This window comes from Bacteroidales bacterium, assembly GCA_014860575.1.
GTDB lineage: Bacteria > Bacteroidota > Bacteroidia > Bacteroidales > JAAYJT01 > JAAYJT01.
The window spans coordinates 1-57,671 of record JACZJK010000013.1 but is presented as its reverse complement, the minus strand read 5'-3'; the positions used below and the strand labels follow the sequence as shown (position 1 = coordinate 57,671).

Below are 57,671 nucleotides of genomic sequence, written 5' to 3'. Positions count from 1 at the left end.
TTGCCACCACTTGCCTGGTCTAATAATTGCCGATAAGGGTGACTTTTATCCCTTAGCCTATCAACTGTTTGCGTGTAGATTGTTTCCTTAGGAACAATCCAGACGACTAAGCCAGTTTTTCGCTCTGCAAAAAGGGTCTGATACTCTCTTATTGCTTCTACCGCCAAAATGGTTTTACCGCCACCTGTTGGAACTTTAAGTGAAGTACGTGGATAATATTGACCCAATCCATTGCGGCAATTATCTATGTAGGGTTTGCCAATTGTATCAAATGTGGACTGCACATAGTTCAGATTGTTACGTATGTTCTCAGGCAAAACCTTTGCTGCGGTTTCAAAGGCTGTTTTCTGAGTCTTAGCCGTTTGGAAAAAGTGTTTCAGCTCATTTACAACCCGTATTTGATATTTTTTTAAATACATGCTTATCTATTATTTTTGCGTTCAAACAGATTGTAGGGAACTGAGACAAAATCAATTTGCATGGCATTCATGTACTCTTCATCCAAAAAGCATGAAGGGGCAAATACAACCCTGCGCTTACCGGGGCTATGCTTTACAATTGATTCTGCGATTTGAAGAGTGAGTGCCAAACGAGTAAGCTTATCCATGTCCTGCTCGTAGATTAAGTAAACGGCTTGTCCGCTTTCCATGCCTACAAAGTGCTGTGAAGCATCTACTTTACTTTTATCAGCCAAATGTCCGCCTGTTGCTAGGTAGTACACATACTCAGCAAACTGTTGATAAGTGGGCAGGTCTCCGTCTAACATGGTTTCAGGGTCGATAGGAGAACCTACACGGAGATACTTGAAGCCGGCATCATACCCAAACATCTCTATTGCCCTTTTCACCCTTTCTCTCGTAATATCCCTGCAAATATTTTTGTCAGGTTCTTTTTCTGAAGATTCGGTCATTTGAACAAGTACACACTTGCGATTTCCACCATCAAGCTGATTTAAAGCATGAATTGCATGCATTGTTGTTCCTGAGCCTGCAAAAGAATCAAGAATAATATCATTAGATTTAGTAACAAAAGGAAGTATGTGTTCTATTAATTGAACTGGTTTTGGGTTTTTTAATGGGACATTGCCAAATAATTCACGCAAATCATATGCACCTAAACGACCGTCTATATCAATCCAGCTTGGAAGCTTATCTACATACTCATGAGCATAAACTTTAAGTTCAACTATTTTATCTTCATCATCTCCAAATATTATTTTCTCATTTTCAATTAGTTCCTTCATTGTGGATTCAGGAAATCTATACCCCATTAAAGGTTCTTTACAGGGCTTTTTAGTATCTGGATGTATTATATCATATCTGTAACCTTCTTTTCCAGGGTTGTGTACACTTTGACTCCCAGTGTAAACACCACCTTTATCTATATATTTGTAACGGTCAAGCTTACCTAGGAATTTCTTGTTTTCTCTAAACCACTCCTTATAAGCATCGATAAGATCTTCTTCGTCTGAATGTTTTTTTGTTAAATCAGCGCCTATTTTGATTAATTCATCTTTTGCATCTGAAAGGGGAGATTTCCATTCACTATCTATAAATTCCTTGTTCTTGGCATAACATAATATGTATTCATGTTCAGTTGCAATGTTGGTTGGATTATTGTCAGTTGCATTTTTCCAAATAATATTACCTAAATGATTTGAATCTTGAAAAATTTCATCCATAATCATTGTAAGATGATGAACTTCATTATTATCGCAAGAAATAAAAATTAAACCACCTTCATCAAGCAAGTCATGTAACATCTTTATTCTTGGTGACATCATACATAACCATTTGTCATGCTTAGTTAAGTCATCCTTTGATACAACCTTATTTAACCATTCTCTAATTAAAGGGCTATTAACCTTGTCAGAATATACCCAGTCTTCTTTACCCGTATTATATGGAGGATCAATATATATGAATTTAATTCTGCCTGCATATTTTGGCAACAAGGCTTTAAGAGCTAACAGGTTATCACCTTCAACAATGAAGTTGCCTTCACTTTTTTCAGGTTGAAAATGAAGTTCTTCAACTTCTTCAAGAGAATGATAAGGAACACTTAAATGATGATTCCATATGCTATTTTTGCCTTTGAACTGTAATGTGGGCATCTTAACTATTTTTCGATTTGTTTTTAACTTCTTGTTCAGCCACTTTCAATGCTTTTGTTACCATTTCTTCATCTTTAAGAAGGTCATACACCTGATCAGCTAACCACAGAGTTAGTTGGTCTTACATTAGCGTCTAACATTTCTGTAAGTTGAAGCACTAGTTCTTCACGTTCAATTTTGCTAAACATGGGGGTCTATTTCTTTACTGGCGGCTAACTGGCGTTGCAAAAGCTCTTTACTTTCATGCAGCTCTCTAATACGTTCACCAAAATGCATGACCTGTTATATTATGACTTGTCATTATTTGACCAATATATGAAATTCTTCTCATATTTCTACAGCGGAAGGGATAAAAAATAGGCTCTTTTTGTTTTTTGGTATATTATTATTCATTATCAATTCATTTAATCCCTCAATCAATAACCTCAACCCGTACCAATAATTTCTTAATCTTCCGATCCTTCAATTTATAAACCGCCTTTTCAAATGTTCTGTAGGGGTTAAAGTCAAAGGTTTTGCTGTTTGGCAAATATATTAAAATAGTGACTGAGTGACGCTATTTCTTTTTAATCAGGGTGTATGATAATAAGGCCAGTAAAAACAACTAGCTTGAGACACCCTCGAATATATGAAATTGTATCACTCTGTCACTCATGATCGCATAAGCCTTATATCTATTGCCTGCTGGGAGTAAACTTAATGAATATTTTTCCGGAACTTTTTCTACCAGATTTAACTAGTCCATTGGTTTCAGCAAATATTTTCAACCATTTGGAAAAAGTTTGGGAGAAAAGCTCATCTTCTCCACTATAAAACTGAGATTTGAATTCATCAAACAATTCAGCCTGATCATACTCCAGGTTTGGTTCTATCTCACTTTGTAGTATCCAATCGTAAAATTCCCGGCTTGTGAATTGAATCAAGCGGTTCTGGTTAACCGATCTCAATCCATAGGGATGCAATCCATTGGTTAGATAAAAATTGCAGCATTCAAACATAAATGTGAAAAAGCGGTTCCATTCTGTTTGATTCCAAACCTGTTTATCGAAAAATATTCCGCCATGTACAGTATCAATAGGATTTTTCATTGGATCAGACCTCTGTTTATCCGAATAGAAAGAAGAGAACTCCAAGATATACATTCTGCGTTGAGCAGTGTTTCCCTCAGCATTCAGTATGACGTTAGAAGTGATATAGATTTTGGGGCTTATATCTATTTCAATCTTATACGATGCTTTGTATTTTTGCTCAACTTCAATCCCTTCAGTTAAAACGCTGTTGAATCTCAAGAAATCAAAATCGGGTTTCACATCATCCAGGTAGATAACCTGAGTTTCTTTATCAACACCCTGGAAGCAAAACCTTTGTGCTGGGTTAAATTTTTTACCATCTATTGTTGCTGAGTTTCTTAATTGCCGAATAGCCTGTGCAATTATTCCTTTTCCTGTACCACCCTGGGGCCTATCCCGTTCTGTCAGTTCAGCATCATAAGCTACGACCGCACGTCCAAGACTGTTATGCTGATAGTAATGTAATAAATACCCAATCGCAGATTTAAATCCCTTGAATCTGGGTTGACCTGGATCATCAGAAGCATCATTCGCAACATTTCCTACAAATGACTTGAATATAGGATCATTGGAATCAAGACTATAGTCATGATCTATTATTTGGTTTTTCCAGATGCAAAGATTATCCAGTTCACTATAATTCATTGGCACGATACCCTCTCTTCCTTGAATCACCTTTACTACGCAATTACGGAATGGGAAAAACATTTCAGTTTTGGTATCTGCTAAAATTGGAGTGTCGTGATTTTCAAGGAATCCCAGTGTACTGTAGTTTAGAATCAAATGAATTTGCCTTAAGAAAAGCTCTTCCATGTTTTCATAACTAACCCTTACTGTTTTCCCTGCGTATTCAAAGACAATTCCTCTGGACAAGCTTTTGAGGTAGATATTGATTTCATCACGAATATTTGCAATTTCAACCTCATAAATTTTATTTTCCTCTTGCCGGATCAACAGATAAGTACAGTCATCAATATATCTCTTGCAAAATCCTCTGGATCTAAGGAAGCTCAGAATACCGGCATTATATAGCTTATCAAGCTGAACACTTTGATCGTTGACCGTGTAGATGAAAATTCCACGTGCAATGGATTTCTTCTCAAGTGGAACAATCTTGTTTTCGATCTGACTCCACATTCCAATGGATTGCGCTGCTTGCGTTTGTGCAGTGCTAACTTCAGGTATAATAAAGTCGGCTTTACTTATACCTATTGCTTCAACAAATTGCATCTTTTCCATGACTATGCCCTCCTTGATTTAGTTAAACCATCAATGGCACTGTCCATGATTTCAGCATTGGTTTGTTGGCGACCTTCACGTACATAGTTCATCAGGTCATCTTTTGAAAAGTACAAGCGTTTTGATCTTTTCATGTAAGGAAATTCTCCTCTGCTGACCATCGAGTAAACTGTCGGCACAGCCAGGTTCAGGAATTTGGCAGCCTGTGGAACTGTCATCAGTTCTGGTTGCGCTACACTTGGACTTTGAGTCGTTTGCTCTGACAGGATTCTTTCGAGCCTGTCAATTTTTTCGATAAGTAACCCCACCGCTTCGGGAAGGTTGTTAAAGCTTATTGTCTTCATGTTTTTATAAGTTTAAATGAAACATGAAGCAAGAGTATAGCAGGGTTTTCGGGCTTCTTTGGAGGGTTATTGGGGTTAATGGGGTTGATTGATAATGTGCATATTAGACGATGCTAAAATCCACTACTCCGGGTAATGGATTTATAAATTTCAGCATCCTCTGATTCATTAAAGACCTTTAAATATCTGATAATTTTAAAAAATTCTGTATCGCTTTTGAGCTCTTCACCTAACTCTTTGTATATGCGATGAATAGCTTGAGCTATCTGGGTTTTTGTTTTTGGTCGTGTCAGTAACGTTTCTTCTGGCAATTCATAAGACTCCAGCATGAAATATTTCTCTAACAGGCTGACAAATTTTTTAAAATCATTTTCTGTTCTGAAAGCATATTGCCAACCTTTTTGACCTTTACTGCCCATTTCATCGAATGAATCCTCGATTATTTTTCTCGTTGCACTTATAGTTCTGCGATCAGAAGGTTGTTCTTGCCTTATCTTTTCATTCTTGATCAGACCCGCAAACTCATCTGGGTTTTCAAGGATTGTTTGCCAGATGGAATATAACCTACCTTGCTTTAATCCCATGTCCCTCCAATAAACATAGATTGCAGAATCTTTAAAGTCTGAAATTGGAGGTGGAGATGTTACTTCGTTGATATATCTTAGATTCCTCTTAGAATTCTCTTCTTGTTTGTTAGCCCTTAATAATTTGTAACCGGTGAAAAAGCCCTTACGATAATAATATAAAAAGGGCATAACTCCTTTGTGAAGTACTTCAGGTATATAATCATAATTAAAGTATTCAAAAGAGATTGTTTGAAATGTTCTCTTGCTGAAATCAATGTGTTCAAATCCTTTATCTGTGAGCAAATTATTAAAAAGAGTTAGCTGAGTCTGCGAAATAGACAGCTTTGCAGGCATTGGCATCATCATCAATCCTATCATATTATCATCTTCGACCAATCCATAGATATCATAAAATAGGCGAGGCGGCTCAGGAGCTGTACGTTTAATCTCCTCAGAATGTTTTCTTTCAAAGTTGGATGTTAAATCTACCACAATGTAATCCTCTGGATTATACTGTTTATAATACATTTCCACTATTTTCTTAGGAATTTCCTGAGTAATCCTTGGAGTCAAGTTAATGATGGAGTAATCATCTGCTTTAGACTCGAAATTATCAAGTCTCTCTGGCTTTTCAATCATGGGCAGTTGCTGAGTGACGCCAACTATTTTACTGAAAAAGCTTTCGGTTCGGAATTCTTGCGTAAAGGGTTCATGTTTCTTAAAAATATACCTGATTATTGCTTTTAAAGCATTTCCACAGATTTCTTTTTCATCCTCATCTAAATCCCTATGTAAATTGTTGTTTATGAATTTGATGCGAAACAATAACTTCTTTAGAAATAGCGTGATTTCGGCTTCATTTGCGCTACGATCAACACGTTCATCAATATATTTCAAAGTCTTGTAAAACTCTTCATTAATCCTTGCTTGAAGAATTTTCTCGAAAGGTTCATCAAATAAATCGGGGGAAGTATCGTGACTTGAATCCGAAATTTCCTGACTTTGGTCATTCTCATTTGTAATTTGTTGATCGGGTTCATAGGGTTCGATCACTATTAATTCGTAAAGGTCAGAAATGCCTGCCAATACAAAGTAAAACTCGAAAAAGGCCAGCGGATCATTTTTACTTGATCGTGGCGGGCTTCCAGATAATGGGTCTGGTGAAGAGAAATCACCATCTGATGAATTTTGTATAGAGGCTTGTATAGTGGTCAGGTAGTTAATAAATTCCGATCCTGACTTGTGCATTAGTTGATAATATTCCTGAATATCATTCTCAGTGAGAGTTTTCGCTTCAGCTTCCTGTTCCATAAGATTCATGAAGCGGAATCCTTCATGTTTATATTTGCCGTCTGATTGTGTTAATCTATTGAGAGCTTGTTTTGCTTCATTGAGCTTTGAGCTTATAAAGACAAGTTTTTCAAACTTGGAAGGTTTATGGTTTATGATTGTGATAATATCTTTCTTGCCACGTTCAAAAAACAGTTTATTGTCTGCACTGAAAGACTTAAAGCTTTGATAACCGTTAAATTCAATTTCCTCGGACTTGCTTTCTGGTGTCAAGGTTGCCCGTATGATTAAATCAGAGGAGTTTATCAAAGAGATAAACATATCATGATATCCGGTATCTTCAAATTCTTCTGGTACTTTCATAACAGATGTAATAAAGGATTAAAACTCCATCAGTTTCCGGGCAATTTCTTTTTTCTTCTCATCCTCAAATCCAGCGAAGTAGCCCCTTGTTGTGTCCATACTGCTGTGACTAAGGGCTTCACTTACATATTCCATGCTGGCCCCGCTACGAATCGCAGTTGTTGCGAATGAATGTCTTGCCCAGTAGGTGCTTATCTTTTCATCTATTCCCGCACTTTTGGCAAATTTAAGAAAATGCTGGTTTACAAACCTGACGAAAAGCTTTAGTTTGCGGTATTGCTCATCAGGTGAATCCATGAGGTCAACGATTGAGAAGATTAATTTGTTAGGTGATTTGTCTGGCTGGCCATACTTTTCAATTACACCCTTGGAAAAATCTGTTAAATAAACAACCACTGGAGCTTGGTCAGCATCAGTTGTTGCAGTTTTCGCCCTGGAGAACTTCAATGTGTCATCTGAAAGATTTTTATACCTTAAATAGGCGATATCCTTAAAATTCATCCCGTTGCAGCTGTAAGAGAAAAACCAGAAATCCTTGGCCTTCTGCTGGAGATCATTTTCTGGGATTGCTTCATACAGTTTCTTTAGCTGATCCGCTGTCAAAGCCTTTTTAATCCCTTTGGGCTTTGGAACACTATATTTGCGTTTACCAAATGGGTACTCATCTTTCACAATCACTCCATCTTCAATCGCATTATTGAAAACTGCCTGAAGAGTTCTCACATACATGCTCAGCGTTGTTTTACTCTTGCCATTTTCCTCAACCATGTGCCTTTCATAGCCTTTCAGCCAGTTGGTTGTGATGGTCTGGAATGTTAGCTTGTCTTTACCATGATATTCCAGTAATGAATCAAGGCTGTATTCATAGAGTTTGGAAGTTGATATCTGGTTGTTTTGTTTGAAGTTGTCTATCGCCCTTTTGTAGTAAGTATTAACATCACCTTCCTTGGGTTGCGAAGAAAACAATTCCCGCTCGAAAGCCTCAAATGAGAATCTGGACAGATTATCTGCAACATCACTTGCTTCATTCTCAATAGCAGTGAGCTTTAAGCGCTCAGTATTGTAAGCTTTAGGTTTTCTCTTATCAACCCATATCTTTTCAAAATCCTCTTCCGAATAAGCATATTTTGTTTTGTAGAGCTTTTGCATCCGGGGCTTATTCCTAAAAACACGTATCTTTACCGGATACTTTCCATCCTTCCTGGCCCTTCTTTTGTCCAGGTAAATGGAGATGGTAACGTTCTTATCCATAATTGAAAAGTTTTGGCTAAATTATAAATTTGCATACAATTTGCATACTTTTCTGCAAAATATCGATTGACATCGATTAATATCGATAAGTATTAAATATTTTAACTATTTGATAGTCAAATATCTATAATGAAAGAGGTAGTATACTTATAGTGTCGTCTGACGCTTGACAGGCAAGAGGTCACTGGTTCGAATCCAGTATATCTCACATCTTGTAACGCATTCCACTATATTTCACTCGATTTAGTCCGCAGCATTGGTTAGTACTGCAACGGTTTTATTCTGCTTGGCAGGGCAATTCAAACCACCACTCCGCCTGAAAACCCCATAACTATCATTGCAATTATTCCGGCTAGCAAGCAAAGTAGTATGGCAGGCAGTAAATTCTTTTTCAGCAATTCGCCTTCCATACCGCTCAAACCAACTGTTGCACAGGCGGCAATGATATTGTAAACACCAATCATATTGCCCATTGCAGCTCCTACATTCTGCAGGCTGAGAACCACAAGAATAGAAATCTCTGTTTCCTGGGCAACCTTAAATTGAAATAACGAAAACAACATATTTGAGACGGTAGCCGAACCCGACATAAATGATCCTAACGCCCCGATCAAGGGGCTTATCAGAGGCCAGATACCGCTGAAAACGTCAGCAGCATACAATGCCATTGCTATCGGCATGCCGGGTATATCGCCGGGGTTATTTCCCGATTGCATCATCAAACGCACCATCGGAACTGCAAATATCAAAGCGATAAATGGGCCTTTCACTTTCTGGTAAGTGTTTGTAAGGGTTCCTGAAACCTGAGTTTTATTCATCCCAAAAATAAAAATGCAAAGTATTGTAACGAGCAGAAACGGAATGATCCCGGGATTATACAAGGGGGCAAAACCAGCGGAGATTTCTGTTCCAAACAGATTAGCGATCTTGATTTCTGCTTCTCTGAGCCAATCGTTGAATGGTAAAAATCTCATTCTCGTCAGAACCAATATTGCACCGATCAAAATATACGGCAGCCAGGCTTTGGGCAGCGACATGTGTTTTGCAGTGATGTTAGATTGCAATGTCAATGAGCCTTTCCATTCAGGTTTCCAGCTTGATTCATCAGGGAAATCCCAGTGCTTTTTTGGGGTCAGAAAGCCCACCCTTGTAGCCGGGATCAGAATAAGCATTCCTGCTAAACCGCCTAGAATTGAAGGAAACTCGGGTCCCAGAAAAAGAGCAACCAAAAGGTAGGGAACAACAAAGCATAAACCTGCAAACACAGCATAAGACCAGATGGCGAAACCTTCGAGAAAGCTTTTTCTTTCGCCAAAGAAACGGGTCAGTAAAACAACAATGAGCAATGGAACCAGGATTCCGGGCAATACATGCAGACATGCAGTCCAGATTCCTGTTTGCCTTATAAATTCTTCGAAGCCCATTCCGGCCAGATCCAGCGTTTGATGGATTTCAGGCAAATCAAGAGATGTTTTGATGCCGATAAGCGTTGGAGTGCCGATAGCGCCAAATGAAACAGCGGTAGTGTTCGCAATAAGCGCAACCATCACGGCGGCAAGGGCAGGAAATCCAAGCGCAAGAAGTAATGGCGCTGTGAGGGCTGCCGGAGTTCCAAAACCAGCCGCACCTTCAATAAAACTACCAAAAAGCCAGGTAATTATGATGGCCTGAACCCGCTTGTCGGGCGAAATGCTGCTAAATCCCCGGTTGATGGTGGCGATGGCTCCACTTTCCTGAAGAGCAAATAACAAGGTGAGCGCACCAAAAACAATCAGGACAATTTCCACTGAAATCACCAGACCATTTACCCACGATGCTGCAATGATACTTATTGGTGTTTGCCAGACTGCAAGCACTAGTAAAAGAGTGATAACAAATGCAAGTGGCATTGCCCTGGTGGCTGGCCAGCGAAAAACCGCCATGAGTACAAAGATGAGCGCTATAGGCAAAAAGGCAAACAATGAATAGAGACCTTCAGGCATAATATTAAATCCTATTACATGTAACTGATATACTAAACCTTTCAAATTATCTGGCTTACATAGCGTTTCCAACGTCTATCAGCTTAAACAATGCCCTATCTTCATTGTTTAAACACTACTAAGTAAACTTAATTAAATATGGCAAAAATTGCATTTTTTTCAACACAAGCATACGATCGGCAGTTTTTTGAAAACAAAACCGATCGCCATCAAATTGATTTTTTCGAGAGCCGTTTGAAACGAAGAACGGTTGACCTCTCCAAAGGATACAACGGCGTATGTGTTTTTGTAACCGACCGCCTTGATGCCGATGTTCTTCAGGCCTTGGCAGATAATGGCGTAAAACTGGTAGCCTTACGAAGCGCGGGGTTTAACCATGTGGATTTAGAAGCCGCCGAAAAAGCCGGAATCCGCGTGATGCGCGTTCCGGCATATTCGCCCGAGGCTGTTGCAGAACACGCTGTTGCATTGATATTAACACTGGCCAGGAAAACGCACAAAGCCTATAACAGGGTAAGGGATGGCAATTTCTCGCTCGATAAACTTATGGGGTTCACACTAAAAAACAGAACCATAGGAATTATCGGAACCGGGCAAATAGGAAGGTCTTTCTGCAACATCATGCTCGGTTTTGGTTGCCGTATTGTGGCATACGATAAATATCCTTCGGATGAGATGAAAGAAAAAGGCGTTGAATACCTCGACTTCGACGAGGTACTTGAAGTAAGCGATATTCTCAGCCTGCACTGTCCGCTCACTCTTGAAACAAAGCATCTGATCAATGAAAGCACCTTAGGTAAAATGAAGAAAGGCGCAATGCTTGTAAATACAGGCCGTGGAAAACTTGTAAACACAGCAGCAGTAATTGATTCGCTAAAGAAGGAACATCTGGGTTCACTGGCGATTGATGTGTATGAAGAAGAGGAAAAACTGTTTTTCAGGGATTTGTCTGATTATATCATACCCGATGAGCAGATTGCCCAGTTGATGATCTTCCCTAATGTTCTGATCACAGCTCACCAGGGCTTCTTTACCAGGGAAAGCATGGATGAAATCGCCAGGATCACACTGAAAAACTTAGATGATTTTGAAGATGGTAATGAGTCAGTTAACGAAGTAAACAGTGAACTGATCAAAGACAATTAATCTCAGTGCCAGAGCTTCAGTCCACTCATTAGTTTAAATTCAAAATTCCATATTTCATATTCCATATTCAGAAATCAATATTCAAAATTCAAGAATGCTATCGTTTGTAGGTTCTCGAATCTTGAATTTTGAATCTGGAATGTTGAATTAGCAACTGTATAACTGCATCACAATAAACCTACTCAAACGAATACGGATTCGGGAAATCCTTTGAAGTGCCGTCAGCATAGGTTACCGTGAGATTAGGCTTTGTAAGCATTGCCTTTATGTTTTCGGAGTTGGTAAGATCCGTAACATAGTGAATGCTTAGCACAGGCGAATCATTTGCCCATTGCACACTCATGCGAACCACGCCCTCATCGGCTGTCAAATGACTGAACAGGAAGATAAACCAGCGCTGTTTATCCTGTCGGATGGCTTCAGCAAACGGCATTTCATATACGCTTAGCTGGCTTTCTTCATAGTTTTCAATATCGCCGGTGCTGCGATCGAATGGCCTGAAGGTTTTTTGCAAATATTCACGGGTATCTATAACAGCAATTTCCGGAGTGATGTATGACACTTCAAACGAAGTTCGCTCAGTAATCATCTGCTCGCCTTCAGCATACGTAATGCTTCCGGCTTCAATCAATGACTTCAATCCGGTTGGATCAGCAAGTGCGGGGTCATAATAGATTTTCGCGTGAACCGGTTCGCCAAAATAAGTCTCCATGCCGAACACACCTGTATTTAGCTTGAGCATCTCGCTAACCAGAAATGCATCTTTGGTATCGAAAAAGCGATCAATGCCCATATCAACCACATGGAGTTGCTGCAAACCGGCAGGTGGCTCAAGCAATACCCAGCTAACCGGATTAAAAATTCCTTCGCGGATGCGGAGTTCATCTACAACATTGGGATCGTAAAAGATTTTCACCCGAAAACCCTTCACAAAAGTCTGAACTCCCAACACACCTTCAACCTGCTCCATTTGCGTGGCAAAAGCCTTAGAACTGCCAAAGCATTTTACACTTTTCAACCCTGATTGCTGGTAGACTTCTGCGTTCTTAAACTGTTCGTCACTTCCCCAGCGCATATCAATGGTAGGCAATTCCCATTGAGCAGAAATGAATATTCCGGCTGTTACCAATATGACCACCGACGCGGCGGGTAGCCAACGCAACAGTTTACGGTTGATGGTAAGGGCACCTTTTTCAGGGCATTTCACAACGCAATCCACGCACATGTGACAATCAATGTGTTTTACGGTCTTGACTTCGGAAACCTTGATGGCATAAGGGCAAACCTTGTCGCATATCTTGCAGTTGGTGCAAATGTCATCGTGGCGGGTGATCCTCATCAGAGGAAAATACAATCCCTGACGGCGGGATATTTCAAGTAAAAGCCCTGCAACACAAACAGCGCCCAGGTACCATGCCCAATGTAAGGGCCAGCCAATCACGCTTATAATCAGCCAATAGGCCAGGGTCAAAATTAAAAATACCGGTGCGAACGCAAAGATGTTGGCGGCAGCGCCCAGCGGACATAAATATTTGCACCAGAATTGTCTGATAAAGAATGATCCCAGAATAGTGATCAGAATAGCGATCACGGCATAAAGCAGCGTAACGTCGCCATCAAAACCTGAGAAAATGGCATAATACGGGTCGTATTGTTTACAGAAAAGTTCGCTGGAACTTACAGTGAAATAGAAAGTGATAAACAATAAAACGTATTTCAAAGACCTGAGCAGCTTATCAGCCAAACCTGTGATTGTGAAACGCAGTTTAAAGCGATCCCCTACTCTTCCCAGCCATTCGGTGAAAGTACCGATAGGACAGATATAGCTGCAAAACAACTTACTGAGTAAAAGCACACCAATCACGAGGGCAATACCCATAAAAATCTGCGTGGTGGACATGGCACATGCCAACGAGTTAGTGTTCAGGTAACTTCCCAAGGCCTGCATCCCACCAAATGGGCAATAGGCTTCAAAATCAGGGGTGTAGGATTTATCAACAAACAGCCTGATGACCATATAACCCAGCAGACCAAGGATGATCCATTGCAGCGAGAGGCGGTAGTAGTTGGTTCTTTTGTTTCGTTTTCTTGTCATGATGGTTCGTTTTTAGTTGGGCGTTCCGGGTTCAAGGTTCAAAGTTCAAGGTTCCGGGTTCGGGATACTTGTTTCTTGTTCCTTGTTCCTTGTTGCTGGTTTCTTGTTACTGGTTGCTGGTTCCTTGTCTCTTGATTCTTGTGTCTTGATTCTTGTCTCTTTAAGCTTGGGGCTTTGGGACTTTGAACCCCGAACTTTGAACTTTAATCCTAAAACTGCGCAAAAATATCAATAAAACACTATTTTTACGGCAAATAATCTGGGTCACAATGCAATACAGAATCATTCTAAATTATATGCTTACCAGTTTCGTGGTGCTGACACTTTGGTTCATCGCAACGGGAAGCAGGCCTCAGGGCAATGATGAACGCAGGGGCAGTGATGCCATGCGCGTCGTTTTCTACAATACAGAAAACTTTTTTGATTCATTCAGGGATAGCCTGATCAACGACGAGGAATTCACACCGGCTGGAATCAGAGCCTGGAGTTACAGCAAGTTCGTAAAGAAATGCCAGGCCCTAGGCAAAGTGCTGGTTGCCACCGGAGGTTGGGAAGCGCCTGAAATTATTGGTTTATGCGAAGTTGAGAATCATTTTGTGCTGCGAAAACTGCTTGAACACAGCGCCATGGGCCGTTTGAATTACCGCATTGTGCATTACGATTCGCCAGATTCCCGTGGCATTGATGTTGCCCTGATGTACCGCCCTGAAAAATTTACTCTTCTTCATTCCGAACCCATTGCAGTGGTTTTCCCGGGCCCAGATGCACGAAGTACGCGCGATATTCTTTATGTGAAAGGCATTGCACTGGATGCTGACACTTTGCACTTGTTTGTGAACCACTGGCCTTCACGCTACGGAGGTTATATGGCCACCAAACATTTGCGGGAATTCACGGGTGCGCTGCTCAGAACCCGCGTTGATTCAATTTTCCTTTACGATCAGCAAGCCAACATTCTGATCATGGGCGACCTGAACGATCCGCCCGATGAATACAGCGTTCAACACTCGCTTGGCGCAAAACTCGATTCTATTGATTTAAAGCCTGGCGAATTATATAACCTGATGAGCAATCAGTTTGGTGACCCAACCCGCGGCACCCAGAAATACCAGCAAACCTGGAGCACGATTGATCACCATATTGTTTCAGAGAGTCTGCTGAAAGGCAAGGGTGGGCTTGGTATCCATCCACGCGGCGCAGTTATTTTCGAGGCGGATTTTTTACTCGAAGACGATCACACACATACCGGCAAACGCCTGAACCGTACCTTTATCGGCATGCAATACCATGGCGGCTTTAGCGATCATTTACCGGTGTTTACAGATATTGTGAGAATTGAAATGAAACGCTGACAGGTTGGAAAAACACTGTCAGGTTTATCCTATCAGTACAAGTCTGTTTGCAGTCTTTTCCGGGTTCTGAGTTTTTGAATGTAGGCATTTGTTTGTTCAGCGGTCATTTTCCCTTCTGAAGAAATGATTTTCTCAAGCGTAGCCTTTACATCTTTTCCCATAGTTCGTTTGTTGCCGCAAATATAAATAACAGCATCACGGTTATGAATCCAGTCAAAAAGGTCCTTACTATTTTCAAGCATGTGGTGTTGCACATAAATTTTATGCTTCTGATCCCTCGAAAAGGCAGTGTTGAGCTTTGATAAAACCCCTTTTTTTCTGAACTCTTCAAGCTCGTTTTCGTAAAGGAAATCACTTTCAGCATGACGATCACCGAAAAAGAGCCAGTTCTCACCTGTTGCCTTGCTATGCTCCCGCTGTTGCAGAAATCCCCTGAAAGGTGCAATGCCGGTTCCGGTAGCAATCATAATCATTGGCCTGGTATCATCATCCGGTATCCTGAATTTCTCATTGGGTTCAAGGTAAACCGGAACTGAATCCCCCACCTCTACCCTGTCGGCAAAATAGGTGGAACAAACCCCTGTATGGCGACGGTTCTTAACGGAATATTCCATCAAACCTATTGTGAAATGAACCTCATCAGGAAAAACCAGCGGACTGTTAGCCACTGAGTACAATCGGGGCGCCAGCTTCCTGAGGATGCCTGTAAACTCTTCGGGTGAAATTTGTGAAGGGAAATCAGTGACCAGGTCCAGCACATCGCAAACAAGGCAATACCGCTCAAGATGCGATGTATCTTTTATGAATTCGCGTAATTGAGTGTTTTGCGCTATCTCAGCATATTTCTCCACCACCAACGGTGTAATCAAAGTGATCTCAAAATCGTGGATCAATGCTTCTTTTAACAGTTTGGATTTGTTACCTACTTCCACTGCATGGGTTCCATCAAATGCAAGGGTTTTCAGCAATTTATCAACGAGCAGGCGGGAGTTATGGGCATACACACCAAATGAATCTCCCGGCTGGAATGATGTGCCAAATTTATCCATAGACAAAACCTTGTGCATGGTTCGCTTCTCAAATCCGGGCTGGGTGAGCATTTTTAACTCAACGACTTTGGCATAAAACAATTTGTCATCATCCGTTTCGGGTTTGTTGATTTCAAAGGCAAACTCCTTCTCAGTGGGTTTCAAAGTTTTAGGCAACCTGGCTTCAAATGCTGCAACAGATTGGCGAACCCATGCTTTCGCGTTTTCTTCATAATCAATATCGCATTCCATGAGGGGCGAGATTTCCTCGCTTCCCAACGCAAGCAAACGTAAGCGGAAATCATGACCGGTTTTGCAATAATCTGTATAGCTGCTATCGCCCAGCGCCAGTATGCTGAAACTACTTCCCTTCATCGCCGGCACTTCTGAGGAATGCAGGTATGCATAAAAATCTTCCACCACGGCAGGCGGATCGCCTTCGCCATGTGTGCTTACGGCAAGCAAAATATTTTTCATTGACGCGATTGTTGCCGGATCAATCGTGCTCATATCATGTAAATAAGACTGGATGCCAAGATGGATCGCAAATTCATGGGCAAGTATTGCTGCGGCCATTGAATTGCCGGAACGGCTCCCATAAATAATATGCAAAGCTGCTTCGCTGTTTTCAACGCTAGTCTCAGCGGCTGTTTCTTTTATCAACATTGCTTGTTCTGTCATATCAGGAAAAATATATTTGGTTTCAGATTAATAAATCAGCCTGCAATCGAAAAAGCAGGCACCTCGTTCAACTGGTCAACCCAGGTGGCTTCCGGGTCAAACTCCATGAAAAATGGCTTGAAAGTTTTACGATAATCGCGATGCCGCACGTATTGCATCATGAAGTATTGATTGCCATTCACAGGATTGTCAACAACACCCATGATCTGAACCTTGCCTTTTGCAGCCGACATTACCGGCCCGGTAACGGTTTTGGAAAAACTTCCTGTTTCGCGGATGGCATGCTGATACATCCGGTAAACTTCGGCGAGCGGGACGCTGAAATATTCGTAAGGCCCGGTTTCGCGTTCGATAAACATGTAATAAGGAATCATGCCCAATTGCACCTGTTTTTTCCACATGCGAGCCCATGCATCGCTGTCGTTGTTGATGTGGTTTAGCACCGGAGCTTGTGTGCGAATTTCGGCGCCGGTTTGCCGTCCGTTATGAATGGCTTCCTGTATGACTGCGGTTTCCAGCTCGTTCGGATGATTGAAGTGGGCCATAATGGAAAGATGCAGGCCGCTGTCGCTGATGCGTTTCAAAATATCAAGCATTTGCTGCCCTTCTTCATTGTATCGTGGAATAAACGTAAATGGCCAATAGCTCAGCGATTTGGTTCCGAACCTGATATTCTGCAAGTTTGGAATCTTCGCATCTATCAGCGCCTCTATGTATTTCGAAAGGGTAGCAGGATCCATTACCATAGGATCGCCACCGGTAAACAGTATCTCGTTGATGCTTTCTTCCTGCCGTATGTATGCAATCACCTTTTCAATTTCACGCATTGAAAACTTGAGGTCGAGCTCTTTTACAAATTGTGGCCAGCGAAAGCAAAATGTGCAGTGCGCATGGCAGGTCTGTCCCTGGCTCGGGAAAAACAGAACGATATCTTTGTACTTGTGCTGCAGACCTTTGAGTTCCTCGCCATTCAGGGTGGGTACGTTAGTCATTTGCTGGGCTGGGTGCGGATTCATTTCCATGCGGATATCATAAATCACTTTATTCACCGCGCCGTTTGATCCGGAATCGTTCAACACCTTCACCAGCCTTTGGTACTGGCTCTTGGTGAGCATTTCCTTATTGGGGAAGTTAAGGATGTAAATGGGATCATCCTTGTAATTCTCCCAATCTATCACATAATCAACCACATAATTATTGGTTTTAAAAGGTATGACCCGCGAAACTATATCAATTTCCTTCTTCACTTCTTCCGGCAGGTAGCGCATGTATTCGATCTCCCGGAAATTCTTTGCATTATAGGTGATAAATCTCATAGCATAATAGTTTTAGTGTACACAATGGCTACCGCCAGAATTCCTTTTAGCGTGCAGGTTTCTGTGGAGATAGGGAATAATGAGTTAAACCTCTGGAAATGATGAAGAAAGGTAGTATTTGGCCTGGCCAACGCTTACAATGATACTAAAACTTTTTGAATTAACGGGTGGTGCCCGTATGGGTCGCGATTAAACCAGGCGTAAACGCGTACTTATAGCTTTGGTTTGCTTACTTTTAGGTGCTGGAATTAAGGAATGTTAAAAATTTGTTAATGTCATTCCTTAACATTTGAATGCTAGGCTTACGCTAAAGTAAGGCTGCGAATTAAGCCAGCTTTATAATTCTTTGAATATTTTGTAGTCTACAAAAACAATCCGTTTTTCTTTGTGAGAGGTATTACAGACGAACCATAATGCTTATTTACAAGTGAAAAATTAAATCAACCAATGTGCTTACTGCCTGATAATTTTTCCATTCGTTATTGTGCTTCCCTGTAATATGCGTAGAAGGTAAATACCTCCTGGCATAGATGAAAGATCGAAATCAGAGGAACTGGCTCCTGAGAGTTCGCGATGCAGAACGCATTCACCTGTCATGTCAAAAACCTCAACATAAATGATTTCATCTTCATCTGCATTGATAAACTCAATGGTGAAGCAGCCTGACGAGGGATTGGGATACACCTTGAAAGTAAAATCATCTTTGTTGATGAAAGCCATTTTCTCACTGTTTACAAAGTCTTCAACCTGTGATGCAAGCACAACAATGGTGAAATCACAGTAAGTGGCGTTGTCGTCAATCCAGGCATGTAAGTAACCACCTGCTTCAACGCTGGTCCCTTCGCCTAAAATAACATTTCCCTGGGAGACAAGGTACGCAGAACCACCATTTTGAACAACAAAGTTGCTTGCAATAATGGATTCGGTGGCGGCAAAACATTCGGTATCGGAAAAAGCCATTGTGATGTCATTCAAGCTTAAGGTGGCCGGTATAGAAGGCGACTGCCAAAACAAGTATGGATAGCCATTATTCATGTTTGAGTTAGCATCAGACATCCATATCTGATTAAAATCCCAGTTTTGATAGGTGTTCGATGCATAAGGGTAGGTCATTTCTAATGTAGATCTTCCGTTACCTCCATCGCTGAAATTCTGGCCTGATGTTTGAGTATTCCAATAGCAGTTATATGTATCTCCCCAGTTTAAGCCAATTAATCCACCAACATCTGAAGTTCCGCCTACATTTCCGGTGCTGTAGCAATTTGTTATTTCCACATAGGAATGTACCCTTCCAATCAAGCCGCCAACCCTGCTGGTTCCAGTTACGTTACCGGTGCTGTAGGAGTTCATGACATAGTCGGAAGAAAACATACCACCGCCTACCTTTCCAATTAAACCGCCAACCCTGTCATAACCTGCAACATTCACTGAACTGTAACAATTCATTATGGTAAAGGCAGGTCCATGATATCCAACCAAACCGCCGGTTCGTGAAGCAGTTAAAATTGTAGCAGTTACAGTTCCGGTACTGAAGCAATTTTCAATATGGCCTACATTGTATCCCACCAAACCCCCAACGGACCAAACTCCACCGGTAATATCAACATTGGTAACACCCAGATTAGAAATCACGGATCCATTGGTTCGGCCAAACAACCCCAAATCGCCATAGTCGGGTCTGAAAATTATAAGTCCGTTTATTACATGGCCGTTTCCATTAAATTTACCTTTAAAATTGGCAGCATTGTCTCCAATCGGAAGCCATCGCTGTCCATCGTTATAAAAAGCACCCCCAACATTACATTCATCTGATAGGTCAATATCATTCATTAGAACGAAATGCACATTGGAATTATTCAAATAATTTCTCACATTGTTTAAATGAATGTGTGTTACAATTTGATAAGGATCTGCAGCTTCCCCAGTACCACCTGCAAATTGGGCGAAAAGAATATTTGTAAAAAAACAAATGCTGATTTGGAGCAACACTAGTGCCCCGATGCGTTTTCTCATGGTGTTGTGGTTGAAGTGATTAATGTTTGTATTCGGTTTAGACTCTGCTATTTCTCGCAAACAAATTGTTAGTTGTACAATTTGCCAAATGATTGGGGTGACAATAAACAAAAATACATTTTTATGTATCAGGAATCCTGAAATCAATGAAAAAAAACCGGATATTTAACAGTTATGATTCCCTGCTCAGTGGCATTGCAAATAAAGCGTAGCTTGCACCTATATATATTCAGCAAAGCCGGGAATAGCAGCTACAATATAATCTACCTGGAAGTAGACATGAATTCAACTTGAATGACTATTTCGTGATCTAATTTGGCCATGGCCACAATGTGATTGGCTCGAGCAGGGATTTGAATAAAGAAAAATGCCATACTTGTATTCGATACAGGTATGGCATCCTTGTGAAACCAATACTTACAATGGCTTTACAGGAACACAGATATCCACGGTAAATTTGCCGTTTTTCGGTTCTTCCGGATACATTTCAAAGCAGGGCTTGTCGTCGGGCTGGTAGCCGCTTTTCGGGAACCATTCGCCATAAACCCATTCCCAAGCCTGCTGGAACTGCTCCCCATTGAGTTCGAACCGTGCAATCACATACTGCCCGCCTTCCACTTCCATTTTACCCACTTCGCCATCTGTTTTTGTATTTGGCGGCACAGAAATACAAACACTCATACGAAGCTTGTCTTCAGCCGTAATGTTTGGATCATCATGATAAATGATCAGGCTCTTCAAATCGGCTTGAGCGGTTAATCCACGTGGCCCTGCCCATGAAAAGAGTTTCATCCACAGTTCTTCAAATAGTTTTTCGTTGCCTTTGTAAGGCCCGGTGTAGCGTACGTATGCTACTGTCATGTTGGGAAGTTCTTTCACTTCCACACTTTTGTTAAGTTTCATATTGGTCCTCCATTTAATTGTTTTTGAACGCTGACAAAAGTATTGGAGAACCCCATCTTCGCTTTGTTGCTTTTTGCTATCCGTTTGACTGATATTGCTAAGGGTATGTTTCTGGTTGCGCCATTCCGTTGCTGTTTTGCCAAAATGGGTTTTAAAGTTTCTTGAAAACACCGCCAGATCATTAAAGCCGTATGAAAATGCAATTTCTGTGATGCTGAGATGCGGCTTGGAAACAATGAGTGAAGCAGCTCGTTCGAGCCTCAGGCGCTGTATGAACTGGAAAGGAGTTTCGCCCACGCAGCTATAAAATATCCGGTTAAAATGGTATTTTGAGAACCCGGCCACATCGGCGATTTCCTCAAGCGTAAACTGCGATTCCAGATTTTTCTCAATATAATCGAAGGTCTTGTTGATTCGGGATTTGTATTCCCGCTCTATGAGTTGTTGATTCAAAGGTTTCATACGGTTAAAAGAATGATGGGTGAGGCGGCAAATATCGCTTTTAAAAAATAAAAATCCGGGGACTTGCCCCGGAAATTCATTTGGTAATTGACATTTACATTTTTCAATCAAGTTTTACCCGTAGGCCTCCCCTTGCCCCTATCCACCATTTTGACACATAATCATCCCAACGTTTTTCATCCAGGGTATATGATGCGAGATCAGATCCGTAGATTCCATTTTCTGGTTGGTATTTGTAGATATGGTTGAAAAGTACCGGCCCGGCAAAAAGTTCTATTCTACCTGCAAGCCTGGTTCCCATAGTAATCCTGAGTTCATTCAGCATGTCGAGGTGTTCGTCGTCCCACTTCCAATCCTGCCGGAGTTGAGATGAGTGACCTTCAATCTGCATCCCGGTATTCTGAGAGAAACTGATAGAAGTTCCAATTCCATAGCCAAAACCATGGACTTTTTCGCTGGCAAATGGCCTGATACCATAGGAGAAAATATTATAGAATGCCGGAACACCAATACGGAATGAAGCGCCCAGGTGTATCACATCCGATCCGGAAACTTCAATTTGCCTGTAGGCGCCTTTTTTAACAATACTCAAAAAGCCTATGGGTACACCATCCACTGTATCAGCAATATTCAGGAAACCAATTTGTACGCCTTCTACCTTGCGGGCTGCATTTAAAAAGCCTGCAATCTGCGCTCCTTTAAAATCACGGTTAATATTCATAAACCCAGCCGCCTGAAGCCCTTTGGCTTCATTACCGGTTACATTGGCGAAGCCTGCACCCTGGAATCCTTCAAACCGGCCACCGGTAACATTAGCAAAACCCGCTCCCTGAAAACCTTTTACATTGCCCCCTGTAACGTTGGCAAATCCCGATCCTAAAAATCCTTCAAAATGTCCACCTGTTACATTGGCGAACCCGGCGCCGGTAAAACTCCGGCTATTTCCACCAAAAACATTGATAAATCCAGCTCCATGAAAGCCCTCAGTTGATCCTGAAATAAAGTTAATGAAGCCTGCGCCCTGAAAAGCCCTGGTGTTCCCATGAACAAGGTTCATAAAACCTGAGCCCTGGAAGCCCTCCATGTCACCATGTACCAGATTACCGAATCCGGCAAACTGCGCTCCTTTGGCCGAACCGGTATTGATGTTCATAAATCCACCGGCTTCAAAACCTTCAAGACCGCCAGTAACCCCGGCAAACAAATTTAAACTAAAATTGTAGCGGTAATTGGCAGCATCCCTGCCTTCAGTGCCAAAATATGGTATGATGCTTAGCTGAAAATCGCGGAGTGGTTTTTCGTTGGGTACTTGTGCGAAGCTTATTGCTGGAAACAAAAAAGCAAGGATGAGGAAAAGCACGAAGAAGTTTCTGGTTTTCATAACGTGAAATTTTAATTGAAATAATTTTCGTGCAAATATAGAGCAAGCCTTTAGCCAACTAAGAAAATTATTCCGTGATTGCCGGATAAAGGGGATTGAAGCATGGAAATTGCCGGGTGAAGATTGTGGCGAGGTGCATCAACTCTCGGATGTCTCAACTCACGTGTGTCAAATTCAAAAATTAAAGCCATATCAAATTAATTCAATGTGGCTAAAGCCTCATTGATTAACTCTTACAGATCCGGCGGCTGAAGCCGCCGGCAATTCTTAAATGTTCTCAGAAATATTAAAGCAGCCGTATTCCGTTTTCACGGCAGAAACCTGCCATATCATCGGGCCATACGCTTGCCTGCACTTCGCCGATATGGAACTTTTGCAACAGGAACATGCAAAGCCTCGATTGCCCGATTCCTCCACCAATGGTCTGCGGCAGCCTTTCGTTGATAATATCCTGGTGGTATTCAAGCGCGCTTTTTTCAGTTTGACCCAAAAGCTGTAGTTGGTCTACCAAAGATTCGTTATTCACTCGTATTCCCATTGACGAAAGTTCAAGCGCGCTATTCTTAACACTGTCCCAAACAATGATGTCTCCGTTTAGGCCACGGGTGTTTTCGCCGGTGCTGGTTGACCAGTCATCATAGTCAGCGGCCCTGGCATCATGCGGAATGCCTGATGACAAGGCGTGTCCTATGCCGATAATGAATACAGCTCCATGCTCTTTGGCAATCATGTTTTCCCGTTCCTTTGATGTAAGGTCAGGAAACCTGACTTCAAGTTCTTCGGCGTGAACAAAATGAATATTTTTAGGAAGCCGGCTTTTAAGTGCAGGAAATTCTTTTTCAACTACTTTCTCCGTCTTTCGGATTGCCTTATAAATATTCGTCAAAACCTTTTTAAGGAATTCAATATTTCTGTCTTCTTTTGAAATGATCAGTTCCCAATCCCACTGGTCAACATAAATGCTGTGAATATCACTTACTGCTTCATCTTTGCGGATCGCATCCATATCGGTATAAAGCCCCAGCCCATTGTTGAAGCCGTATTCCTTCATGGCCTTGCGTTTCCATTTAGCCAGGCTATGAACGATTTCAATTGTATTGTCAGAAAACCTTGTTTTGAAACCTACAGGAACCTGTGAGCCGTCGAGTTCATCCTGCAGGCCGTTGCCTGTTGCAAGAAACCTGGGAGCAGAAACTCTTTGTAGCTTGAGTCTTTTAGCTAGTTTACGTTCAAAGTTATCTTTGATCAGCTTGATTCCTTTTTCAGTTTCCAAGAGATTGAGCTTTGATTTATAGCCGTATGTATTTAAAGAATAATTTCTTGACATGTTGTTGGTTTTGTGTTCGTAAAATAATACCTGATAACAACTGCAACACCGGATTGTTTCTCAGAACTCAAATGGTTCAAAACAAAATGAATGAAGAAAATGAAAGCAAAAAAAGGGATCACTAATTATGCACTTACTTTGCGAACCTTATTTGTTCTGATTAACGCCCATCCCAGCAAAATCAGCAACAACCCTATGCTTCCAAAAAGCACCTGAATTCCCACTACACTGCGCACCATCAACATTTGTATAACAATCCAGCCGGTTAGGATCAGGCCTTGTGCGATCACAAACCAGGGATACAATTTGTGCCGTAGCAGTATGGTTCCGAACACAAATAATCCGAACAAACCATTAACGATAAACAGGATAATTCCCGGGATCAGGTAATCTGGGAATGGTGAATACTGCAACCAATCCAGCGACATTTGCATGGTGCTGCCATCGGGCTGAATCATCAGGTTCCAACCGCCATAAAAAGCGCCGGCACTGTTGAACAGCAATAATACTGAAATCAGGATTTTAAGTGTTGTTTTCATTTCTAATGGGGGTTGATCGTATTAAATTATTATCTGTCAAGCCATTTCCGGAATTCCGGCGTTCGGGCGCTGCTCACCATCAGGCCGTCTTTGATGGGTGGTTGCACTTCAATTTTTATACGGCTTTTTGAGAGCAGAAGAATTTTGCTAATGGATGAAAAGTTAATGATGTACTGCCGGTTCACACGATAAAAGAATTCGGGATCGAGCAGGCTTTCTAGATGATCGAGAGAAAATTCAAGCGGGAAATGAAAGTTATCGAGAGTGCATAAAAAGCTAAACTTTTCCATTGTGTAAAAATAGGCTACTTCGCGGGTTTCAACCATTTTGATCTTGTCGGCAATGTTCACAACAAAACGCTTTTTGAACTGCGATTTGCGGCTTTCAATCATTCCCACAATTTTCTCAATGTCAATGCTGGTTGATGTGGACCGTAACTTGTTGAACTTCTCAAGGCTTAGTTTGAGTTTTGCCTCTTCAACCGGTTTCAGCAAATAATCTATGCTGTTCAATCCAAAAGCCTTGATAGCATATTCGTCATAAGCAGTGGTAAAGATCACAAAACTATCCACTTTTACCTTGCGGAAGATTTCAAAACTCAGTCCATCGCCCAACTGAATATCAAGCATAAGTAAATCAGGGGCAGGATTGCTCTGCAGCCATTTCACCGAAGCTTCAACGCTGTCCAGCCGCCCCACGATATTGATTTCGGGTTCAATCCGTTGGAGCAGATTCTCAAGCCTGGTAGCGGCGGTTTCTTCGTCTTCAATGATCAGGGTTCGTATCATAATTCTACCTGTAATAATGGAAGCCCGACCTTAAAACATCCGTTTGCTTCATCAATTTTTACTGTGCGTGAGGTAAACAAGCGATAGCGTCCATTGATGTTTTTAAGCCCTTGCTTGGTTGACCCCATCACTTCCTTCTTTTGCAGGGTGTTCTCAACAAATAAGATGTCTTTTTCGACCCACATTGATATTTTCAATGGTTTCTCTTTTGTGATCACATTGTGTTTGATGGCGTTCTCAACCAGCATCTGAAATGCTAGCGGCGGCAATGCATGATGGAAATTACTTTCAGTAACCTTATTGACAATTAACAGGTTCTCACCGAAACGCATTTTTTGCAGGGTCAGATAATTATTTAAAACAGCAATTTCATCGCGCAGCAAAACGAGTTCTTTTTCATTGCTCTTGAGCATATAACGCAGGAGTTCAGATAAATTCCGGATATATCCTACGGCTTCTTTGTTGTCTTCAACCAGGCTAACCAGGCTATTCAGACTGTTGAACAAAAAATGCGGGTTTATCTGCGAACGCAAAGCCTCGTATCGTGCTTCAATATTATCGCGTTCGAGGCGAACCGATTTTGAGAAATTAAATTTCCATTGATTATAAAAGAAAACTCCCTCATGTATGGCTGTGATAAGGAAAGTGATCAGCAATGTAATGAGAATTGACGGGCCAAGGTCATTCACGATTTCCATATTCCAGAAACGTGTTGCAAGCAGGTATAACAAACCGCTAACAGATAGCGTATAAACCAGTATTGCGACAATCTCAATGATCAGATGCTTTACGGGATTCTGCTCCCAGGGATAGCGCCACCACAGGAACTGAACAATCACCATGCATCCAAGCCAGATAGTTGCAGTGTTCAGGATGCTTAGTATTACCTGCTTTACGGCCAGGTCAACTTCACTGAACCCGTAGCTGAGCATAAACATGCTGAAAATAAGTAAGCCCACCAGGGGAATCAGCACGAAAAGTCTATTATTTAGGTAATTAAAGGTTGCCATAACGATGGGGCTAATTTAGGGGAATTTTGGTTCGGGATGTCAAATGTGGAAGGTTGGTGGATTTATTTTTTTGCAGGGCATGGGGCAGAGGGCGTGGAGTAATTGAATTATTGATTCAAAATTCCAGATTCAAGATTCGTAAAACTACATTTGTCACCTATCCGTTTTTTTGATTTTAGATTTTGGGCTTTGGATTTTAAGCTTGGGGCGTGGGGCGTGGAGCTACTTCACTACTAAAACTGTATCCGGTATAAAAACATCGGCACAAAACCTTGCTGGTAAATCTGGTAGACTTCGTTTTTACGGGCATCGTAACTTTCCATAAATATACTCTGGTAACCACTGATGTTTTGCAGATCAATGCCCCATTCGTGACTGAATTTGCTGCGGTTGATGCGAATACCAAAACGCAGATCGGTACGGAAGTAATCGTCGAAGCGGTTTTCATAACTCCGGCTCCAATCATGAATTTGTTTACCTTTTGCCAGCGATTCTTCAAAATCAACCGGGATAAAACGTTTGCCACCGGCCAGCACGGTTTTCAGATCAACAGTAAGTGTGGCATTTTTACCAACTTTAAATTCATAGCCACCCAGCAGGTTAAACACATAATTTCCATTGAAAGCCGTGTTGCGCCATACGCCATCATAACCAGTGTATTTTGAATCGAACAGCGAAGCAGTGAGAAGGAAATACCATCCTTTGTTAAGGAATCTCTCAACCGTGAGTTCAAGCCCATAGTTTCGGCCTTTGCCCTTGTTTAAAAGGCTGTCTTGTTTCGGAACTCCAAACATATCGCCGGTATTGATCTGTGAAAATTCCGGAAAACTTTCCTTCACAGGAACATTGTAAAGCTGCTGATAATAGGTTTCGGCCTTGATACGAAAATGACTGTTAAGCAAATACTGATAACCAAGCACAAACTGATTGCTGCGTGTCATTTTCAGGTCTTCGTTGGTGCGTGAATAGCTGTCAGTATTGGGATCGTAACCCTGGTAAAAATAAATTTCGCGGGGCTGCATCATGCTGTGAACACCAAACCCGGCATTCAGCGAACTTCGCGGGGCAAATTGCCAGCGCATTCCAAGTCGTGGTTCGAACGCAAACTCATCATTGAAGCCAACATACTGAAGGTGTGATCCGGCGTATGCTGTTATTTGTGTACCGAACTTTTGCTGCCACTGTCCATAAGCACGATAAAGCAATAAATCGCCGGTGGCATCGGTGTTTGTGACAAAATGCCCGTAATCAATATGAAGTACACTGTCAATATAATCCACCGAATAGCGATCTATAATAACTCCTATCACATAGTTGGCATTTGCACTCACTTTGCGTCGTAACTGGCTGCTCAGCGACCATTTCTGCTCAGTTTGGTTCCCACGGTATACAGGAATAAATACCTCGCTACCAATTGAATCCACCACAGCGCTTGAAGATGTTTGCTGCCACGACAAAGTACTTTTTATCCTGGTGTTCTCATTAAAGAAGTAAGTATGTGAGGTTCCTATCACCGCCAGGTCAGAACCGAAATCAGTGGCTGTGCCACGCAAATTATATTGGTTTTCAGTTGTATCAACAAGGTTGCGGCCCAGATCAATGAAACTTTTACCCCATAAGCCAAACACCTTGAACCTTCCTGATTTTGTACCCGGAACATCGGCCAGGAAAGTAAAATCCTTGTATTGGGGAATAGCTGCTCCAGTACCCATATTGAATCCGAGTTTATCCATCACTTCCAGCGTAGAGTAGCGGAAATTGGCAAGGTATGATGCGTTTTGTCCATTCTCAAACCTGAATGCCGGGCCTTCAGCTCCAAGCTCAAAACCGTTAAAACCAACCTGCCCGGTGAATTCCCTCACATTGGCGTTTCCGCTACGGAGGTTGAGATCAAACACGCCTGCTGTGGCATTGCCGAACTCTGCCGGGAAAGCGCCCGTAAGGAAATCGGAATTACCTAGCAGGTTGTTGTTCACCATACTCACCGGACCGCCTGTGGTTCCCATCGCACCAAAATGATTAGGGTTTGGAATTTCAATACCTTCGAGCCGCCACAGCACACCAGTAGGTGAATTGCCACGGATGATGATGTCGTTGCGTGAATCGTTCTGGGTCATTACACCGGCAAAATTGGCTACCATGCGTGCCGGATCGCCCAGGCTGCCGGCATAACGCTCGGTTTCTTCCACTGAAAAAGTGCGGGCGCTAACCAATGCCATTTCGTTAATGGCTTCTTCCTTACGAACCGTTGAAACAACCGTAATTTCACTTAAGTTAACAACAGCTTCTTCAAGAAATACTTCGAGAAAAACCTCTTTGCCGCTATTGAGCAGAACATTGTTGTAAACCCTTTTCAAATACCCCACATAGCTTATTTCGAGATTTTGCCGCCCTACCGGAACAGAAGCAAGCGTGAACTGACCATTCAGATCGGTTGAGACAGCAATCAGCGGATCGCTGCCTTGCAGGATCACATGAGCGCCGGGAAGAGGAAAGCCGGTTACAGCGTCCATAACCTTTCCACGAATGGTTTGGGAATGATTAATGGGAGTTTCTGCAATGAGGGCCAGACCTGAAATAAATAAAACAGTTGTAAGTACCAGATTTTTCATTTTGCCTTGTGTTTTGATTTGCGGCAAAAGTATCATGGACCAAACAACAGCTCAAATGAAAGGTGATGAACGGGGAAAAAGAAGGGATGAGTGCGGAAAACGGCTAAGTGATAGATAAATGCATTTATAATTACGACACAGGGTTTCCGTTCTTTTTCCTTTGCGAACGCAAACCATGCCTGATAATCCATTGAGTTGCTTTGCCGGGATTGTCGGCCTGCCATGCTGTGATAATTTGCATGGCCAATTCCGGAGCATCCTTCATGAGGTCGTTGAGGTTGTTGCCTACGCTTTTCTGAACAAATTTTTCAGGGTCATTATTCAGGTTTGTAAGAATCCGTGAGTAAGTTTCGAATTCTCTGATAGCAACCAACGATTTTTTTGCCCAGGGCAAACGAATTCTTACCCCTTCGCTGGCAAGACGCCTTACGTGAACATTTTCATCAAGGCTCCATTTTATGATGATCTCAAGGGATTGTTTTGGATATTTCTCAATCAGCGGCCTGATTGCAAATTCTCCTGTGAACCGCTTGGTGAGTTGATAAATAAAGTCCATGGAGATCGGGAAATCCTTAGTTCCGTTTCTTTCAACGTAACGGCCAACGGGCCACAACCACCAACCGTAGACGAACATGCCTTCGGTAGTTTGAAGTTCAGGGCCGAGTATTTGATGGAAAATGGCGATATCCTGCACATAGTCGCCGGTCAGAAACTCTTCCAATGCTGTAGCAAAAGCATCCTGCCTTTGCAAAAATTCCTTGTCATGAATTTCTGCATCTAATTTCCTCACAAAGCCATCAGCATTAAACTCCGGCCACACAGCTGCAATTTTACCTGCAATTAATTGAGCACATTCGAGGTCGTAATAATCTTTGAATTTCTTTGCCATGGATTGTCGCTTTTAGTGTTGCAAAGTAATTGAAAGTATTTTGATTGCGAGATAAAAAGCCAGCCTAACACCCCTGCATCTATTAATACAAAAACCCGAACAACCACAGTGGGATTTTATTTCAATGTGCATACTCAATGTTGTCGGCAGCGATAAAGGAATCGGGAATACCAGAAATCTGTTTTTGGTTTTTGTTTTTCCGTCGACTCTGATTTTGCAAAATAGATCAAAAATTGCAAAACAGACTTTGCAATTTCAATCACTTTTTGTAAGACCCATGTTGCAATTTTGACAAAAATACAACATGGCAACCTCAAACAAAGTCATTTTTCCCTGCATACCGCAGCACCCTCAGCACCCGCAAAGTATTCCAACGACTGGGCTTTCCAGCCTGTTCCATTGTAAAGTGAACCTGGCCGGAATAAGCGGCTGAAAGTTTCCATTTGCCTTCAACCGTTCGTTTGCTCAAGATGATCTCCACTACCTCATCCATACGCGGATCATATTTAAGACCTGAAAACTGAAAGTAATCCATGACCCTAAGAATATCATAATACCAGCGACAGGGATAAGGGAATTTCAGAAACCTCTCCTGGATAACACTGCCTGTTTTATCTGACTTAAAAAGCCTGTGCATCAATAAAAATTCCTGAGCTTCAGCCTTTGCCTGCCGGACTTCATCCAACCGGTAAATGTAGCCATTGCGTTCGTACTCAAACAAACCTTCCAGCACCGAAAGTGTGGTGTGCATGGAACTGTGTTTGGCCCCGCTGCGGTTCGAACGGCAATTGAAACCGCCATCGGCCATTCGTTGCGAAAGCAGGAAATCAATCACCGATTTCAGATTTTCTTCATCAATTTTGAAATAAGCGGCAAAATTAAGCGCCATTCCATTCACACAAACATCGCTTTGCGCAATGCTGTTGGCCGGATTGATGCCGCCATCTTCGCTTTTTTCTTCTTTAAAGGCCCTTTGAAGTGTTTGCTGAATGAGCAAATTGTCAGGGGCAATGTTCAGGTTCTTTAAATCCAGCAGGGTATAATGGGCTGAGATCCATTTTGGTTGATAATATCTTTCGCTCCAATAGCCATCTGGTTTGCGGGCTTTCAATAACTGAGCGCCCCAGCCTTCCTGTGCAATGCGCTTTTGTAGATCGGGCCTTTCTGTGCCCAGTAAATCGCGGTAAACCTGGTATTGAATGGCTACATCACCTTCGAGTAGCCAGTTGATGATAGGGTTGTTTTTCATTTTTGATTAAACCGATAAATGTACAACCTTATCCAAAAACCAAATGCTCCCTTTCCTTCACAAATTCAATGATTTGTTGTTTTACGATTTTTTCAGGAACTGCAGATATTTCATCCTTGGTTCGAACCGCAAAAGTTCCTGAAGCTTCATTACCGGAAACACCTGCAATTATCTTTAATTCAGTGATCAATGTATCAACTTCTTTCTCAGTATTCTGGATTCCGAAGCTTAGCCTGGTAATTCCCTGTAAGTTGAGAATGGGTACCACCTTTAATACGAAGCGTTGCATTTTCTCCTGAAATGGTGTGAACCCGGCCAGTTGTTTGATGATGAGGTGGGCGCAAAGACAACCGTAACGTACACCGATTCCTCCGCGCCGGGCAAGTTTACCGGCTACTTTTGACGACATTTTGTCTTTCAGATCAAAACCGATAACCCCGATTTTATGTGCAGGAAAATTTGACCTGTAAGGCAAAGAACCATGCAATTTCAATCCGGGAATGCCGGCCATTTCCAACATAGCCCTGGATGTCATTTTTTTCTCGTGCTCTTCGATGTGATCGTATCCGATGCGGTTCAGCAAAAGCAGTGCTTTGCCTAAAGCTGCAATTCCACCAGGGTTTTCTTCAGCCGAGGCATTGATAAGTTTCAATTCTTCATCGCCAAAGTGCAGCAATCCTTTACGGGCAATCAGCACACCGGTTCCAAACGGAGCATACACCTTGTGGGCTGAGAAAGCAAGATAATCAATACCGGATGCCTGCATGTCAATTTTTCGGTGGGCTACCAACTGGGCGGCATCTACAATAAGATGTGCACCGTAACGCTGCGCCAGTTCACCGATTGCCGGAAGCTTGTTGCAGGTTCCCAGCACATTTGAAGCACCGCTCACAGCAAGCAATTTTATTCTTTCTGAACCATGCTGGAATTCTGAATTATAAGAACGCAGCATGTTTTCCAGTTCACTCAGGTCAAACAAACCATCATTGCTTACAGGCAACCTTATAAGTTTATGTCCGGCAACCGTTCGCCAAGGCAGATCGTTTGACGAATGTTCAAGTATGGTAGTTAAAATTACCGGCTGAATGCCAGCATTGGTTTCATTGGAAAGGCTTTGAGCTGCCAGGTTTATGGATTCCGTGGCGTTTGAGGTAAACAGAATATCATAATCTGATAATGGCGCGCCCAGCTTCTCCGCACTAATTTGCCTGACTTTATCAATGATGGCCTTCCTGGTGTTTTCCGGTTGACGAACCGTTTGTCTGAAAGCATCCCAAACCGGTGTAAAGGTCGGTGTGCTGGCGCTGTTGTCGAAATTGATAAAAGCCTGCAAACCCTTTGTGGTCGGAACCAACACATTGCACCCAATAAGCTTTTTGCGAAGTTCATGGAGCAATCCGATCCCGTTGTAGGGCTTTAATTCGTCATCATACAAGATTTTTTCTGCATCCATTTCTTCAAAGTATATTTGCCTGAAAATATCCTTGCCCCACTTCTTCATCATCAGCAAGGCTTTGGCAAATGCAATAATGTTGATAATGGCGGGGGTTCCGGCTTCGAACCTGTCGGGAGCGTTGGCCCACATGGCCCAATCTTCACCGTAAAGTTTTGTGGTTCCTCCACCGGTCTCAATCGGGCTTCCAGCAGGCATTGCATTTTTTCTGATCGCCACAGCGGTCACACCCAGTTGTAATCCGAAATCATTGCTTCGCAGCGTTTTATAACTTCCCTGTTTCAACGATTTCATTAAAGTCGGTGCGCGCCGTGCCGTACAAAAAACCAGCATATAGCTGCGCCTATTCAAACCCATGAAATCAAGTACAATCTCTCTGGATTTATCATACAAATGTGTGCTGACTTTTGAGAAATGCCCGCTTCCCCGGTGCACATTCGAGTAGGTTTCAAGTGCGGTATACATAGAATCTTCGAGTTCCATGTATGCATTAACAATTTTTATATTTTCGGTTTGGTGTTGAGCCTTTGTTGTGTTGTTGCCCGTTTCGGCGGCAAATTCTTTTGTGATTGTAGTGGTTTTCATTTTTGAGATTATTTCTTTGGTGATTTCTTTTCAGGCTCGGGAATAAATTCAAAAGTAAAGACTTCATCAAGCGGAACATTGAATGTGTGTGCGATTCGAAAGGCAAGTTCCAGGGTTGGGAAGTATTTGCCGTTTTCAATGGCTACGATGGTTTGCCTCGAAACTCCTGTTTTGTCGGCAAGATCCTGTTGTGTCATTTCATCGGCAAAAAAGCGTAATTTCCGAATATTGTTGTTTATCAGGGCTTTTGTCATGTTACACTCCTTTCCTGTAAAAATAAAGCCTGGCGATCTCATTCACAACGCTTGCAATAAACCCTGAGGAAATGAGTACAACAAACATCATCCAGGGTTGCCAGCCCAACGACAGGCTGCCCATCGCAAGCATGAATCCGACGATAAAGATGTAATGAGAAATTTTGATGGCTTTCAGTTCAATGAGTTTGTCGCGTTCATCTTCAATCGGATCAATTTCATCTTTGCTGGTGGTGTGGATATAAATAGCAAACACAATCTGAATGATGATTTGGGTTCCAATGGCCACCGGAATGAGGATAAGGAATGATTTGCCCCAGAAGCTGAAATCGTTTAAAATATCAGGATTTCCGGCAATATACCTGCTGTAAACGTACCAGGCATAAAATACCATGATCAGTACTGAGCTGACCAGCGAAATGAGTATTCTTTTTTCTTTAACGTCCATAATTACCTCCTTTGTCTGTTATGTATTACACTGTGTCAATAATTAACGACGCAAAAGTAATTATGTTTTACATAATGACAAATATATTTGTCATTTATCTTGAACAACTTATTAACAGCAGGAAAAGACAGAATAAACAATTCTGCTAGCCGGACATACTAAAGCAGAATTTAATACAGTGGTTATGGAATGAGGCGGTAAACATTTACACAGACCGCTCAAGTATTTTCTTCATATTGCCTCCCTCTATCTGCACATGCACATCCATATCATTTAACATTCTGATATTCCTGTTTTTAAATAGCGTACGCGAAAGTAGTTTGAACCTCAGGTATGTAATATGCTTAAATGTAGAATGGGAACCGTGGTCTTCTATGATCATCTCGATTTCTTCAGTAATCAGGGATAGCGAAAAAGAAAATTTCATGGTTATTTTCTTTCCGGCATTACACTCTGTAATTTTCCCTTTGTATTTTATTTTTTCGCCCATCATCATTTGTTCAGCATAGAAAGTTGATCCCATTTCAAAGGGTGCTCCTTTGGTCCATTGAAACAAAATATGGTCATCAGGGTGCCATGCCTTATAGTTTGTTTCGATATTGAGGAGAAACTCCCAGATTTTTTCCGGAGAGGCATTTACGTCTATTTCATGCATAAGCGTCATGTGCTTTTCAATTTTATTAATTACTTCCATACTGCAAATAATTTATTTTGTTGATCCAAAAAGACTAACATTACACAAATCCGGTAAAAGGGGCTGCACATATTGAGTTTATTTTTGAAAGCATAACTTCAATTTTCAATCAATGTTGATTTGTTACGTCTGCGCTTCACACCCCATACCACCGTAATCACTCCTACCGGCAAAAGCAGCAGCCCGCTGGGAAAGGTCATGGAATTCAAGGTTGCATTGTCCAAAATCAACCCCACGAATGCAACAATGGACAAAAATGCAGAAACCACATACAGCAGGCTGATGTAGCGGATCACGCCTTTTTGCGGGACAAAACGAGAAAACAAAACCAGCGTTCCAATCGCCCAGAAAAAATAACCCATTTGGTTCAGGAAATAAGCAATTGAAACCTCTGATCCAAAATACCAAAGCCCTAACTGATCGTACATTCCGGCTTCGAGCAATTTTGGAACCAGCACCAACTGCGAACCATAAGAAATACAGTTTAGCGCAACATATACGGCCAGGAAAACCATGCCCAGCCGAAGCAATACATTATCAGCAATATTCGCAATGGTAAGCTGTGCAGCCATCAGATAAATGAGAGCGGGACTGATAAGAAAGGCAAGAAAGAATTGCCATTTCATGTGGTTTGTATTTTCCGCAACCCATCTCAGTTGCTCTATTAATGTTCCAGAAGGTTGCGAAATGGCCATCAGCAGTGGCCACAAAATCAGAATCAGGGTAAAAATGATTCCGCTGATGATGAGGAAGTTGTTTGTTTTCATGGTTCAAAAGTAGAGATATGGAAGGATTGTTTTCAATTTATTCTTTACAATATACTGCAAATTTTCTTTGTTTCCCAGTTCCTAAGAAAAGCTCTTCAGGGAAAAGCCTGCCACGCCGAAGGTGGGTTGGCAGTTCGTACCAGGCAGCTGGCAATCAAATACATCGCTCCATTACTCCAACACTGCATTACTGCATCACAAATATTTGATCCTCTACCTACTGTTGTTAGCTTTGTATGTTAAGCGCCTAAACCCCTGTAATGTTGTACAGAACCTCTACCTCCACATTCCCCATAAGCATAGCCCAAACAGGGCAATAGGTTTGTTCAGATAGCTTTATGACCTTGTCGAGGTCTGCTTCCTTAATATCAGGCGATTGCAGGTTGATCTCAAGAAAAATCTTACTGAAACATGTTGGATGCTCCTCTCTGCGGATTCCTTTTGCGTTGATACCAAATCCTGTTATGGTTCTCTCCTTCCTGCGAAGAAAGACCAGCACAGTGCTTCCCACACATGAAGAGAGGCTCAGTAAGAGTAATTCTAGTGAGGTGAAACCAAGCCCATCACCCAGGGGCGCTGTGTAGTCAATGGATAAAGTTTCGCTTCCATCAGTCTTGCCGGTAAAATTCAATTTCTGGTTCACCAATACAATGGAAGTGTTAAGTTCTTTCGATTTGTCAGTTGTATTCATACGTAAATGCTTTGAGACAGATGATAGGATTTTATGAAGATTTCAGTACCCTGCCGGGAACGCTGTTGTTTTTCCAGTAAAACACAGGAACGGGAAAAAGTTCGTATACCGATTTTTCATATTGCTCATATGCTTCTCCGAAAGTTTTGTACAGTACGATCCGTTCGCCGTGAATGGAAAGTTTGAACCCAATGTAAAGAGCAAGTGCAACGGAGAATAGAATTCCCGAATGAAAAATCAAGGCGAAAGCAGGGATTATGAAAATAATCACCGATGCATAAATCGGGTTCCTGCAAAAAGCATAGGGCCCCCAGGTAATGAGCCGCCCTTTCATGAAGCCCCGAAGGAAGGTGATAGCGCTATAGGCCCAGAAACTGCTTCCAAGGAACAGCCAGAAGTAAGCAAATAGCTTTACTGAAGCCAAATCCAGAAACACGAGGTTCAAAAACTCAGGATAATGGTACATAACGCTTAAAGAAAGCACGATATAAGGCAGGCATATCAATGCGAGCCTCGGGCCTATTCCGCCTAAAGTCATTGTTGTTTTCATTGTTTTCCCGTTTTAAGTTAATTGTGGAGCAAAAGTGCAGAGGTGTATGGTCACAGGAAAATGCATTTCGGTAAAATGGCGAAAATTGTCAATGAAAAACGCTTTTTTGAGGTTGGATATAAATCTGTGCGAAAGCAGACGAAAACCAAAATTATTTTTACTCAATTTTAAACCGCCAGCTTCAGTTCCCTGGCTGCTTGCCGGGACGCAAACCCCGACCGCAGGGAGGGGATGGCGTCCCCGATTCAACCAGCGGGAGGAAATCCATCCCCCTGCGGCGGATTGCTTCCCTCCCGGATTCCTGGCTCAGGCCAATTTCTCCTGCTTCAAAATATTCTTAAACCGCGTAAGCGAAACATAACGGTCAGCCAACACTTTTCCATCACGCAAAAAATTAAAGACACCATAAAACGATGGGGCTTGTTGCGCTTCGGCAGCCGATTTGATCTCAGTAATAGTGATCCCCAATTGTTCTGCAATGCCTGCTTCCCTGATTTCCTCAATCAAACGCGCTACCCAGGGGCATTGCCGTGAATAAAGAATATTCAGGCCTGTGTAATTTTTAGCATTGCCGTTTACTCTATTGAAAGATGGCAATGCTGCTTCGCTAAATTGCTTAACCAATAGCATATTTCCCTGATTGTCGCCATCGGCCTGGCTGAATCCGTTTTTCAGGAATATCTCCGCTTCGGCCATAAAAGCATGCTGGCTGACCATCGCTGCTGCACCCGCCAGGTTTTGCTCTTTAGCGTCTTTCAGGCATTCGTCAATTAATTGGGAACCATGACCCTGGTTTTTGTTGTTGTTAGGATAAACATACAGGCAATGAATAAACATATAGTTTTTTGCTGAAACCGCACGCCAGGCAAATTCTCCGGGAACATACTCAATAAAACCGGCTGCCTTTTTCTGACCCTCGATATAGAGCAGCTTTATTTTCAAACCCTCTGAAAAGCGTTCTTTCAGCCAATCTATCTTGAGAGAGTAAGAAGGATGTTTGGGATTGATGAAGCAGATGATCCCGGGATGCTCTGACAGATTCTGCAGATTAACCGAAACGATTTCAGTGTTCATAAGCAGGCAGTATTTAATTTGTATTCTATCCGAATGAAGAAAACGATGGTTGTAAACTCCTGAATGCAAACATAAGACGAAATTGTATGAAGCACAATGCAAGCAGCAAAAATTTGCAGCCCCCGTCCGATCGCTCCCAGCAGTCTGACGGATAAAGAACTGAATCTTCTTAGCAAAATTGAGTCCACTCCGAAAGGTCAATATGCCCCTAAATTACTCACTTCGTTCGTTAGATCGCTTCGCTAAGTTCCCTAAAGGGGATTTTCACAAATTGCTGGTTTTTATCGTTTTCCCTTTAGGGGTCAGGGGCTAAAAACGATAAAAACCAGCAATTTGTGACTTTTCAGAATGGACTCAAAATTTAAGGTTAAGTTATGCTTCTGAGCCCCCGTCCGATCGCTCCCGGTGCTCTTATGGATAAAGCCCCGATTGGTTCTTAGCAGACGATAATAATCGCTTTGATCTGAAGCTGTAAAGGCCTGCTCAGCAGAGTGGGCGTTCAAACATGAATTAATCCGGAATGATTTTCTTGTGTTGCCGTAACAAAGCGTTCAGGAATCTGTTTAGTTTTACAAAAAATACAAAAATGAAGCGAGCAATTTTTCCCATTATTATTCTGCTGATAGCTTTCACAGCAGCCAGCGCCCAAACTGGGCTTACGGCAACAGGAACAGTATTTCATGATTTAAACGCAAACGGCATCCGCGACAATGGCGAACCCGGCATTGCAGATGTAGCGGTTTCCAATGGAAATGATGTGGTTCTGACCGGAAAAAACGGTAAGTACACACTTGATGTTAATGATGATGCCATCATCTTTGTGATCAAACCAGGCAACTATAATTACCTTGTGAATGGGAACAATCTCCCGCAGTTTTACTACATACACAAACCCAAAGGTTCGCCTGAACTGGATTACCGGGGAGTTGACCCTAGCGGCCCTTTGCCTGCATCGGTGGATTTCGGTTTAGTGACTGGCAGCGAATCCGATGAATTCAGCATGCTTGTTTTTTCTGATCCACAAACCTATACCGAAGAACAGATCCGCTATTATAACAATGGCATTGTTGAAGAACTTGCTGTTGTTCAGGGTCATGCGTTCGGAATAACGCTGGGTGATATTGTGGGTGATAACCTGGATTTTTATGAACCCATTAACCGGGCAACTTCACGGATAGGTTTGCCGTGGTTTCATGTTTTTGGGAACCATGACATGAATTTTGATGCCGGAATCCAGCAACATGCTGACGAAACTTTCGAGCGCGTTTTCGGACCTGCCACGTATGCCTTTAATCATGGCAAAGTGCATTTCATCGTACTTGATGATGTGATTTATCCCAATGAAATTACTGATCATTCTTATGTTGGCGGGTTAAGGGAAGAGCACTTCCGGTTTATCGAAAACAGCCTGCGGTTCGTACCAAAGGAAAACCTTGTTGTACTGGCCATGCATATTCCGCTCTTCAACGAAGCGCCCTGGAGCGAAACCTTTTTAAATTCTCACAGAGACAGGCTTTTTAATTTGCTACGGAACCACCCATTCACACTCTCGTTATCGGGTCACACCCATATTCAACGCCACTATTACTTTGATAAAGACGATGGCTGGAAGAATGAAAATCCGCATCACCATTACAATGTGGGCACTACATCGGGCGACTGGTGGTCAGGTGAATACCGTAAAAACGGAACACCTGATGCCACCATGCGCGACGGAACACCGCAGGGTTATAATATCCTGCATTTCAAAGGAAATTCATACGCGTATGATTACAAAGTAGTCGCGCAGGCTGAAGACTATAAAATGCGTATTTACGGACCCAAAAAAGTACCCCGCAATCAACGTTATTTCAAAGGTGAAGTCTTTGTAAATTTCTTTCAGGGAAGCGAAAAAGATACGGTTCAGTACAAGGTGAATGATGGCGAATGGCGAACCATGCAATATGTCATTGAACAGGACCCGCATATCAGCGCCATGCGATACACCTGGGATCATGCCGAAACTTTGCCAAAAGGAAGCAGGCCATCCAATCCGGTGAACTGTTACCATCTCTGGAAGGCAAGGATTCCCACAAACGTGCCTGCCGGTGCGAACACAATACACATCAGGGTAAAAGACAAATTGGGACGGATCTATGAGGATAGTTGGAAATATGAAGCGGTGGAAGAGGAGTAACCAAGTTTAAAGTTCCGGGTTCAAGGTTCAAAGTTGGGTGGGCTATGATAAGTTATTACGCCCCTATTAATAGTCTCTTAGAGGCGTTTCACAATTTGATGGGTTTTAATGTTTTAGTTCCCAAATTTATGGCTACAACGATTCCTTCATCAGAGATCGTGTGTCGAACATTGCGGCGGATGAATCCTATATACTGGATAGATCAATTATTCATAATATGCCGGAATATCTGACTTCTGACCCAAAGCTTGAGATCAGTCATTTGGACCAAACCATCCCGATTTCTTTTATAATGCTCGAAGAAAAGGGAGATGAATCGGTAGATGATCTGAACCAGGCCATAGCATTTCATCTGCACTGGTTCGGAATCACGCTAAGAAGTCTTCTTTTATCTGTGATGGAAGAAACAGAACTAATTCCACATTCAAAACCTGAGCCCTACATCCTGGCCTGCAACAGCGACCCAAGTTTTTTTCTTATAGCCAATCAACCTTGATGAAGAATTAATTGATATTTTTAGCCAACCTATTTCAGGACAATACATTTGCATACATCCTGTTAAGAACCGCAAGATTCGGGTTTCCCAGCAACAGAAACTTTCAGACCTTTGCCAGCAATAAAAATGATAGCTAATAAAAATGTCCGAAACAAACCAAACCTATCACTACAACAAAATGGCGGAGGCCATTACTTATCTGGATGAAAACTTCAGGGAGCAGCCATCATTGGATGCCATAGCAGAACATATTCACTTAAGCCCGTTTCATTTTCAACGCTTGTTTAAAGAGTGGGTGGGTATCAGCCCAAAGAAGTATTTGCAGTTTATCAGCGCAAACTACGCAAAGGGCCTGCTCAGAAGCAAAGAAACAAACTTGTTTGATACAGCTTTTCAAACCGGTTTATCAGGCACAGGCAGGCTGCACGATCTGTTTATAAGATTGGAAGGAATGACTCCCGGTGAATACAAAAATGGTGGTGAAAACCTGAGCATCAATTATAGCTTTACGGAGAGTCCTTTTGGAAATGTAATCGTGGCTTCTACTGAAAAAGGAATTTGTCACCTGGATTTTGTTGAAGAGAGTGAAAGTGCATTAATGGATTTGCAGTCTCAATTCCCAAATGCAACATACCGGCAACAATCAGATAAAATCCAGCAAAGCACGCTATGCATTTTCCAGAACGATTGGAGCAATCTTAATGAAATCAAATTGCATTTAAAAGGAACAGCATTTCAGCTAAAGGTCTGGCAAGCCTTGCTGTCAATTCCTTATGGTAGCTTAACAACCTATGGGGATCTTTCCAAAAAGATTGATTGCCCAAAGGCGCCCAGGGCAGTAGGAACAGCCATTGGAAGCAACCCTGTAGCTTACCTGATCCCATGCCACAGGGTGATTCAACAATCCGGAAATATTGGTGGATATCGGTGGAACCCAATCAGAAAAAAGATTATGATTTGGTGGGAAGCGGCAGAATTGGAATTGAGTGATAATCCTTTTCAGCATGCTTTATAGAATCTGACCTGGAAAATGCTCAACACCATTGAAGGACTTTTCAACGCAGAGGCCTGGTATTTCCAGGCATGGACTTACTATAAAATTTGAACTTTTAAACTGTTTAGCAGTTTACAAAAGTGAGTTTCGCATTCCCTGAAACAGATGAAGCACAAAAACAAAACATAAATACATTTATAATATGACAACACAATCAAAGAACCCATTTACCTGGGTAGAAATTTATGTAGAAGATATGAGCAGGGCCCAAAAATTCTACGAAACAGTGCTACAAATTAAAATGATTCCGATGCAAACACCTGGGGAATTTAATGATTTGGAAATGTTGAGTTTCCCCTGGGCTGAGGGTGAAACAAATATCAGCGGAGCATTGTGCAAAACCAGGGAAATGAAACCTGGAACCGGTGGAACGCTGGTGTATTTTACTTGTGAAGATTGCGCGACCGAGACTTCAAGGGTTGTGGACGCCGGCGGACAAGTATTGCAACAAAAATTTCAAATTGGTGAGCACGGATTTTGCTCCATTGTTATGGACTCAGAAGGCAATACAATTGGCTTACATTCAATGAAATAGCAGCCTACAACAATAGAGAAAAGCAAAATTGTAAACACAGCCTCTAACCGCAAGTGGCGGTTCAGTGGTGAAGAAAACCGGCTGCAGAAGTTGATTTTTATTTGGCTGTAAAAGAGTAGGCAATGGGAAATTTAGTATTGAAAACAAATCCAAAATTCAATGCGGTTCTTGCAAACTATCCTGACACGGTTCGCAGTAAAATGCAAGTTTTAATAGAATTGGTGATAGAAACGGCCGAGGAAACAGAAAGCATTGACCAACTCGAAGAAACATTGAAATGGGGCGAACCCGGTTTTGTAACCAAATACGGAAGTAACCTGCGAATGGACTGGAAAGAAAAAGCGCTGAAGCAATATGCAATGTATTTCCAGTGTTCGAGCCGCCTGGTTGAAACGTTTAGAAATGTATTCGGCCCTAAATTTCAATACGAGGGAAACCGGGCTCTCGTGTTTCAGTTAGACCAAAAGCTCTATTGAGGAATTGAAAAAGTGCATAATAGCCACTTTGACTTATCAGAAGGTAAAACACCTGATCACATTAGGGATCTGACAAAATGTAAGTGGCCAATCGAGTTGGCTGCCCCTTTAGCGTTTGGTTGATATGAGAGCATAAGCTTACCATAAATCCTATCTTTTAAACTGCAATAAAGGACCTCTGAAACAGTTAATACTGTAAACCTGAAGCCCGTGAAAAACAAAAGACTGATCATCATTCTGACTGTAGCAGCGATTCTGTTGCTCATTCCATTCATTGCAATGCAATTTACCACCGAAGTAAATTGGGAAGCTAATGACTTTATAATCATGGGCGTTCTGTTGTTCGGAACCGGCTTGCTCTGTGAACTTGTGATGAGAAAAGTACATCGCGTTAAACACAGGGTTCTGATTTGTGGAGTAATTTTGCTTGCCTTTTTGCTAGTTTGGGCTGAACTGGCTGTTGGAATATTCGGGACAGCATTTACAGGCTCATAAGAATCGTTGAAGAATAATACATAACTGCCATACGGTGGTAACATCAACAAATCTTACCAATCGCCTAATCTTTGCTCTGTTTTTCAATGATTGTACGAAGAGCAATGATTTCTGATTTCAATTCCTCTATTTCCTTCGATCCGGCAATCGGGGCGTCTTTTTCCTCGGCATCACGCCCGATGAAATAGGTGGCAAAAGTAGCAGTGAAATATCCAAAAATGCTAAATCCGAAAACGGCAATTAAAAAGCCTAATCCGCGTCCTTCAGGCGTTATGGGATTAAATTCGTTGCCGGCCGTTATCACCCGCATTGCGGTCCAATAGAGTGCAAGCCAATAATTGGTAAAGCCAGGGGTCGGATTTTCAAAAGCATACATTCCGGCGGCTCCGGCAAGGATTACAATCAAAGTAGTAATCATGACATAGCCAAAGGCACGCCGCTGCATGGTTTTGCCAAGGCTGCGCAGGCTTCTGTTAAGCGACGATACGATCCGCACAAGCCTTATCCCCCGCAGGCCGCGTAAAAGTCTGACAAAGCGAAGAACCCGAAATACACGCAATGCAGGAATAAACAGTGAAATGGCTGTTAGCCAGTTTTTTTTAAGAAATGAGCGTTTTTCAGGGGCTAGTGAAATCTTTATAATGAAATCAATGATAAAGATACCCCAGATACCATAGCTTATATATTCAAGCATCTTGTTGATTCCCCAGATCAACTCAACCACAAGCAGCACAAGCCAAACAAATCCCAGGAGAACCATCGGCCCTTCAAGAACTTGTTCTACCGATCTGAGCAGTCTTTTCCGTTCATTTACTATTTCACTTTTCATACGCACGATTTCAGAACCCACCTCAGAGAATTCAAATACTATTCCTGCAATTTGGTTTCAGATTGCATCTCTTCATTGACCAATATTATCATCTATTAAACAAATCTGATAAGGCGATTGATTGAACCATTTCATTTTGGCAGAATTTGAAGCATCTGTCTTAAATCACGAATTTTTAACAGAAAGCAAAAACAGACTTATATCAAGATGGTAAAAACGGAGAGTGCTTTCTGTTTTTGAATGCATGCCACAAAACAACCAACATTAATATTCCTGCGCCAATAAGTGCTGCAATGGCTATATCCGAATAAACATTCCAATGACGGACAGCAATGGCTATGAATGCCCAAATACCTACCACGGCCGATTCCCTGAGGTTTCGTGAAAACACCAGCCACAGATAAATTATGGATGCGATGCCAATCATAATGATCGTCCACATGCTTTCACTCAGAAAACCACCCTGCCAGTTTAAACTTACCAGAAACGCAGCCACATTGGAAACAGAAGCCACAATAATCCATCCCAGGTAAAGTGCAGCGGGCCACCAGATGAAGATGATTGTCCGTTTAGGTGCATCCCATATTTCAAGACGAAGACGCACGGTCAATACAATCAATGAAACCAACAACATGAAAATCAAAAGCACTGAAATTCCTATTGCTTCATTTAACCAGGCTACGATCCATAAACCATTGGCAATATTTGCAACGGAGAGCCAGAGACCAGTTTGTTTGATTTCTGATTCTTGTTTTAATATGTAGTAGCTGTACCATTGATAACAAACAAACATTATCAGGAACAAATATATCAGACCCCAGATGGCGAATGCATAACCATCCGGCGCAATCAGCGTGTTGTATTGCTTACTAACAGCTCCAACGGTTTTTCCATCAAAAACAGCAGCACCTGAAAGGCCGTTCATAATCAGTGCAAAAAGCAGTGATAGGGAGTTTAATAATAGGAGTGAAATGGGTTTTTTCATCATAAACTTAGGGAATTATTGTGCCTGCCTGTAAGTATGCTGGTTTCCGATAAGAAGTAAGTCGAATATAACATCTATAACTTTAGACAGAACACATTTGTAATCAGAATGTTTAACAACTATCCATCCTATTCATTCCACAGATAAATACCAGGTTAGATAGAGGATGTAGTTGAAACAGTTTTGGGTTTGTATGGCGTTTTCAATGGTTGGTGATGAGAACCAAAATTGGAAACAAAGCTTATCACCCCCACGTTAATAGAATGCTTATTAAAATACAGCATGGAAAATATTTGGTTTAACAATTGGGAAAGCAAATTCAGAACGAGTCACTTGTCTCTTGTTTCTAGTTTCTAGCGTCTTTAGACATGGAACTTTGAACTTCTCCCGGTGTAGTGATTTTACTATACAACTGTGGCTAATAATCCCCAAGTACGGATGACAAATATCCAAATGTGCAAGAAAACATTGTTTTTTTGAAATGAGTACTCGCCGATGATACTTATGTTGTTTTTGCTATAGGTATAGCATTGTGCAGGTGTTGACCCGATAAAATGGAATTTGAATCCACTACAGAGAATCCTGTTCAATAGTGACTCTTTCTATTCTTTAATGAATTAGCATTATGCAAGTTGAGCAAATTACCCTGACTTAACTTTGTTAGTTATTATCAATTTTTGTGATCGCACAGGAAACGGTTCGTTGATTACTTAGAACACATTGTGCACACAAAATCCTTTCAGGCAAAAAAGCACGATTACATTTGGAACACTTTTAGGAGTTGATAAAATAAACTGCATTTTATGACTACTGAAAAAAACACTACTAAATCTCGTTTCCGGTTTAAACACTTACCTTCTCTGATAAAAGAAACTGCAATTAACTGGAACAAAGATGATCCCTTTCGTATGAGTGCGGTTGTTGCATATTACGCCCTGTTGTCACTACCCGGACTTCTGGTGATCATATTCACCATGCTAAACTATTTTTGGGGAGCCGAAATAGTTGAAGGAGAAGTGTATGGCCAGATAGAATCGGCTATGGGGGCTTCTACAGCAGAATCTATCGAGGGAATTTTTAAAAAGGCGAGTGAGTCCCAAACAAATTGGTTGTCAGCAGTTATTGGGATTGCCGGACTTATATTTGGAGCAACAGGTGTTTTTTATCACCTTCAGATTTCCATTAACCGTATCTGGGATGTTAAATCTGATCCCAAAAGCGGAATTTTGAGATACCTTATTGATCGAACCAAAAGTTTTGGCTTTGTATTGATCATAGGATTTTTGTTGCTTGTAAGTTTTGTTATATCCTCTATCCTTACAGCAATGCAAGGCTATCTGGCCAACTGGCTTCCTGATGTAGCTGTATATTTTGTGTTAATTGGCGAATTCTTGATTTCCGTGGCTGTAGTCACAGTATTGTTTGCCCTGATATTTAAGTATTTGCCCGATATGAAAATAGCCTGGAGAAGCGTATGGGTTGGAGCATTTATTACGGCGATACTGTTTGCAATGGGCAAGGAAATACTCAGTTTTTATTTTGGGTATTCAAGTCCGGGAAATGTTTACGGAGCCGCTGGTTCGGTAATAATTATTTTGTCGTGGGTAACGTATAGTTGTCTGATCCTGTTTTTTGGAGCCGAGTTTACATGGGTATATACCAAACGCTATGGCTATAAAATGAGACCCAAAAGTCACGCTGTTATCGTCACTCAATAAATTGCCGTTGATGATGTTAGCGAGACTTCTGATGTGTTCAGAAAATGCTGGATTTTTAGTTTATTCTCCCGCACTTAATATGATGTTGAGTGGATCAATGTAATAGACAAAAACTAAGAAAATGAAACAATGTAAAAGCAGTTTAATATTACATGTTTACGAGCAAAAACTTCAGGACATGGGGAAGTACGGTAACAGCGATTAAGAGGTTCCCACATGCAAAATTGCGGGTAGAAGAAAATCCCCGCCTGAAACTTCGAAAGGCAATTGTTAAAGAGGTTGCTGGAGTTTTAAACAACACCGTGAGTGTTTGCGAAAAATACTATATACATCCTGAGGTGCTGGATGCCCTGGATAATATTCGATTTTCACCGAAAAGGTATAAGCTGGAAGATAAACCGGAAGCGTTTGATTTTGAGGAAAAAGTCGTTCTGGCCATCATTGATTAGCCTTTGAGTAACTAAGACTTCTTTGAACGCATCATAACCAGGCCAATAATTAACAGTATAACACTGATTATAACAGGAGTCCAGTTTGCCGAACTTACAGCAATATCTAAACCAAGGATGCTAAATGACTCCGAATCATTAATGGCCTGAATACCAAAAACAAGAGTTCCAACAATTCCTAAAATCAGAATAATAATTCCTGCGATTCTCATAATAATTTATTTTTAAATGTTTACCCAATTGAATGTAATGTATTAACGGATTAGTAATACAAAAGTTTTTTGTTTCTGAATTGATACCGCCATCCACTTTGCCTTTTATTCACTGCTCACCTCATTAATTTCAACTCTGACCGCAAAATCTTTAGGCTTTATAGTATGTGAATACATTTCCGCATATTGTTGGGTAATTTCCGCACCAAAGAAGAATATCAGCGAAGAATAAAACACCCATAACAGAATCACCACCAATGATCCGGCGGCTCCATATATTGAACTGATATTCGTACTACCAATGCCGAAACTGATCAGGGCCTTTCCAATTATAAACAAAAACGTTGTTATCAATGCCCCAATCCAGGTTACCCTCCATTTAATATGAACATCAGGCAAAAAGCGATAGATCATCGCAAAAATTACCCAAATAATGCCAAAGGACAGAATAAAATTACCCGCCTCAATTAACAAAATGGTGAAGTCGGGGAAGCGATCGTGCATAAAATCCTGAAACAGCGATAAAGCCGCATCAATAATTAGCGACACCAGCATAATGAAACCCAGGCTCAGTATCAGCCCGAAAGATATAAGCCTGTCGTAGAGAGTTTTTAGAAAATTGTGTTTTGGTTTTGCACGTATGCCCCAAATATCATTGAGCGACTTTTGAAGCACGGTGAAAAAAGTGGTAGATATAAAAATGAAGATGACAAATCCGACAATGGTCGCAATAATATTAGTTCGTTTGTTCTGGAAATTTTCAACAATACTCTGGATATACTCAGTGCTTTGATTCCCTAAAAAGCTATTTATTTCATCAAAAAGTTTTGCCTGAATTTGTTCCTGCCCGAGTAAAAGCCCTGCAACTGACACTATAATAATTATTAAAGGAGCCATTGCAAAAACAGCAAAGAACGCTGTAGTACCTGCCAGCTGTACCGGATTATCCTTCCTGTATTTTCTTGCTGCAAGCTTTAATAATCTTAACACCTGCCTGAGATTTTCCTTCATAGCCATTCAATCTTTTCGCCGGGAGATTCAAATAAGATGCCAGTAATTCAATGGCCCGAACCAATTCATCTCGACATTACGAGGCACTATTAAGCGCTCGTGCTGAACCTGTCAGTCTCAGGTTACTTCAATTTATATGCATTCTCAAGGCAAAAATGACCTCAGCTGAAAGTTCAAATAAATATGTAATGTGTAATTACAGACAACACAATGAAAATCACGAAATTGTTCTTATCCGGATATCAGGTTGGGTCAGAATTTTAATAATAATTCTCTGTTTATAACATAGCTTTCGGGAATTAAGATTTTCATTTTGGTTCAAATGTTGTATTTCAGGTGATTTACCCGGCTTAACTGAAAACAATCTTCAGGCTGGGTGAATGAAACCATTTTTTTAACTTAAAACCAATGAATTATGTTACGATGGATTATAACTTTTCTGGTGATTGCATTGATTGCAGCATTATTCGGTTTTGGTGGTATAGCCGCCGGAGCGGCATCAATTGCTAAAATTCTATTTTTTATCTTCCTTGCATTACTCATTATCAGCATTATAGCTGGAGCAGTGAGAGGATTTAAATAAAGAGAGAATTTTGTAGAAATATCTATCCGGAGCCTATTAATGGATCGCATGATTTAATATCGTGTGATCCATTTTTTTTCCCTGGTGACTGGGCAATAGAAAGAAAGATGTAGAGAAATATACTCATTTAGTTCATCCTGGCCCGGAAACTTTTTCCACATTGATTATGGTTTCAAGGCAAACCTTCTGAGATATCAGATATCACCAGCATACTCTCCCTGGTTAATCGAACTTAAATTAGATTAGTTAGTTTTATTAACGACGCATTAAATTTAAGAGAAATGAAACGAATATTAACAGCAATACTTGTAACGTTTTTAATGTCTTCGTGTGCGAATTCTCAAAATCAAGATGCCCGTAGGCTGGTTGGCGGCTGCGAGGGCTGTGAAGCAATTTTTGAATATGGTGACAGGAAGTTAACAACTACAGATACTTTACCCGACTTTCACAAGCGAGGGATTAAAATAAAAGTTGAAGGAACAATTTACCTGAACGATGGAAAAACTCCTGCTGAAAATGTCATTCTTTATGCATATCACACAAATCTGGAAGGATATTATGCTCAGGAAGAAGATGCAAAAGGCTGGTGTAGAAGGCACGGTTATAACAGGGGCTGGGTCAAAACGGATGAAAATGGATACTATGCGTTTTAAACCCTGAAACCTGTTCCATACCCCGACATGTCTGAACCTGCCCATATCCATGCTACGATTCTTGAGCCGGATGGAAAATATTACTGGCTCAGTGATTACTATTTTGAAGGAGATAGCCTGCTATCAAACGAAGAAATTAACCCCCACTCACCCAGAGGAGGTACATCAGGACTGCTAACTTGGAGCAAGAAAGGAGATGTTTTGGTTGGAACCAGGGATATCGTTTTAGGTCAGAATATTCCTGACTACAAATAAAGCATTCATTATATTATCCCATCAACAATTCTCTTTGTTTTTATTCGCACTCATTTCGCTAAGTTAACGAACAGCGATTTCAGAAGTGCCCTCCTAACTTCGAAAATCTTAATTCCCTGTCCACCCAATTGTTGCTAATGCCTTTGCAGGCGGGTTAATCCCTGTTATGCGTGCTTACAGATTATCGGAACAAGTTAAGCATCACTCACTTCGTGTACACAACATTGGGTTTTTGATGGTTATTCCTGTATTCTGATATACAACAGATTCGGTAAATCTTAATAGGAAGTAGCACGCAAATCCCAAAACTATTTTATTATAAATGTAAGAATTATGTAAATAAAGCTCAAAATTATGTAACGCTTTACAGATCAGATATAATCATTTTTGTAACGTATTAGTCCTGAAAAAAATAAAATCTGGCGTTTCTCAGGATTGGTTGCCGTGAAAGTTTTGCAATCCTTTCAACAGAGCGGGTTTTGAACGAAAAAGCAGAACGAAAAAATAATCTGACTATCAAATTTGAATACTATGAAAACATTTAATCAAAACGATGCTAAGCGAATAGGGAAAGATCTCCATGTCAACTGGAAGGAAATTAATCTGAGCGAGTTTACAAGAGGGCTAAATGTTGAACTTGAGCATGGATCAAAAGATCCGCAAACCAATGTCACCAATAATGACGGGAAATTGACCGGAGAAATAGCATGGGCTCATTTAAAGGAGTTTCCTGATTATTATACCAGGCTTGCCAAAATGGAAGAAGAGGCTAAAGCGCATTTTAAAAAGCCTGAATGAAAACAGCATTTGTGAACGATTTATATGGAGAGCTATTGTCAGGTTAAAGAGCTTTGAAAATTAGGCGGTGCTTGTTTACCTAGTATTGTAATTTTCATAATTATCTGGCGCGTGCCTGGGCAATGCAGTTAATTTGATTCTCAGAACTAACAAAAATAATGGATTCAGGTATTATTATAGTTTTGATCATCCTGAGTGTAACAGTAGTAATGCTGGTACTAGATGTAGTCCGCATTGATATTGTTGCCATTGGCTGTATGCTGGCGTTGGGGTGGACCGGAATTTTAAATCCGCAGGAAATGTTTTCGGGGTTTTCAAGTAATGCCGTCATTGCCATGCTAAGCGTGATGATTCTGGGACGGGGCATTGCCCGCACAGGTATTATGGACAAATTTTCAAAATTTATTATCAGCAAGGCCGGCAATCGCAAACGTAACCTTGTCGGTTTGCTTTCTATCTCAGCGGGTATTTTGTCGGGTTTAATTCAAAATATTGGCGCAGCTGCACTCTTTCTGCCCGGAATTATGCAAGTTTCGCGGCGTACGAAGATTCCCGCATCATCGCTTATTATGCCGATTGGTTTTGCAGCCATACTAGGTGGAACACTTACCATGGTTGGCTCGGGGCCGCTTATCTTGGTAAATGACCTGTTAAGAAATGAAGGCCATGAAGCATACAACTTATTTAGCGTAACTCCTATTGGAATTGCACTGTTGTTCTCAGGCATTGGTTATTTTTTGCTGTTCGGAAGTAAAATTTTACCTAAGAAAAAAGTTGACGAAAAAGAGAAAACAGAGCAGGAAAAGCTGGTTGAGAAACTTGATCTACCACACAACATCAAGCTGCTAAGCATAACGAGTAGAAGCTCACTTGCTGGAAAAACAACAGAGGAGTCAGGTGTTTGGAAAACCTATCATGTCAATCTGTTAGGTGTAGGAAAGGGGGATGATGTGGTTTACGCTCCCTGGCGTGAAACCAAATTTGAGAATGGGCAGACGCTTGCTGTTTTGGGTTCTGACGAGAAAATTGAGCAGTTTTCAAAAGACTTTCAGCTTGAAGATCTCTCAGCGTCTCGCTTTTTCTCTGATGATTTGAACCCCGATGTTAGCGGTTTTGCCGAAGTAATTATTCCTCCGGGTTCAGAACTCGCCGGGAAATGCATAAGAGAATATTCTTTAAGAAAGCGCTACGCAGTTGAGCCACTTATACTATTCAACAATGGCGAAAGAGTGGAAGGAGATTTTTCGGATGTGGAAATCAGTGCTGGCGACACCCTCATTGTTTACGGCAGTTGGGTCAAAATTAAAGAAATGAAAGAAAGTGCTGATTTTGTTGTGCTCACCGGCTTTAATGTGGATAAAAAGGATAAGTCGAAGACATGGCAGGCAGTTGGCTGCTTTGTTTTTGCCATTACCCTTGCAATGGTTGGCTTTCCTATTTCAATGGCTTTTCTTACCGGAGCACTTTGTTTGGTTCTTACACGTGTACTGAAAATCGGAGAAGCTTATGAGGCTATTGAATGGAAAGTGGTGTTTCTGCTGGCAGGATTAATTCCATTGGGTGTGGCCATGCAAAAAACCGGCGCTGCCATGTTCCTTGCCGAATCAATCATGAGTGTAGTTATTGATTTACACCCTGCTTTCATCGTACTGATGGTTGGGGTGTTGTCAACTGTTTTTTCATTGTTTATGTCGAATGTAGGAGCAATCGTAGTGCTGGCGCCACTGGTTATAGGTATGGCAGGTATTGCTAAAATGGACCCAAGACCACTTGTACTTATGGCAGCTGTTTGTGCAGCAAACTCATTTATACTGCCCACACATCAGGTGAACGCTTTTCTCATGTCGTCGGGTGGGTATCGCAATGCTGATTATTTAAAAGCCGGTAGTGGAATGACCATCCTTTTCCTGACAATTACAGTTTCACTATTCTATTTTTTTATCATCTAATCAAACAAAATATTATAATAACCTGTAAAAACAAATACTATGCTGATTAAACATTTTTTTATCAACAAGATTGCGCACAGTTCATACATTCTGGCCGGATCAGATGTTTGTGCAGTTATTGACCCACAACGCGACATTGATGTTTACATAGATGAGGCGCGTTCGCTGGGAGTAGTAATCACCCATATCCTGCAAACCCATCTGCACGCCGATTTTGTTTCGGGGCATATGGACCTCGCAGAGAAAACAGGGGCTAAAATCTATGTGGCCAAATCGGCCAAATGCTCTTTTGATCATGTGGCGTTAAGCGAGGGTGACACCATAGAGATAGAAGACATCGTTATTAAAGTGCTGGAAACTCCCGGCCACACGCCTGAGCATCTGTGCTTTGTGGTGGTAGATACAACTCGCGGCGAAGACCCTGTATGTGCCTTTGTGGGCGACACCCTGTTTGTTGGCGATGTAGGGCGTCCCGACCTTTTCCCCGATATGGCCGAAGAACTTGCCGGTAAATTGTACCACAGCCTGTTTGATAAGATTTTAAAACTTCCCGACTTCTGCGAAGTACTGCCTGCTCATGGTGCCGGGTCCCTTTGCGGAAGGGCAATGGGTGCTAAATGGCGCTCAACCATCGGATATGAAAGAAAATACAACGAAGTATTGCAAATCAGGGATAAGGAGGAGTTCATCAGGTCGCTTACAACAGATATGCCCGTTGCCCCTGACCACTTCAGCCGTTGCAGCGAAATTAACAGAAGAGGGCCTGTACTGGTTTCAGAGCTACCCCGCATGAAAGAGCTTAATGCGGAAGCCTTCAAAGAAATGATTGATAAAGAAAAAATTGCGATTGTTGATACCCGCAGCTACCTTGCCTTTGGCAGCCAGCATATTCCCGGTTCGTGGAGCCTCGACATCAATGGTAACCTGCCCACATTTGCCGGATGGGTTCTGCCACTTAAAAAAGACTTGCTGGTGGTATCAGACAGTTTTGAAGAAGCTGAAGAAACCAATGTCTGGCTCAGGCATGTTGGTCAGGATCGTGTAGTGGGTTATCTGGATGGCGGTATGGCTGGGTGGGCAGTAAAAGGATATATAACCAACCATATTACCGTAATTTCAGCGGAAGATTTGCACGATAAAATGAATGGCTCGTCAAAATTTGTATTACTCGATGTGAGAGCCTCACAGGAGTTTGAAGACAGCCATATTGAAGGTGCCATTAATATTCCTGTGGCCGATTTGCGTGAAAAGCACACTGAACTAAAAAAGGAGGATGCCATTATTCTGATTTGCAGTTCGGGGAATCGAAGTAGCTTGGGAGTGAGTATTTTGGGGCAACACGGGTTTACCAACCTTTACAATGTTGCGGGAGGCGTGACTGGATATAGCGCAGCCGGATATACCAAACAGTGCAATGTTTGTCAGGTTCCACACGGCTCAAGGTTTTATTCAATGATAGATGAAGTGAAAACACATTTCAAACAATAAAATATGGAAACACTTACTTCGGTTCTTTCAGATACCTACTGGTCGCCCTATGTAGTTGGCGCAGGCATTGGGATTTTGAGCTGGCTAAGTTTTTTAATATCGGGCAAACCCATTGCCACTTCCACCACTTTTGCCCGTACCGGGGGTATGCTTGAAAATATTATTACAGGAGGAAAAGCAGATCAAAGGCCCTACTATAAAAAGATTAAACTCAAGTTAAACTGGCAGTGGATGCTGGTTATAGGGGTTGTTTTAGGGTCATTCTTGTCAGCCATCATCTCAGGCGATTTTCAGGTGGGTGTGTGGGTGCCATCTCTCTGGGATTCTGCTTTTGGCGATAGCGCAGTCCTAAGGGTCCTTGTTGCTGTGGCCGGGGGTGCTATTCTAGGCTTCGGTGCGCGCTTTGCCGGTGGATGCACCAGTGGGCACGGTATTAGTGGCACACTCCAACTTGCCGTTTCGAGTCGGGTTTCGGCCATCTTCTTTTTTGTAGGCGGAATTATCGCTGCCCATATCATTTATTATGTAATTGCATAACTCAAACCAGGTTATTATGAATTCAAAAATGCAAGTTTCAGAAACAACCCAAGAGGCAAAGGAAATAGCAGAAGTTGAAGATAGAAGACCCTTATTCTTTGGTTTAGGTTTTGGTATCCTGTTCGGCTTTCTGCTGCATAAGGGCGGAGCTACCAAATACGATGTGATTGTAGGCCAATTGCTGCTCACCGACTTTACAGTTTTGCAAATTATGCTTTCGGCAGTTGTTGTAGGTATGATTGGGGTATATTTTATGAAATCGCTGGGCTGGATCAGGCTGTCGCTGAAGAGTGGCTCTGTGGGCAAAAATGTGCTTGGCGCCCTTATTTTTGGGGTGGGTTTTGCCGTGCTTGGCTATTGCCCCGGAACTATTGCCGGTGCCATTGGAAACGGGTATCTGGATGCCATAGTTGGTGGACTGGCCGGTATAATTCTGGGCACCTGGATTTTTGCTGTTATGTACCCCAAACTAAAAGATGGTATCTTGAAAAAAGGAGATTTCGGCAATATTACCCTTCCGCGTCTGTTAAAGGTGAACGATTGGGTGGTGGTTGTGCCTGCAGTTGTCATTATAGTGCTGTTACTGTATTGGATTGAGAAAGCTGGTTATTAAAACTTACTATGATAACTCATCTTAAAACAATTTTTGAGTATCTGTACATTGTCATTGGCAGCTTTGGTGTAGCAATAATTGTATGGGGAGTAGTATTAACCGTTTACAGGTTGTTGAAGCTGGAGTTCAGCAGGGTGAAACAGAAGTCAATATACCGTGAGAGGGAAGCGATGCGCCATAAGTTTGCTACTTATCTGTTACTCGCGTTGGAGTTTCTGATTGCGGCTGATATTATAGCAACAGTAATACATCCAGAATTTGAGGAGATTGCAATTCTAGCCAGCACCGTGGCTATCAGAACAGTGGTCAGTTACTTTCTGGAGAAAGAAATTGAGAAATTTAATACATCCGAAAAAATGACACCGGAATAATTTTAAATTCTTTAAGCATCCCTGAATAGGGTTGCTGTTTAACTAACATATTGTAAACTTAAAAGCAAAACGATGAAACGACTTGAAAACAAATCGGTAGTAATAACAGGAGGAGCAGGTGGAATAGGTAAGGCTACCGCCAAAAAAATGATTAAAGAAGGGGCAAAGGTTTTAATTACCGACCTGGATCAAGAAGCGCTGAAGATAGTTTCAGAAGAAATAAATTCAGCTGATTTATTTTACATCGCAGCCGATGTTACGGATGAAAACCAGGTTAAGAACTATGCCCAGAAGGCAAAGGAACTTTTCGGACATGTTGATGTATTTTTCAATAATGCCGGGATTGAAGGTGAAGTGAAACCGCTGGAAGAATATCCCCTGGATGTATATCATAAAATTATTGAGGTGAATATAAACGGCGTTTATTATGGATTGCGTCATATGTTTCCTTTGATGAAGGAAAAGGGTGGGTCAGTGATTATAACCTCTTCGGTTGCAGGAATGGCCGGAACAGCAAATGTGCTGCCGTATGTAACAAGTAAGCATGCCATTATAGGTATGATGCGTTCGGCCGCACTGGAGGGTGCACCTTATAAAATCAGGGTAAATACAATTAATCCCTCCCCTGTGGACAACAGAATGATGCGCTCGCTGGAAGAAGGTTTTGCCCCGGGAGAAGCCAAGGCAGCGAAAGAAGATTTTGAGAAATCCATTCCACTTGGGCGCTATGCCACAAATGACGAAATTGCAGAATTAGCAGTATTTCTGGCCTGCGATGAAAGCAGTTTCATTACCGGAACCATAAATCCTATTGATGGTGGTATGACTGCATAAATAAATAATTTCTGTTAGTGCTCAATTGCCCATAATGTTTTACACAAGGCATTTTGGAATTTAATTTAATCAGAAAAGGATGAGAAAACCACAATATTTATTGGAAAAACTCAATGCAAGCTTTTGGTTTATACCCATACTGATGCTATTAATTACCATAGGCTCGGCCATTGGTTTTATTTACCTTGATAGTCGGATCCAATTACCTAACGATGGTGTTTTACGGTATCTGTTACCGGCAAGTGTTGATTCTGCAAAAAGCATACTCACCATCATAGCCGGGGCAATGATGGGTGTTGCGGGTACTGTTTTCTCCATTACGCTTGTGGTGCTTACGCTTGCATCTTCTCAGCTGGGTTCCCGCCTGGTAAGAAATTTTATGTATGATAAACTTAATCAGGTGGTTTTGGGAACCTATGTTTCTTCTTTTGTGTACTGCCTGATCGTATTGAGCTCTCTCAAGGAAAATGATAGTTTTAATTTTGTTCCGGCAATTTCAGTTCTTGCTGCCCTTGCATCTGCTATTGCAGGAATTATCCTGCTCATTATATTTATTCATCATGTTTCCATGAGTATTCAGTCCGACAAAGTGATCTCTGATATTTCTGCAGCTATGTCAAAGAGCATCCAAAAGCTCTTTCCGGAAGGAATTGGCCAGGGAGAAGAGAAGCAGGCTCCCGATATCAGCTTTCTGAAACAATCGTATAATTTCATTAAGGAGGTTCGGTGCAAAAGCAGTGGTTATTTGCAATCTGTTGACGGGCAAGGGCTGATAAATTTCGCACAAGACAAAGACTGCATAATTATTTTGCATCAGCGCCCAGGCAACTTTTTGGTTCAGGACATGGTACTTTGCGAAGCTCTTTGCAATGAAGAATTTGATATAGAAATGCAGGAAGAGATACAGGATCATTTCATTATCGGGAAAGTCAGAACTCCTTTGCAGGATGCTGAATTTTCAATTCATCAAATGGTTGAAGTTGCTGCAAGGGCATTATCTCCCGGAGTGAACGACCCATACACCGCTATTGCCTGTATTGATAACTTGACTTCTGTGATGTGCTATCTTACCGGGGTAGAGTTTCCCTCTCCTTACCGTTACGACTTGAAGGGCAAACTAAGGGTAATTGCCGTTAATCACTCTTTTTCCGGGATGCTTAATGCAGCTTTTAATCAAATCCGGCAATATGGTGAAGGTAGTCCTTCAGTTATGATAAGACTCATGGAGGCAATGACAACTTTAAGCACCTTCGCAAGAAATAAACAGCAACGGGAATTCATCCTCCAACATGCCAAAATGATCTTGAAAGCTTCTGAGAAAACATTTTCTGAAAAACGGGATATTGAGGACATAAAAAGAAGATTTAAAAATTTAAAAGAAAAGTAATCATACAATTAGTTGTACTGGTTGGAGATACTGCAGATATAACAGCTGCGTCAATCCACCTAATCAACCTGATAACAGAGATGTTCACAAATTATAAGCTTTCACTAGTGTCCCATTAAAATTGGGACGCTATTAAAAATTAAACAAATTTGGCTCATTAAGCCTAAATCGTTCTTTGTCATTTTGAAATTTAGTTCTATGGAATAGGTCACGAAGATGCGTTTTATCGGTTAATGATATAC

Annotated in this window: 51 protein-coding genes and 2 pseudogenes (1 of these 53 running past the window's edge); 20 read left to right on the top strand and 33 right to left on the bottom strand. The window is 41.6% G+C overall.

The features are described from left to right. The 7 genes from IH597_02915 to IH597_02885 form a co-directional block, all read right to left on the bottom strand. Positions 1-419, bottom strand: the 5' end (the start) of a protein-coding gene (locus tag IH597_02915) for a DEAD/DEAH box helicase family protein (GenBank protein ID MBE0661394.1). Its footprint begins 2,107 nt before the window's first position; 419 of the gene's 2,526 nt are visible here — the first part of the coding sequence; the start codon lies at positions 417-419; its stop codon lies beyond the left edge, outside the window. Between the two features lie 2 nt (positions 420-421). Beyond that, positions 422-2,113 carry a site-specific DNA-methyltransferase gene (locus IH597_02910; GenBank protein MBE0661393.1) on the bottom strand — a complete coding sequence of 564 codons (1,692 nt, stop codon included), beginning with the start codon at positions 2,111-2,113 and terminating at the stop codon, positions 422-424. Positions 2,114-2,787: 674 nt separating this feature from the next. Then, entirely contained in the window at positions 2,788-4,422 is a 1,635-nt protein-coding gene (locus tag IH597_02905; protein ID MBE0661392.1) for a hypothetical protein, read from the bottom strand. A gap of 2 nt (positions 4,423-4,424) precedes the next feature. Beyond that, the gene (locus IH597_02900; GenBank protein MBE0661391.1) at positions 4,425-4,766 is read right to left on the bottom strand and encodes a helix-turn-helix domain-containing protein; all 342 of its coding nucleotides are present in this window, start codon (positions 4,764-4,766) and stop codon (positions 4,425-4,427) included. A gap of 113 nt (positions 4,767-4,879) precedes the next feature. Continuing rightward, entirely contained in the window at positions 4,880-6,985 is a 2,106-nt protein-coding gene (locus IH597_02895; GenBank protein MBE0661390.1) for a hypothetical protein, read from the bottom strand. 18 nt (positions 6,986-7,003) lie between these two features. After that, a complete protein-coding gene (locus IH597_02890) occupies positions 7,004-8,236 on the bottom strand; it encodes a site-specific integrase (protein ID MBE0661389.1) in 1,233 nt (410 codons plus the stop codon). Positions 8,237-8,535: 299 nt separating this feature from the next. Beyond that, positions 8,536-10,218, bottom strand: a complete 1,683-nt coding sequence (locus IH597_02885) for an L-lactate permease (protein MBE0661388.1) — start codon at positions 10,216-10,218, stop codon at positions 8,536-8,538. Positions 10,219-10,356: 138 nt separating this feature from the next. On the opposite strand from IH597_02885, the gene IH597_02880 reads away from it, so the two are divergent. After that, complete coding sequence (locus tag IH597_02880) at positions 10,357-11,364, top strand: 2-hydroxyacid dehydrogenase (protein ID MBE0661387.1); 1,008 nt, start codon at positions 10,357-10,359, stop codon at positions 11,362-11,364. A gap of 178 nt (positions 11,365-11,542) precedes the next feature. Here IH597_02880 and IH597_02875 read toward each other — a convergent pair whose 3' ends face one another. Continuing rightward, complete coding sequence (locus IH597_02875; GenBank protein MBE0661386.1) at positions 11,543-13,459, bottom strand: 4Fe-4S binding protein; 1,917 nt, start codon at positions 13,457-13,459, stop codon at positions 11,543-11,545. A 269-nt stretch (positions 13,460-13,728) separates the two neighbouring features. Between IH597_02875 and IH597_02870 the strand changes: the two genes are divergently transcribed. Next, positions 13,729-14,811 carry an endonuclease/exonuclease/phosphatase family protein gene (locus IH597_02870; protein MBE0661385.1) on the top strand — a complete coding sequence of 361 codons (1,083 nt, stop codon included), beginning with the start codon at positions 13,729-13,731 and terminating at the stop codon, positions 14,809-14,811. A gap of 32 nt (positions 14,812-14,843) precedes the next feature. Here the strand turns inward: IH597_02870 and IH597_02865 are convergent, their stop codons facing one another. The 20 genes from IH597_02865 to IH597_02770 form a co-directional block, all read right to left on the bottom strand. Next, the gene (locus IH597_02865) at positions 14,844-16,520 is read right to left on the bottom strand and encodes a flavodoxin domain-containing protein (GenBank protein MBE0661384.1); all 1,677 of its coding nucleotides are present in this window, start codon (positions 16,518-16,520) and stop codon (positions 14,844-14,846) included. Between the two features lie 35 nt (positions 16,521-16,555). Beyond that, positions 16,556-17,836 (bottom strand): 4Fe-4S cluster-binding domain-containing protein, encoded by a 1,281-nt coding sequence (locus tag IH597_02860; GenBank protein MBE0661383.1) that lies wholly within the window; start codon positions 17,834-17,836, stop codon positions 16,556-16,558. Positions 17,837-18,289: 453 nt separating this feature from the next. After that, positions 18,290-19,849, bottom strand: a complete 1,560-nt coding sequence (locus IH597_02855) for a T9SS type A sorting domain-containing protein (protein ID MBE0661382.1) — start codon at positions 19,847-19,849, stop codon at positions 18,290-18,292. A 417-nt stretch (positions 19,850-20,266) separates the two neighbouring features. After that, positions 20,267-21,214, bottom strand: coding sequence for an AraC family transcriptional regulator (locus tag IH597_02850; protein MBE0661381.1), 948 nt, complete (start codon positions 21,212-21,214; stop codon positions 20,267-20,269). Between the two features lie 103 nt (positions 21,215-21,317). Continuing rightward, positions 21,318-22,595: a hypothetical protein gene (locus tag IH597_02845; protein ID MBE0661380.1), complete on the bottom strand. Its 1,278-nt coding sequence runs from the start codon at positions 22,593-22,595 to the stop codon at positions 21,318-21,320. A 286-nt stretch (positions 22,596-22,881) separates the two neighbouring features. Further along, positions 22,882-23,922, bottom strand: a complete 1,041-nt coding sequence (locus tag IH597_02840) for an aspartate--ammonia ligase (protein MBE0661379.1) — start codon at positions 23,920-23,922, stop codon at positions 22,882-22,884. A 125-nt stretch (positions 23,923-24,047) separates the two neighbouring features. Then, positions 24,048-24,461, bottom strand: a complete 414-nt coding sequence (locus tag IH597_02835) for a hypothetical protein (GenBank protein ID MBE0661378.1) — start codon at positions 24,459-24,461, stop codon at positions 24,048-24,050. A gap of 29 nt (positions 24,462-24,490) precedes the next feature. After that, the gene (locus tag IH597_02830; GenBank protein ID MBE0661377.1) at positions 24,491-25,249 is read right to left on the bottom strand and encodes a response regulator transcription factor; all 759 of its coding nucleotides are present in this window, start codon (positions 25,247-25,249) and stop codon (positions 24,491-24,493) included. Next, on the bottom strand, positions 25,246-26,259 hold the full coding sequence (locus tag IH597_02825; protein ID MBE0661376.1) for a sensor histidine kinase: 1,014 nt from the start codon (positions 26,257-26,259) through the stop codon (positions 25,246-25,248). Before IH597_02825 ends, IH597_02830 begins: the two co-directional genes overlap by 4 nt. Before the next feature lie 233 nt (positions 26,260-26,492). Then, complete coding sequence (locus tag IH597_02820) at positions 26,493-28,871, bottom strand: TonB-dependent receptor (protein ID MBE0661375.1); 2,379 nt, start codon at positions 28,869-28,871, stop codon at positions 26,493-26,495. Positions 28,872-29,001: 130 nt separating this feature from the next. Further along, positions 29,002-29,760 (bottom strand): DNA alkylation repair protein, encoded by a 759-nt coding sequence (locus IH597_02815; protein ID MBE0661374.1) that lies wholly within the window; start codon positions 29,758-29,760, stop codon positions 29,002-29,004. 313 nt (positions 29,761-30,073) lie between these two features. Continuing rightward, complete coding sequence (locus tag IH597_02810) at positions 30,074-30,994, bottom strand: hypothetical protein (GenBank protein ID MBE0661373.1); 921 nt, start codon at positions 30,992-30,994, stop codon at positions 30,074-30,076. A gap of 43 nt (positions 30,995-31,037) precedes the next feature. Then, positions 31,038-33,047, bottom strand: coding sequence for an aminotransferase class V-fold PLP-dependent enzyme (locus IH597_02805; GenBank protein MBE0661372.1), 2,010 nt, complete (start codon positions 33,045-33,047; stop codon positions 31,038-31,040). An 8-nt stretch (positions 33,048-33,055) separates the two neighbouring features. After that, positions 33,056-33,301: a helix-turn-helix transcriptional regulator gene (locus IH597_02800; protein ID MBE0661371.1), complete on the bottom strand. Its 246-nt coding sequence runs from the start codon at positions 33,299-33,301 to the stop codon at positions 33,056-33,058. A gap of 1 nt (position 33,302) precedes the next feature. Next, a complete protein-coding gene (locus IH597_02795) occupies positions 33,303-33,749 on the bottom strand; it encodes a hypothetical protein (protein ID MBE0661370.1) in 447 nt (148 codons plus the stop codon). A gap of 205 nt (positions 33,750-33,954) precedes the next feature. Then, positions 33,955-34,443, bottom strand: a complete 489-nt coding sequence (locus IH597_02790) for a hypothetical protein (protein ID MBE0661369.1) — start codon at positions 34,441-34,443, stop codon at positions 33,955-33,957. 98 nt (positions 34,444-34,541) lie between these two features. Further along, positions 34,542-35,210: a hypothetical protein gene (locus IH597_02785; protein MBE0661368.1), complete on the bottom strand. Its 669-nt coding sequence runs from the start codon at positions 35,208-35,210 to the stop codon at positions 34,542-34,544. A 247-nt stretch (positions 35,211-35,457) separates the two neighbouring features. Next, on the bottom strand, positions 35,458-35,901 hold the full coding sequence (locus IH597_02780; protein ID MBE0661367.1) for an OsmC family protein: 444 nt from the start codon (positions 35,899-35,901) through the stop codon (positions 35,458-35,460). 31 nt (positions 35,902-35,932) lie between these two features. Beyond that, positions 35,933-36,451 (bottom strand): hypothetical protein, encoded by a 519-nt coding sequence (locus IH597_02775; GenBank protein MBE0661366.1) that lies wholly within the window; start codon positions 36,449-36,451, stop codon positions 35,933-35,935. A gap of 306 nt (positions 36,452-36,757) precedes the next feature. Continuing rightward, complete coding sequence (locus IH597_02770) at positions 36,758-37,525, bottom strand: GNAT family N-acetyltransferase (GenBank protein ID MBE0661365.1); 768 nt, start codon at positions 37,523-37,525, stop codon at positions 36,758-36,760. A 586-nt stretch (positions 37,526-38,111) separates the two neighbouring features. Here IH597_02770 and IH597_02765 point away from each other — a divergent pair. The 6 genes and pseudogenes from IH597_02765 (at position 38,112) to IH597_02740 (ending at position 42,757) form a co-directional block, all read left to right on the top strand. Further along, positions 38,112-39,701, top strand: a complete 1,590-nt coding sequence (locus tag IH597_02765) for a calcineurin-like phosphoesterase family protein (GenBank protein MBE0661364.1) — start codon at positions 38,112-38,114, stop codon at positions 39,699-39,701. Positions 39,702-39,861: 160 nt separating this feature from the next. Continuing rightward, positions 39,862-40,197, top strand: a complete 336-nt coding sequence (locus tag IH597_02760) for a hypothetical protein (protein MBE0661363.1) — start codon at positions 39,862-39,864, stop codon at positions 40,195-40,197. 142 nt (positions 40,198-40,339) lie between these two features. Then, the gene (locus IH597_02755; protein ID MBE0661362.1) at positions 40,340-41,212 is read left to right on the top strand and encodes a methylated-DNA--[protein]-cysteine S-methyltransferase; all 873 of its coding nucleotides are present in this window, start codon (positions 40,340-40,342) and stop codon (positions 41,210-41,212) included. A 181-nt stretch (positions 41,213-41,393) separates the two neighbouring features. Then, positions 41,394-41,786, top strand: coding sequence for a VOC family protein (locus IH597_02750; protein MBE0661361.1), 393 nt, complete (start codon positions 41,394-41,396; stop codon positions 41,784-41,786). 122 nt (positions 41,787-41,908) lie between these two features. Then, positions 41,909-42,335: pseudogene (locus IH597_02745) on the top strand (DUF1801 domain-containing protein). Positions 42,336-42,472: 137 nt separating this feature from the next. Further along, positions 42,473-42,757 carry a hypothetical protein gene (locus IH597_02740; GenBank protein ID MBE0661360.1) on the top strand — a complete coding sequence of 95 codons (285 nt, stop codon included), beginning with the start codon at positions 42,473-42,475 and terminating at the stop codon, positions 42,755-42,757. Between the two features lie 64 nt (positions 42,758-42,821). Here the strand turns inward: IH597_02740 and IH597_02735 are convergent, their stop codons facing one another. Further along, positions 42,822-43,586, bottom strand: coding sequence for a potassium channel family protein (locus IH597_02735; protein ID MBE0661359.1), 765 nt, complete (start codon positions 43,584-43,586; stop codon positions 42,822-42,824). 202 nt (positions 43,587-43,788) lie between these two features. Beyond that, positions 43,789-44,571 carry a hypothetical protein gene (locus IH597_02730; GenBank protein MBE0661358.1) on the bottom strand — a complete coding sequence of 261 codons (783 nt, stop codon included), beginning with the start codon at positions 44,569-44,571 and terminating at the stop codon, positions 43,789-43,791. A gap of 803 nt (positions 44,572-45,374) precedes the next feature. Between IH597_02730 and IH597_02725 the strand changes: the two genes are divergently transcribed. Both IH597_02725 and IH597_02720 read left to right on the top strand, forming a co-directional pair. Further along, on the top strand, positions 45,375-46,289 hold the full coding sequence (locus IH597_02725) for a YihY/virulence factor BrkB family protein (protein ID MBE0661357.1): 915 nt from the start codon (positions 45,375-45,377) through the stop codon (positions 46,287-46,289). A 152-nt stretch (positions 46,290-46,441) separates the two neighbouring features. Beyond that, positions 46,442-46,738, top strand: coding sequence for a hypothetical protein (locus IH597_02720; GenBank protein ID MBE0661356.1), 297 nt, complete (start codon positions 46,442-46,444; stop codon positions 46,736-46,738). A gap of 11 nt (positions 46,739-46,749) precedes the next feature. Here IH597_02720 and IH597_02715 read toward each other — a convergent pair whose 3' ends face one another. Together IH597_02715 and IH597_02710 are read right to left on the bottom strand one after the other, a co-directional pair. Continuing rightward, entirely contained in the window at positions 46,750-46,950 is a 201-nt protein-coding gene (locus tag IH597_02715) for a hypothetical protein (protein MBE0661355.1), read from the bottom strand. A 105-nt stretch (positions 46,951-47,055) separates the two neighbouring features. Next, positions 47,056-47,961 (bottom strand): YihY/virulence factor BrkB family protein, encoded by a 906-nt coding sequence (locus IH597_02710; protein ID MBE0661354.1) that lies wholly within the window; start codon positions 47,959-47,961, stop codon positions 47,056-47,058. A gap of 415 nt (positions 47,962-48,376) precedes the next feature. On the opposite strand from IH597_02710, the gene IH597_02705 reads away from it, so the two are divergent. The 10 genes and pseudogenes from IH597_02705 to IH597_02660 all read left to right on the top strand — a co-directional run bounded on the left by IH597_02705 (position 48,377) and on the right by IH597_02660 (position 57,429). Further along, the gene (locus IH597_02705; protein MBE0661353.1) at positions 48,377-48,544 is read left to right on the top strand and encodes a DUF1328 domain-containing protein; all 168 of its coding nucleotides are present in this window, start codon (positions 48,377-48,379) and stop codon (positions 48,542-48,544) included. Positions 48,545-48,825: 281 nt separating this feature from the next. Next, positions 48,826-49,452: pseudogene (locus IH597_02700) on the top strand (intradiol ring-cleavage dioxygenase). A 531-nt stretch (positions 49,453-49,983) separates the two neighbouring features. Further along, on the top strand, positions 49,984-50,250 hold the full coding sequence (locus IH597_02695) for a hypothetical protein (GenBank protein ID MBE0661352.1): 267 nt from the start codon (positions 49,984-49,986) through the stop codon (positions 50,248-50,250). A gap of 158 nt (positions 50,251-50,408) precedes the next feature. Further along, positions 50,409-52,199, top strand: coding sequence for an anion permease (locus tag IH597_02690; GenBank protein ID MBE0661351.1), 1,791 nt, complete (start codon positions 50,409-50,411; stop codon positions 52,197-52,199). Positions 52,200-52,238: 39 nt separating this feature from the next. Beyond that, on the top strand, positions 52,239-53,687 hold the full coding sequence (locus IH597_02685) for an MBL fold metallo-hydrolase (GenBank protein ID MBE0661350.1): 1,449 nt from the start codon (positions 52,239-52,241) through the stop codon (positions 53,685-53,687). A 3-nt stretch (positions 53,688-53,690) separates the two neighbouring features. Further along, complete coding sequence (locus IH597_02680) at positions 53,691-54,224, top strand: YeeE/YedE family protein (protein MBE0661349.1); 534 nt, start codon at positions 53,691-53,693, stop codon at positions 54,222-54,224. 28 nt (positions 54,225-54,252) lie between these two features. Further along, on the top strand, positions 54,253-54,837 hold the full coding sequence (locus tag IH597_02675; protein ID MBE0661348.1) for a YeeE/YedE family protein: 585 nt from the start codon (positions 54,253-54,255) through the stop codon (positions 54,835-54,837). A gap of 8 nt (positions 54,838-54,845) precedes the next feature. Further along, a complete protein-coding gene (locus tag IH597_02670; GenBank protein ID MBE0661347.1) occupies positions 54,846-55,208 on the top strand; it encodes a DUF1622 domain-containing protein in 363 nt (120 codons plus the stop codon). A 72-nt stretch (positions 55,209-55,280) separates the two neighbouring features. Further along, positions 55,281-56,042, top strand: coding sequence for an SDR family oxidoreductase (locus IH597_02665; GenBank protein MBE0661346.1), 762 nt, complete (start codon positions 55,281-55,283; stop codon positions 56,040-56,042). Between the two features lie 79 nt (positions 56,043-56,121). After that, complete coding sequence (locus tag IH597_02660) at positions 56,122-57,429, top strand: DUF2254 domain-containing protein (protein ID MBE0661345.1); 1,308 nt, start codon at positions 56,122-56,124, stop codon at positions 57,427-57,429. 132 nt (positions 57,430-57,561) lie between these two features. On the opposite strand, the gene IH597_02655 is transcribed toward IH597_02660, so the two are convergent. Then, positions 57,562-57,671 (bottom strand): IS4 family transposase (locus IH597_02655; GenBank protein ID MBE0661344.1); only part of this gene is annotated, 110 nt, incomplete at its 5' end.

Excerpts from the sequence above, each read along its gene's own strand:
- IH597_02840 (MBE0661379.1), bottom strand. The coding sequence starts at position 23,922 with ATGTCAAGAAATTATTCTTTAAATACATACGGCTATAAATCAAAGCTC.
- IH597_02755 (MBE0661362.1), top strand. The coding sequence starts at position 40,340 with ATGTCCGAAACAAACCAAACCTATCACTACAACAAAATGGCGGAGGCC.
- IH597_02780 (MBE0661367.1), bottom strand. The coding sequence starts at position 35,901 with ATGAATACAACTGACAAATCGAAAGAACTTAACACTTCCATTGTATTG.
- IH597_02765 (MBE0661364.1), top strand. The coding sequence starts at position 38,112 with ATGAAGCGAGCAATTTTTCCCATTATTATTCTGCTGATAGCTTTCACA.
- IH597_02900 (MBE0661391.1), bottom strand. The coding sequence starts at position 4,766 with ATGAAGACAATAAGCTTTAACAACCTTCCCGAAGCGGTGGGGTTACTT.
- IH597_02865 (MBE0661384.1), bottom strand. The coding sequence starts at position 16,520 with ATGACAGAACAAGCAATGTTGATAAAAGAAACAGCCGCTGAGACTAGC.
- IH597_02870 (MBE0661385.1), top strand. The coding sequence starts at position 13,729 with ATGCAATACAGAATCATTCTAAATTATATGCTTACCAGTTTCGTGGTG.
- IH597_02730 (MBE0661358.1), bottom strand. The coding sequence starts at position 44,571 with ATGAAAAAACCCATTTCACTCCTATTATTAAACTCCCTATCACTGCTT.
- IH597_02910 (MBE0661393.1), bottom strand. The coding sequence starts at position 2,113 with ATGCCCACATTACAGTTCAAAGGCAAAAATAGCATATGGAATCATCAT.
- IH597_02720 (MBE0661356.1), top strand. The coding sequence starts at position 46,442 with ATGTTTACGAGCAAAAACTTCAGGACATGGGGAAGTACGGTAACAGCG.
- IH597_02860 (MBE0661383.1), bottom strand. The coding sequence starts at position 17,836 with ATGAGATTTATCACCTATAATGCAAAGAATTTCCGGGAGATCGAATAC.
- IH597_02785 (MBE0661368.1), bottom strand. The coding sequence starts at position 35,210 with ATGAAAACAAACAACTTCCTCATCATCAGCGGAATCATTTTTACCCTG.
- IH597_02835 (MBE0661378.1), bottom strand. The coding sequence starts at position 24,461 with ATGAAAACAACACTTAAAATCCTGATTTCAGTATTATTGCTGTTCAAC.
- IH597_02845 (MBE0661380.1), bottom strand. The coding sequence starts at position 22,595 with ATGAAAACCAGAAACTTCTTCGTGCTTTTCCTCATCCTTGCTTTTTTG.
- IH597_02830 (MBE0661377.1), bottom strand. The coding sequence starts at position 25,249 with ATGATACGAACCCTGATCATTGAAGACGAAGAAACCGCCGCTACCAGG.
- IH597_02790 (MBE0661369.1), bottom strand. The coding sequence starts at position 34,443 with ATGGAAGTAATTAATAAAATTGAAAAGCACATGACGCTTATGCATGAA.
- IH597_02770 (MBE0661365.1), bottom strand. The coding sequence starts at position 37,525 with ATGAACACTGAAATCGTTTCGGTTAATCTGCAGAATCTGTCAGAGCAT.
- IH597_02855 (MBE0661382.1), bottom strand. The coding sequence starts at position 19,849 with ATGAGAAAACGCATCGGGGCACTAGTGTTGCTCCAAATCAGCATTTGT.
- IH597_02725 (MBE0661357.1), top strand. The coding sequence starts at position 45,375 with ATGACTACTGAAAAAAACACTACTAAATCTCGTTTCCGGTTTAAACAC.
- IH597_02670 (MBE0661347.1), top strand. The coding sequence starts at position 54,846 with ATGATAACTCATCTTAAAACAATTTTTGAGTATCTGTACATTGTCATT.
- IH597_02675 (MBE0661348.1), top strand. The coding sequence starts at position 54,253 with ATGCAAGTTTCAGAAACAACCCAAGAGGCAAAGGAAATAGCAGAAGTT.
- IH597_02905 (MBE0661392.1), bottom strand. The coding sequence starts at position 4,422 with ATGGAAAAGATGCAATTTGTTGAAGCAATAGGTATAAGTAAAGCCGAC.
- IH597_02875 (MBE0661386.1), bottom strand. The coding sequence starts at position 13,459 with ATGACAAGAAAACGAAACAAAAGAACCAACTACTACCGCCTCTCGCTG.
- IH597_02795 (MBE0661370.1), bottom strand. The coding sequence starts at position 33,749 with ATGGACGTTAAAGAAAAAAGAATACTCATTTCGCTGGTCAGCTCAGTA.
- IH597_02705 (MBE0661353.1), top strand. The coding sequence starts at position 48,377 with ATGTTACGATGGATTATAACTTTTCTGGTGATTGCATTGATTGCAGCA.
- IH597_02800 (MBE0661371.1), bottom strand. The coding sequence starts at position 33,301 with ATGACAAAAGCCCTGATAAACAACAATATTCGGAAATTACGCTTTTTT.
- IH597_02815 (MBE0661374.1), bottom strand. The coding sequence starts at position 29,760 with ATGGCAAAGAAATTCAAAGATTATTACGACCTCGAATGTGCTCAATTA.
- IH597_02695 (MBE0661352.1), top strand. The coding sequence starts at position 49,984 with ATGAAAACATTTAATCAAAACGATGCTAAGCGAATAGGGAAAGATCTC.
- IH597_02820 (MBE0661375.1), bottom strand. The coding sequence starts at position 28,871 with ATGAAAAATCTGGTACTTACAACTGTTTTATTTATTTCAGGTCTGGCC.
- IH597_02880 (MBE0661387.1), top strand. The coding sequence starts at position 10,357 with ATGGCAAAAATTGCATTTTTTTCAACACAAGCATACGATCGGCAGTTT.
- IH597_02775 (MBE0661366.1), bottom strand. The coding sequence starts at position 36,451 with ATGAAAACAACAATGACTTTAGGCGGAATAGGCCCGAGGCTCGCATTG.
- IH597_02690 (MBE0661351.1), top strand. The coding sequence starts at position 50,409 with ATGGATTCAGGTATTATTATAGTTTTGATCATCCTGAGTGTAACAGTA.
- IH597_02885 (MBE0661388.1), bottom strand. The coding sequence starts at position 10,218 with ATGCCTGAAGGTCTCTATTCATTGTTTGCCTTTTTGCCTATAGCGCTC.
- IH597_02660 (MBE0661345.1), top strand. The coding sequence starts at position 56,122 with ATGAGAAAACCACAATATTTATTGGAAAAACTCAATGCAAGCTTTTGG.
- IH597_02895 (MBE0661390.1), bottom strand. The coding sequence starts at position 6,985 with ATGAAAGTACCAGAAGAATTTGAAGATACCGGATATCATGATATGTTT.
- IH597_02750 (MBE0661361.1), top strand. The coding sequence starts at position 41,394 with ATGACAACACAATCAAAGAACCCATTTACCTGGGTAGAAATTTATGTA.
- IH597_02890 (MBE0661389.1), bottom strand. The coding sequence starts at position 8,236 with ATGGATAAGAACGTTACCATCTCCATTTACCTGGACAAAAGAAGGGCC.
- IH597_02850 (MBE0661381.1), bottom strand. The coding sequence starts at position 21,214 with ATGAAACCTTTGAATCAACAACTCATAGAGCGGGAATACAAATCCCGA.
- IH597_02685 (MBE0661350.1), top strand. The coding sequence starts at position 52,239 with ATGCTGATTAAACATTTTTTTATCAACAAGATTGCGCACAGTTCATAC.
- IH597_02680 (MBE0661349.1), top strand. The coding sequence starts at position 53,691 with ATGGAAACACTTACTTCGGTTCTTTCAGATACCTACTGGTCGCCCTAT.
- IH597_02665 (MBE0661346.1), top strand. The coding sequence starts at position 55,281 with ATGAAACGACTTGAAAACAAATCGGTAGTAATAACAGGAGGAGCAGGT.
- IH597_02735 (MBE0661359.1), bottom strand. The coding sequence starts at position 43,586 with ATGAAAAGTGAAATAGTAAATGAACGGAAAAGACTGCTCAGATCGGTA.
- IH597_02715 (MBE0661355.1), bottom strand. The coding sequence starts at position 46,950 with ATGAGAATCGCAGGAATTATTATTCTGATTTTAGGAATTGTTGGAACT.
- IH597_02805 (MBE0661372.1), bottom strand. The coding sequence starts at position 33,047 with ATGAAAACCACTACAATCACAAAAGAATTTGCCGCCGAAACGGGCAAC.
- IH597_02825 (MBE0661376.1), bottom strand. The coding sequence starts at position 26,259 with ATGGCAACCTTTAATTACCTAAATAATAGACTTTTCGTGCTGATTCCC.
- IH597_02710 (MBE0661354.1), bottom strand. The coding sequence starts at position 47,961 with ATGAAGGAAAATCTCAGGCAGGTGTTAAGATTATTAAAGCTTGCAGCA.